The following is a 57553-nucleotide window of genomic DNA, read 5'->3' as shown; positions in this document are numbered from 1 at the left end:
TCGACGCCGACTGGAACACGACCTTGCCCTTGTATTTCGGATCGGCGAAATCCATCCACGACGTCGGCGGCGCCCAGCCTTTTTCCGCGAACAGTTTCCTGTTGTACGCGATGCCGGTCATCCCGAGCTGCACGCCTGCGCCAACGTCATCCTTCATCCGCGCGAACGGGTACAGCTCCTTCAGCACCGGCGAATCGTCGAGCTTCTGGCACACGCCGAGGCTGACCGCGCGTGCCATCACGCCGTCGTCGAGGAAGGCGACGTGGATCTGCGGCTTGTTGCGGTTCGCGAGCAGCTTCGCGAGCACGTCCGATGACGTGCCGGGTACCACGACGACCTTCACGTTATTCGCCTTCTCGAAGTCGGGCAGCACCTGGCTCGTGTAGGCCTTTTCCATCGGCCCGCCGTTCATGCCGACGTAGATCGTCTTCGTTTGCGCGAACGCGGGCGCGCCGGCGCCTGCGATGCAGAGGGCGGCAGCCGCCGCGATCGTTCCGAGCAGTTTCATCGTTGGGTCTCCTCTTGACGGAAAGGGGCGGTCGGCATGGTTCGCGGTGCGAAGCGTCCGATCGAGAATGCATCGAGTGGCGTGGCGGTTTCACCGGTCGTGACGAGATCGGCGAGCACCTCGCCGACGCCCGGCGCGAGCAGGAAGCCGCCGCCGGAAAAGCCGAACGCATGCAGCAGGTTCGGCGTGGTGCGGCTCGCGCCGATGATCGGGTTGTGGTCCGGCGTGCAGCCTTCGACGCCGCTCCACGTGCGGATCAGCAGCGCGTCGCGCAAGGCGGGCAGCAGCGCGCACGCATCGCGCATCACCGAGCGTGTCGTATCGACCGACGGCTGGCCGAAGTCGCCGTCGCCGCTGCCGCGCCCGCCGCCGATCACGCAGTTGCCGCGCGCGACCTGCCGCGCGTACACGCCGCCGCCGTACACGCCGAGGTTGTGCGTGATGAACGGCGGCAGCGGTTCGGTCACCCACATGTTCGGATAGATCGGCTCCATCGGCACGGCTTCGCCGAAGCGCTCTGCGATCGTGTTCGCCCAAGCGCCGGCCGAATTGATCAGCCACGTTGCGGTGCGTGCGTGGTCGCCCGCATGAACGTGAAAGCGCGTGCCGTCGTACCGGACATCGTCGACCGGCGCGTGCTCGAATACGTCGGCGCCTGCCGCGCGGGCTGCACGCGCGAACGCGGGCGACACGACGCGCGGGTTCGCGTGTCCGTCGGTCGCGCACAGCGACCCGCCGACCGCCGCGCGGCCGAGCCATGGATAGCGGCGACGGAACGCATCGCCGCGCATCACCTGCAGCGGCAGGCCGTGCTCGCCGGCGAGCGCCGCATAGGCGTCGAGTGCATCGAGATCGGCGTCGCTGCGCGCGAGGCGCAAATGGCCCGACACGACGAACTCGCCGTCGATGCCGATCAGCTCCGGCAGGCGATCCCAGATGCGGCGTGCGCGCAGCGCGAGCGGCAGCTGTTCGGCCGGGCGGCCCTGGCAGCGCACGCCGCCGTAGTTCACGCCGCTCGCCTGTGCGCCACAGTCGCGGCGCTCGAACAGGGCGACGCGCAAGCCGCGCCGCGTCAGCGCCAGCGCGGCCGATGCACCGACGAGCCCGCCGCCGACGATCGCGACGTCGTAGTGGCGAAGGTCACTCATCGCGCGCCTCGTCGGGAATCGCCGCGACATCGTCGCCCGCGAGCGCGGCGGAGATCGGAAACGGCTTCACCGGCGGTTGCGCGCGCAACCGACCGACGTCCGCGAGCGAGCGGCCGGTTTCCGCGGCGAGCACGAGTGCGGTCGCGTCGCCGCACATGCGGCCCTGGCAGCGGCCCATCCCGGCGCGTGTCAGCGCCTTCAACCGATTCAGCTCGGTCGCTTCGCCACCGCGAATGCAGCGTCGCAGCGTACCCGCGTCGATTTCCTCGCAGCGGCACACGATCGTGTCGTCCGGGCAGCGCGCGGCGAGTGCGGCGGGCGGCGCGAACGCTGCTTCGAGGCCCGCGCGGAACGTGCCGAGCCGGGCGAGCGTGCGTTCCAGCATCGCCGCATCGGGTTTGCCGGAACGCGCGGGCGACGGCGTCTCGATGCCCGCATCGTCGAGTAGCGCCAGTGCCGCGCGTCGCCCGGACGCCTCGGCCGCGTCGGCGCCTGCGATGCCGGCACCGTCGCCCGCGACGTAGATTCCGCGCACCGACGTGCGGCCTGCCGCGTCGCGTTCTGGCAGCCATGCGCGGTTGAGCGGATCGAAACGGAACCGGCAGCCGGCGAGATCCGCAAGCTGCGTTTCCGAACGCAGCCCGAAGCCGAGGCCGAGCGCATCGCAGTCGAGCAGCCGCGGCGGCGCGTCGCCGCCGGCCGCGCGCCAAGCGAGTCCCGTCACGTGCCGATCGCCGAGCACGCGCTCGAGCGTGACGCCCGTTTCGATCGCGACGCCGTGCGCGCGCAGCCACCCGATGTAGTACAGCCCCTTCGCGAACGTGGACGGCATGCGCAGCAGCGCGGGAGCCGCCGCCGCCTGCTGGCGCAGCGGGCTCGTGTCGAGCACCGCCGCGACCTGCGCGCCGGCCGTCGCGTACTGGTAGGCGACGAGGTACAGCAATGGTCCCGTGCCCGCGAACACGATGCGGCTGCCGATCGCGCAGCCCTGTGCCTTCAGCGCGACCTGCGCGCCGCCCAGCGTGTAGACGCCGGCGAGTGTCCACCCCGGCACCGGCAGCATGCGATCGGTCGCACCGCTCGCAACGATCAGGTGCGAGAACGGCACGGTCGTCTCGCGGCCGTCCTGGAGCGCGTCGACGCGGCCCGCGCCACACGCCCATGCGAGCGTGTTCGGCCGGTAATCGACGTGCGGCAGCAGCGCGGCCATGGTCCGGTGCACGGCATCGGCCTTCGCGGCCTCGAAGCCGTACAGCACGTGCTTGCCGCGCGCGAACGCACCGTCGGCCGGCGGTTGACGATAGATCTGTCCGCCCCAACGCGCGTTCTCGTCGATCACGACGGGGCGCAGCCCCGCGTCGACCAGCGCCTCGGCCGCGCGCACGCCGGCCGGTCCCGCGCCGACGATCACCGGTCGCAATGCGTCGTTCATGATGCATCTCCGGCTGCGGCGGGCTGCGCGCCGGTGAGAATCCGCATGCCGTCGACGATCGGTGTCGAGCATGCGCGCACGCGTGCGCCGGCCTCGGTGCGCACCCAGCAGTCCTGGCACGCGCCGATCAGGCAGAAGCCCGCGCGCGGCTTGCCGCTGAATTCGCTCACGCGCACACGGCGCTGCGCGACGAGGATCGCGGTGAGCACGGTGTCGCCGGCGAGCGCGTGCGCGGGACGACCGTCGAGCGTGAACGCGACGGCGGCGCGCTCGCGTTCGGCGATGCGCACGAACTGCGCGCCGTCGTCCGCGATGCCGGTGGAACGGGAAACGGAAGTCGTCATCAGTGTTGGCCGATCAGGATGCGGTTCAGGCCGTACACGCGATCGAGCAGCAGCATCGCGCCGGCGGTGATGAAGATGACGAGCGCCGACACCGACGCCATCATCGGGTCGATCGATTCGGTCGCGTACATGTACATGCGCACCGGCAGCGTGACCGTCTGCGGCGACGTGACGAAGATCGACATCGTCAGTTCGTCGAAGCTGTTGATGAACGCGAGCAGCCAGCCGCCGGTGATGCCGGGCACGATCATCGGCAGCGTGATGCGGCGGAACGTCGTCCACGGATCGGCGCCGAGCGAGCACGCGGCCTGTTCGACGCTGCGATCGAGGCCGGCGACGGATGCGAGCACGAGCCGCATCACGAACGGCGTGATGACGATCATGTGCGCGAGCACCAGCCACGCGAACGAGCCGGTCGCGCCGATCAGCGCGAAGAACCGCAGCAGCGCGATGCCGAGCACGAGGCCGGGGATCACGAGCGGCGACAGCAGCAGGCCGTTCAGGAACGCGCGGCCGGGAAACGCCGCGCGGCCGATCGCGAGCCCGGCGGGCAACGCGATCGCGAGCGACAGCGTCGCCGACGCGAACGCGAGCTTCACGCTGTTGGCAAATGCGGTGACGAAGTCCGGATAGTCGAGGATCGCGCGGAACCAGCGCAGCGACAGGCCGTGCGTCGGCAGCGTCAGTGTTTCGTCGGGCGTGAACGCGACGAGCACGACGATCACGAGCGGCGCGAGCACGAACAGGATCACGAGCGTGTGGAACGCCAGGGCGAACGGGCCGTTCTTTCTCATCGGGAAGCGCCTCCGAGGCTGCGCGCATAGCGGCGTTCGAGCACGCGGTAGTAAGTGAGCATCACGACGAGGTTCGCGACCAGCAGCAGCACCGCGATCGTCGCGCCGAGCGGCCAGTTCAGCGAGCCGAGGAATTCGTCGTAGACGGCGGTCGCGGCGACCTTCAACCGGCGTCCGCCGAGCAGGCCCGGAATCGCGAACGCGCTCGCCGACAGCCCGAACACCATCAGGCTGCCGGACAGCACGCCCGGCATCAGCTGCGGCACCACGATGCGGCGCAGCGTCGTGAACGGCGACGCGCCGAGCGACAGCGCCGCGTGCTCGGTCTGCGGATCGAGCCGCTGCAGCGCGGTCCACACGGGGATCACCATGAACGGCAGCATCACGTGCACCAGCGCGATCACGATCGCGAACGTCGTGTATTCGAGCTTGTACGGCCCGAGACCGACGAGCCCGAGCGCCTGGTTCACGAGCCCGCTCGTGTTGAGCAGCATGCTCCAGCCGAACGCGCGCACGACGACCGACACGAGCAGCGGCGCGAGGATCGCGAGCAGGAACAGCGAGCGCCACGGGTCGCGCATTTTCGACAGCACGTACGCTTCGGGCGTGCCGATCGCGACGCAGATCGCGGTGGTCAGCGCGGCGATGCCGAACGTGCGCGCGAAGATCGTGTGGAAGTACGACGAGCCGAGCACTTCCGCGTAGTTGCCGAACTGGAACGCGGCAATCGGGCCCGTGGCCGGATCGTAGCGGTAGAACGTGAGCGCGAAGGTCATCGCGAGCGGCACGAGCACGAGCGCGGCGAAGAGCAGGAACGCGGGCGCGCACATCAGCCACAGCGGCGCATGGGCGCGCCATGACGCACGCAGCGTGCGGCCACTGGTGGCGCGGAGCGGCGCCGTATCGACCGACGCAGCGGCTCCGGCCGATTGCGCGAGCGCGGCCGGCGTGCCGTCGGTCGGGAGCGGTCGGGCAGGCTGTCCCATTCAGGCCTCCCGCCGCATCACGCGCACCGCGTCGCTGTGCCAGTCGACGCCGACCGGCGCACCTTCCGCGAGCGGCTCCGCGCCTTCGTTCTGGCAACACACGAGCACTTCTCCGAGCGCGCTGTCGACGCGGTACAGCCACTGGCTGCCGAGGAAGAAGCGGCTCGTGACCGTCGCGGCGAAACGGCCCGCGCCCGGCGCGCACAGTCGCAGTTTTTCAGGGCGGATGCACACCGACACGGCGTCGCCGATGCGCACGTCGCGCTCGCGCGCCGGCAGGTGCGCGGTGCGGCCCGTTTCCGCGAGATCGTGGCCGAGGTCGATGCGGATCGCGTCGCCGTCGTTCGCGACGATGGTGCCGGGCAGCAGGTTCGCCTTGCCGATGAACTGCGACACGAAGTGGTTCTCCGGGCGCTCGTACGCGCGATACGGCGTATCGGTCTGCGTGATGCGGCCGGCTTCCATCACGACCACGCGATCGCTGATCGACAGCGCTTCCGATTGATCGTGCGTGACCATGATCGTCGTCGTGCCGATCTTGCGCTGGATCGCGCGCAGTTCGAACTGCATCTCTTCGCGCAGCTTCGCGTCGAGGTTCGACATCGGCTCGTCGAGCAGCAGCACCGGCGGTTCGATCACGACTGCACGCGCGATCGCGACACGTTGCCGCTGGCCGCCGGACAGCTCGCGCGGAAAGCGGTGCGCGAGCGCATCGAGACGCACGAGCGCGAGCGCCGCGCGGATGCGCTCGGCGCGCTCCGCCTTGTCGACGCCGCGCATGTCGAGGCCGAAGCCGACGTTTTCCGCGACGCTCATGTGCGGAAACAGCGCATAGCTCTGGAACACGATGCCGAGCCCGCGGCGGTTCGGCTTCATGTGCGTGATGTCCTGACCGTCGAGCGCGATGCGGCCGCGCGTGACGTCGACGAAGCCGGCGATCATCTGCAGCGTCGTGGTCTTGCCGCAGCCCGACGGCCCGAGCAGCGACACGAATTCGCCTTGTTCGACCGACAGGTTGACGTCGGCGACGGCGGTGAGCTCGCCGAACGATTTCGTCAGATCCGTAAGCGTGAGAAACGACATGGGGAGCTCCGGGTTCGCACACCGGATGGCCGGTGCGTCATTGACGCGGACTCTAGCCAGCCATATTGGGGAGCGTCAATTTGGAATTCTGCTCAGCGGGATGAATTTCTGAAAAATTCCGATTGGCGGAATACTTTTGGGCATGGAAGAAAAATCGTTCCGTTGAATGAAGGCTGGCCAGGCGGTGAAAAGCGCGCGTCAATCCCGTGCACACCCGGATGCCCGACGCATTTCGGCGGCACGACAATGGCGTCTGGCATATTCCGTTCAATGAAATCATCGAGGAGAACTCGCATGCAGGAACCGCATTCGCGCGGAACGTCGCGTGCCGCACGCATGCCGTCCCCGGACGAGGACGCCGCTGCCGATGCCGCCGACGCGGCCGGCGCGCCGGGCACCGGCATGCTGCAGCGCGCGTTCGCGATCCTGCGCGCGCTGGCTGGCATGCAGCAGGACGGCGTGCGCGTCACGCACCTCGCGAAGGCCGTCGGCCTCACGCAAGGCACGGCGCATCGGATCCTGCAATCGCTGATCGCAGAAGGGATGGTCGAACAGGACGAGCAGTCGAAGCTGTACCGGTTGAGCGTCGACTTCTTCGCGCTCGCCGCGCTGGCCGGCAACCCGAGCAGCATGCGTACGCTTTGCCGGCCCGCGCTGCTGCGGCTGTGCGCGAGTCTCGGCGAGACGATCTTCCTGCTCGTGAAGAGCGGCTTCGACGCCGTGTGTCTCGATCTGTGCGAAGGGCCGTTCCCGATCCGCTCGTTCACCGGCGACATCGGCGGGCGCATCGCGCTCGGCGTCGGGCAGGGCAGCCTCGCGATCCTCGCGTTCCTGCCGGAAGCCGAGCGCGAGGAAGTGATCCGCTTCAACGTGCCGCGCATTCGCGGCTACGGCGTGCTCGACGAGGTGTACCTGCGCACCGAGATCGAACGCGTGCGCCAGCTCGGCTATGCAGGGCGCAACAGCGGCGTGCTTGACGGGATGGCCGGCGTCGCGGTGCCGATCCTCGACCGCACCGGTTATCCGGTCGGTGCGCTGAGCGTCGGCACGCTGGCGTCGCGCCTCGGTGACGACCGGATGCCGATGGTCGTCGAACTGCTGCGGCGCCAGGCCGATGCGATCGGCCCGCGCACGAACCCGTTCGACGCCGCATTGCGGCGGCCGATGCACGGGCTGTCCGGGAAAACCGCGTAGCCGCCGCATAGCCGCATCACGCGTCGCCGTTTCGTCAGCTTGCTTACACGTGCCATTCACGTCTGAGCAAAGTGCGCCACGTCACGCGGGTCTCGATGCTTTCTGTTTGCTTTCAGTCGCGCGCTTTTTCCGCCCACCTCCGCTTCGTCCGTCTCCATTTGATTTTCAACTGCCGGCCAGTTGAACATTTCATTTCTTGATGCGATTGCGGCTGGATACCATCCAGCCACTGTCCATACAAGCCGACCGGCGCGTATGGCCAGCATCGAGAAAACACAACACAACATCGACAAGACGGTTTGGAGAGGAGAAGACGGAGATGGTGCGAACGATGGGCAGGAAGACGGGCGTCGCGTGCATGAGCGCGGCCATTGCGATGATGTTCGCCGGCGCCGCGCACGCGCAGTCGACGGTGACGCTGTACGGGATCGTCGACGCCGGCGTGACCTACACGAACAACGCGAAGGGCCATGCGCTGTGGCAGTTCACGGGCGGCAACGAATCGGGCCCGCGCTGGGGCTTGATCGGCACCGAGGATCTCGGCGGCGGCCTGAAGGCGAACTTCCGGCTCGAGAACGGCTTCAACGTCGCGAACGGCGCGCTCGGGCAGGGCGGCCGGATGTTCGGCCGCTCGGCATGGGTCGGCCTGAGCGGCGCGAGCTGGGGTGCGGTGACGCTCGGCCGCCAGTACAACTCGACGCAGGACATCCTCGGTTCGCTGCAGATGAGCAGCTTCCTCGCGCAGTACTCGACGCATCCGTTCGACAACGACGACATCAACAACACGTTCCGCACCAACAACGCGGTCAAGTACGTGTCGCCGACGATCGCGGGCCTGCAGGCGAACTTGATGGTCGGGTTTTCGAACTCGACGGGCTTCTCGAACGACAACACGTGGAGCGCGGGCGTCACGTATGCGAACGGGCCGCTGAACGCGGGTGCCGCCTATGCGCGCGTGAACCATCCGGCGGCCAGCGCGACGGGCGCCGTCGCGTCCGACAACTATTACCCGGGCTCGGCGTCGGTGTTCGGCGCCGGCCTGTCGAACGCGGTGCGCCAGCAGATCTGGGGCGCGGGCGGCAGCTATGCGATCGGGCAGGCGACGCTCGGGCTGCTGTACACGGGCTCGAACTTCGGCCAGGCGACGGGCGGCGCGCTGCGTTTCAGCAATTACGAAGGCAGCGTGCGCTACCTGATCACGCCCGCGTTGATGGCCGCGGCCGGCTACACGTATACGAAGGTCGCGCGCGGCGGGGACGACGGTCACTACCAGCAGGTGTCGGCCGGCGTTCAGTACCTGCTGTCCAAGCGCACCGACGTGTACGTGAACGGCTTCTACCAGAAGGCGTCGTCGGGTGTGGGCCATGCGTGGATCGACGGCACCGACGGCCCGTCGTCGACGACGTCGCAGGTGGCGGCGGTGGTCGGCATCCGCCAGAAGTTCTGATGCCCTGACGCGTTCGCGCGTCTTCCGGAGGAGACATAGATGAAATTCAAACTGTTGCTGGCGGCGTTGCCGTTCGTCGGGATGTACACCGGCGGCTCGATCGCCGAGGTGCGGCCGCTGCTGTTCGGCCTGCCGTTCCTGCTCGTCTGGAACCTGATCTGGATGGCGGCGACCGCCGCGATCCTCGCGATCCTGTTCCACCTCGACGAGCGCGGCGAGGGCCATAAGGCCCGCGACGGCCGCACGGGAGACGCGCGATGAACGCATCGATCCTCATCATCGCGGCGTTCGCCGTGTTCGCGCTCGCGATCGGCGTGATGGCACGGCGCGGCCGCAAGCTCACGCTCGAACAGTGGGCGGTCGGCGGGCGCGGCTTCGGCTCGCTGCTCACGTTCCTGCTGATGGCCGGCGAGGCGTTCTCGACGTTCTCGTTCCTCGGCGCGAGCGGCTGGACCTACAGCAAGGGCGTGCCTGCGTTCTACATCCTGTCGTACGGCTGCCTCGCGTTCGTGATCGGCTACTGGATGCTGCCCGCGGTGTGGCGCTACGCGAAGGAGCGCGGGCTCGTGTCGTTCGCCGATTACTTCGCGTCGAAGTACGACAGCCGCGCGATCGGCGTGCTGGTGTCGGTCGTGGCCGTGTTCGCCATGGTGTCGCTGCTGATGATCCAGCTGCGTGGCCTCGGCGTGATCGTGTCGGAGATGTCGTACGGGCTGATTCCGCAATCGGCCGCGATCTGGATCGCCGCGTCGCTGATGGCGGTCTACATGGTCGTGTCGGGCATTCACGGCTCCGCGAGCATCGCGATCTTCAAGGACGTGCTGATCCTCGCGATCGCGATCTTCCTCGGCCTGTACCTGCCGATGCACTATTACGGCGGTCTCGGCGAGATGTTCGCGAAGATCGACGCCGCGCATCCCGAACTGCTGCGCATGCCCGAGCACGGCTTCAACCTGAGCTGGTACAACTCGACGATCCTGCTCACGTCGCTCGGCTATTACCTGTATCCGCACGGCTTCACCGCGATCTACGTCGCGAAGGACGAACGCGCGCTGCGCCGCAACGTGATCCTGATGCCGCTGTACCAGGTGCTGATCGCGTTCCTGTTCCTCGTCGGCTTCGCGGCCGTGATGACCGTGCACGGGCTCGAAGGCGCGCAGACCGATCTCGCGCTGCTGCGCCTCGTGAAGCAGACGTTCCCCGCGTGGTTCGTCGGCATCGTCGGCGGCACGGGCCTGCTGACCGCGCTGGTGCCGGGCTCGCTGATCATGCTGAACGCATCCACGACGATCGCGCGCAACATCTACCGCGATGGCTTCGCGCCGAATGCGACCGATCGCGAGGTGACGAGCGTCGCGCGAATCGCGCTGCCGATCTTCACGCTGGTGGTCGTCTACTTCGTGCTGCGCGGCGGTGCCACCTTCGTCACGCTCGCGATCTTCTCGTCGAGCCTGCTCACCCAGCTCGTGCCGATGCTCGCGTCGAGCTTCCTGAAGCGGCCGTTCGGCACGCGGGAAGGCGCATTCGCCGGGATCGTCGCCGGTGCGATCGTGATCGCGATGACGAACTACTACGGCGTGACGCTCGCCTCGCTGTTCCCCGGCGCATCGAGCACGTTGACGTCGATCAACCCCGGGCTGGTCGCGCTCGCCGTGAACGCCGTCGTGTTCATCGCGATCAGCGCGGCGCAGCGCAAGCTGAAGGCGCGAGTGGCGGCACCCGTCCGCTCCGCATGACGTCACGATCGACATGCCGCCGTCGAGCCGCCGGGCAGCCGCCCGGCGGTTTTTCCGTTCGGCGGCCCCTTAACCATTTCGCATTCCAACAGGACACCAGGCGATGACGACCGAGGACAAAGCCGACGATCGGCGCGAAGCAATCGATACGCTGATCGCGAACGGCTGCGTGATCACGATGGACCCGCAGCGGCGCGTGATCGAGAACGGCGCGGTTGCCGTGAAGGGCGATCGCATCGTCGCCGTTGGCGACACCACCGGGTTGCAGGCGCGTTTCCGTGCCGCGCGCACGATCGACGCGCGCCGCAAGGCCGTACTGCCGGGCCTGATCGATTCGCATGCGCACGCGGGCCACGCGATGCTGCGCACGATCGGCGGCGCGGACGGCGATGCGTGGTCGGCCGCGGCCGAGACGATCTATACGCGCGCGTCGGACGAGGCGTTCTGGGAAACCGAATCGCACCTCGCGGCGCTCGAACGGCTGAAGGCCGGCGTGACGACGGGCGTGTCGCTGCTCGGCGGTGGCAACTCGATCATGCGCGTCGATGATCCCGTCTACGCGCGGCGCCATTGCGATGCGGTCGTGCGCACCGGCACGCGCTCGATCGTGGCGGTTGGCCCGTCGCGCCCACCCGCGCCGCGCGCGTACACGCGCCACGGGCCGGACGGCAGAGAGACGCGCGACGTCGATTTCGACACGATGTACGACGTGTGCGAGCGCATCGTCGACGCGTGCCATGGCGATGCCGGCGGCCGGATCCGGATCGCGCTCACGCTGCCGGTGTACGGTCCCGAGCACGACCCCGAAGTCGCGCGGTACGAGCGCGACTTCCGCGACCAGGCGGCGCGCTACGGCGCGCTGGCGCGCGCACGCGGCCTGACGTTCACACAGGACGGGCATCGCGCGGGCACGCTCGCGTTCGCGCATCGCGAACTCGGGCTGCTCGGCCCGACGTCGTTCATGTCGCACAGCATCGACCTGACCGACGACGACATCGCGGCGTGCGTGGAAACCGGCACCGCGATCGTCCACAATCCGAGCGCGATCATGTCGATCATCGGCCGCTGCCCGGTGCCCGAGCTGATCGATGCGGGCGTGACCGTCGCGATCGCGTCGGACGGCGCGGCGCCAGATCGCGGTTACGACATGTTCCGACACATGTGGCAGTGCATGCACTACCATCGCCGCCACTTCCGCGACCCGGACGTGTTGCCGCACGGCAAGGTGCTGGAGATGGTGACGATCGACGCGGCGAAGGCGCTGTCGCTCGATCACGAAATCGGTTCGCTCGAAGCCGGCAAACTCGCCGACGTCATCCTCGTCGATCTGTTCCGCCCGCACATGATGCCGATGAACATGCCCGTGTATCGCGTGACGTGTTTCGCGAACGCGGCCGACGTGTGCATGACGATGGTCGGAGGACGCGTGCTGATGGACGATCGCCGCGTGTTGTCGGTCGACGAGAACGAGATTCTCGAGCGCGTGACGACGGTCGCGGAGACGATGATCGCGCGCAGCGGGTTGCGGCACCTGCTCGACGAGCCGAAGACGCTGTGGGGGCGCAGTCGCTACTGAACGCCGCCGTGGCGGCAGTGGTTTGCGCGGTGCAATGACGGCGAGGTCGGCCCGGTTCGGGCCGGGTTTTTTTCTGGTTTCGCCGCCGACGGACATGCTAGGATTTCCGTCAAACAACTCCGGAGACTGCTATGCCGTTCATCTGCGAAAACGTTGAATGCCGCGCCGTGCTGGCTCGCGGTCAGGTCAAGCCCAGTCGCGAAGAAGCGGGGTGGTGTTTCTACTGCCCGGACTGCAAGGCCAGGAACGAGTTGACGATTGCCGGCGTGCCGGACGGTCCTGTCGAGTGGCATCAGCCGGAGAGAGCCAGTCCCCCGCACAAGGTCGTCGCGACGGCGCGCCCCCTTGAGGACGGCGGGTTCGCAGCCCAGCTGCGCGTTCAGCGGGCGCTCGCCGTGAAAGGGACCTACGCGGCCGAAGAGCGCTGGGAGCAGCTCGGCGTATTCCCCGACGCGCAGGAGGCCGTCGCGCACGCGAAGTCCTTCGCGATGGACCTGCTGGCACGGGCGGCCTAGGCGCGAGCGGCCCACGGACGATCCACATTTTGCCGGCAACGACACCGGGCCGCGGCTCGGGTGTCGTGCCGCGCCGGCAGGCCCGACACCGGTCGGACCGGTCACATCACGCCGCCGCCGCCACATCTCGAAGACGGAATTGCGCGACGGCATCGCTCAGTCGTGCGCTCTGATCCTCGAGCGACAGCGCCGCGGCGGCTGCTTCTTCCACCAGCGCGGCATTGCGCTGCATGGTCTGCTCCATCTGGATGACCGCGGCATTCACCTGCTCGATGCCGGCAGATTGCTCGTCGAATGCGATGCTCGTTTCGCCCATGATCGCATTCACGCGCTCGACCGCGGCGACGAGTTCGTTCATCGCCGAGCCGGCGAGTGCGACGAGGCCGCTGCCGTCTTCGACGCGCTGCGCCGAGTGGCCGATGAGTTCGCGAATCTCCTTCGCCGCCGACGCGCAGCGCTGCGCGAGCCCGCGCACCTCGGTTGCCACCACGGCGAAGCCACGCCCCTGTTCGCCCGCGCGTGCCGCTTCGACCGCGGCATTCAACGCAAGGATGTTCGTCTGGAATGCGATGCTTTCGATCACGCCGACGATGCCGGAGATCCGCGTGGAGCTGTGCGAGATCGCCGACATCGTTTCGACGACGCGCTGCATCGCGTCGCCGCCTTTCGATGCGATGCCGGCCGCGCCTTGCGCGTAAGTGCGCGCATCGCGCGCGTTGTCCGCGTTCTGCCGCACGGTCGCCGTCAGCTGTTCCACGCTCGCCGCCGCCTGCTGCAGCGACACGGCCTGCTGCTCCGTGCGCGCGGACAGGTCGACGTTGCCGCTCGCGATCGTGCGGACGTCGCCGACGATCGTCTCCGTGCTCGAGCGCACCTGATTCACGGTTTCGACGAGGCCGTCCTGCATCCGCTTCAATGCATTCAGCAAATACGCCATTTCGTTTTCGCCGGGAATGACGACCGTGCCGGTCAGGTCGCCTTTCGAAATCCTGTCGAAATGCGCGACGGCGAGATGGATCGGCGCGATGATCGCCTTCGCGAGCACGCGCTGCGCCAGGAAGCCGACGATCAGCGCGAACAGCGCGACCGCCACCATGGCCCACACGATCCGGTGGAAGCGCTCGCCGGCTGCATCGTAGCGCGCCTTCTGGCGGGCGACCTGGAACGATTCGAGTGCGTCGATCGCTTCCTGGTAGGCGGTGAAGAGTGCCGGCGGCGCGGTGCGGTGCGTGTCGAGGAAGTCGAATGCGTTGTCGTGATCGAGTTGCGACATCGCCTTCAGGAACACCTGGTCGAGCAGCGTGCGACGGCGATTGCGCAGTGTGTCGAACAGCGCTTGCTCGTCGGCGTCGCGCGTGTGCAGGCGCGTGTACGCGTCCAGTTCGTCGTCGCTCTGCTTGAGGAGCGTGTGCAGTTGCGCGATTTCCGCCTTCGCGGGCTGGCCGGCGCTGATGATCTGCGCGACGTCGCTCACGCGTTCGCGCAGCACGAGCATGCGCTCCGAGCTGGTTTTCAGGTGCAGCAGCGACGCGGTGTCGTCGCGGTACATCGCTTCGAGCGAGCCGTTGCCCGCGTAGAGGGCGGCGATGCACGCGCCGACGACCAGCACGAGCAGCGCCGTATAGCCGGCGATGGTCGCGACGAGCCCGCCGCGGATGGTGAGTTTTCGCATGACGTTCCCTTGCCGGCGGCCCGACGGGCGGCCGACGGCGGATGTGGATTCCGGATCACGAACGACGACGGCGCGCCGCGTCGAAATGCGGGGCGCGAGGGTTGCGAACGGGTTAACGGCAGGCGCGGCGCGGAGGTTTTATCTGCACGCGACGCGAATCTGGACGAATGCGACAGAAGGGCGGCGGTGGAGGGCGGATACGTTGCCGTGGTGAACGGCGTGCCGACGGCCGAGGCACGCATCGCCGCCGCGAAGCGACGCGCACTCGCCGTTGGCGATCGCGAGCGGGCGGGAGGCGCCGGGCATGGCCGTCGTGCGTTCGCCGTCGGCCGTTGCGGTCATCGCGGGGCATCGTTCGCGCCACATGTCGATCGCGCGGTGGTCGTCAGACGATCGAGCGGCGCAATTGCACAGGCGGCTGGTCAAAGAGAACTTCGCGGACCGGTTGCCGAAAGCAGGAACGGGGCATCGCGCTCGCGCGCGACGCCCCTTCGCATCGGCAGGCGGCCGCAGCCGCTCGCATCCGTCAGTTGTAGATATCGAACGAGAAATACTTCTTCGCGATTCGCTGATACGTGCCGTCCTGAATCAGGCTCGCGAGCGCCTGGTTGATCTGCGTGCGCAGCGCGTCGTCATCCTTGCGCACGCCGATCGCGGAGCCGACGCCGAGCGTCTTCGGATCGTGCAATGGCGGCCCCGCGAATTCGAAGTTCGCTCCCTTCGCCGTCTTCAGGAAGCCGAGATCGGCCTGCACCGACGACTGCAGCGACGCGTCGAGGCGGCCCGCAATCAGATCCTGATAGACGAGATCCTGCGTCTGGTACGTGCGCACGATGACGCCCTTCGGTTCCCAGTACGTGCGCGCATAGGTTTCCTGCGTCGACCCCTGCTCGACGCCGACGCTCTTGCCGGCCAGCGACCCGGCCGTCGGTTGCAGGTTCGAGCCGCGTCGCGCGACGAGGCGCGGCGGCACGTTGTTGATCTTGTCGGTGAACGCGATCTGCGCGAGGCGCTTCTCGGTCACGCTCATCGACGACAGCACGCCGTCGAACTTGCGCGCCTTCAGCGCGGGGATCATCCCGTCGAAGGCGTTCTCGACCCACACGCAGCGCACCTTCATGCGTTCGCAGATCGCGTTGCCGAGATCGATGTCGAAGCCGACGAGCTTGCCGTCCGGTGCGAGCGATTCGAACGGCGCGTAGCTGGGATCGACGCCGAGGCGCAGGACGGCCGGGTCTTTCGCGGCGGCGGCGCCTGCCGTCAGCGCAAGCGCGACGGCGATGACGAGCTTTTTCATGATTGTCTCCATGATCGATTGTTGTGGTGTGCGGTGAAGCGAATGTGCGGCCGGTGGGCGTGACGGCCCGCGCCCGGCCGTGCGCGGGCGGCTGGACGAGCGCCGGCGGATGCCGGCGATCGTCCGGATCGGGGAATCCGGTGGCTCGGTGTCAGTGCGCGGCGCTGGCGATGCGCGCCATGCTGCGCCGATAGCCGTCGGGAGAGAACGCGGCGTTCAACGCGGCCATCAACGCGATCACGCCGACATGCAGCCACCACGCGATCGCGAAGCCGCCGCCCGCGTCGCGCAGCCAGCCGATCAGCCAGGGGCTCGCGGCGACGATCAGGAAGCCGATGCCCTGCACGAACGCGGCGAGCGCGCCCGCGAGCCGCGCATCGGGCAAGTGGTCGAGCGTGACGATCAGGCTCATCGAGAAGAATCCGCCGAGCCCGACGCCGACGCTCGCGACCGACAGCCACGGCGCGAGCGCGGGCACCGTCGCGAAGCCGACGAAGCCGACCGCCTGCAACGCGAGCGTGAGCCACAGCACGGGGCGGCGATCGTGCGAGCGTTTCGCGAGCAGCGGCATCGCGAGCGCGCCGGCCGCCTGGAACAGCGCCATCCATGCGAGCTGGTTGCCGCTCGCTTGCGAGCTCATGCCGACGCTGCGATAGAACGCGGGCAGCCACGCGACGAGGCTCGCGTAGCCGCTGTTGCTGAGGCCGAAGAACAGCGCGAGTTGCCATGCGCGCGGAATCCGGGCGAACGCGGTGACGGGCGCCGATACCGTCGCGGCATGCACCGCGTCGCGCGGCGCCTTCGCGCGCCACAGCGCGAGCGTCACGAGCGCGGGCACGGCCCAGACGGCGAGCGACAGATGCCAGCCGCCGTGCGCGGCGAGCCACGGGCTCGCGACCGCGCCGAATGCGCCGCCGCCGACGAGCGCCGCCGAATAGAGCCCCATCGCGAGCGGCAGCCGGTCGGCGAACCAGCGCTTGGCGAGGCCCGGCGCGAGCGACTGGACCACCGCGACGCCCGCGCCCGCGACGACCGCCGTGACGACCAGCCCGGTGCTGTTTCCGGTCCACAGCCGCGCGATGCAGCCCGCGGCGATCAGCGCCAGCGCGGTGGCGAGCGCGCGCTGCTCGCCGACGTGTCGTGCAAGCCCGACGCCGACGCCGGCGACGACGCCCATCAGCACGAACGGCAGCGTGGTCAGCAGCGCGGCCGCGCGGAAACCGAGGCCGGTGTCGGCACGCACGATGTCGAGCACGGGGCCGAATGCGGTCAGGAACGGACGCAGGTTGAGGCCGGCGAGCACCAGCAACGCGAGTGCGCCGCAGGATACGGAGGCCGCGTGCGGGCGGGAAACGGCGTGTGCGGTGCCGGGGTCGGTCATCGGAATGCTCCAGGGGCCAGTGGCCTTGTGATGCGATGCCGAAAGGGTAAAGGCGTGCTTACCCAGGTGAAAATTAAATATTCGACTGGGTGTCAGTGCGGAATGTGATGGATGGGCGCGGTGTGACGGGGCCCGATGGGCGACGCAGTCGGGGCGGGCGGCGTGGCCGTTTCGGGCGCGGCGCCGGGTGCGAATCCGGGAGCGGCTCCGGGCGCAGATTCGACACGCTAGGCGGCCGACACGTGCGGTCCGTCGTCCCGTTCGCGGGCCTTTTCACGCGCGGCGACGAGTGTCCGGATGCGCGCACGATCGGCCGGCGTCGCTGGCGTGAAGATCACGAGACTCAGGTCCGGGCGGCCGGTCACCGAGAACGCCGAGTATTCGAGCGCGATCCGGCCGGCTCGCGGGTGACGAATCTCCTTCGTCCCTTCGTCATGCGAATGAATGTCGTGGTCGCGCCACATCGCGTCGAACTCGGCGCTCGTCGCGCGCATCTCGTCGACGAACGTCTGCACGGCCTGCGTCGCCCCGCCGCGCGCGATGTCGGCGCGAAACGCGCCCACCGCGAACCGCGCGACGCGTTCCCAGTTCTGCTGCGCGTAGCGCACCCCGGCATCGACGAAGATCAGCCGCAGGATGTTGCGCGCGGGCGGCGGCAGCGTCGCATAGTCGGTCAGCGTCGCGGCGGCCGCGTCGTTCCACGCGACGACGTCCCACGTCGCCGTGCGCACGATCGCGGGGCTGGCGTCGAGCGAATCGAGCACGTGCTGCAGGCGCGGCGTGACATCGCTGCTCGCGTGATAGCGCACCTCGGGCGGATGGCCGAGGCCGATCAGGAACAGATGCTCGCGTTCGGCGTCGTTGAGCAGCAGCGCGCGGGCGAGCCGGTCGAGCACGTCGGCCGACGGCGCGCCGCCGCGGCCCTGTTCGAGCCACGTGTACCACGCGGCGCTCACGTGCGCGCGCTGCGCGACTTCCTCGCGCCGCAGGCCCGGCGTGCGGCGGCGCGCGACGGGCAGCCCGAGCGCGGCCGGATCGAGTTTCTCGCGGCGGTCCCGAAGGTACGCGCCGAGCAGGTTGTCGGATGCGTCAGCCATAGCCTGTTAGTTCGTTTACCGGTAAACCGTCACGTCTTCACCGCGCGCGACGGTCGACAGATAGTAAGCCTCTCGTTCATTCGGAGGTGTCGAAATGCGTGTCTTTGTTACGGGAGCGTCGGGCTTCGTCGGCTCCGCGGTCGTTGCCGAACTCGTGGCCGCCGGGCATGCGGTGCTCGGTCTCGCGCGGTCCGACGCGGCCGCCGCGGCGGTCGCGGCCGCGGGCGCCGATGTCCATCGCGGGTCGCTGGAGGATCTCGACAGCCTGACGCGCGGCGCCGAGGCCGTAGACGCGGTGATCCACACGGGATTCAATCACGACTTCTCGCGCTTCGCGGAAAACTGCGAGCTCGACCGCCGCGCGATCGAGACGATCGGTGCGGCGCTCGCGGGGTCGGCGCGGCCGCTGGTCGTCACGTCGGGCCTCGCGCTCGTCGCACCCGGCCGCGCGGCGACGGAGGACGATCCGCATGTGCCGGTGTCGGCGACCTATCCGCGCGCGTCGGAAGCGACGGCGGCCGCGCTGGACGCGCGCGGCGTATGCGCGTCGGTCGTGCGCCTGCCGCCGTCCGTGCACGGCGATGGCGATCATGGCTTCGTGCCGCGCCTGATCGCGTTCGCGAGGGAGAAGGGCGCCTCGGCGTATCTCGGCGATGGCGGCAACCGCTGGCCGGCCGTGCACCGGCTCGATGCGGCGCGCGTGTACCGGCTCGCGGTCGAACGCGGCGCGCCCGGCGCGCGCTATCACGCGGTCGACGATACGGGCGTGCCGTTCCGCGAGATCGCGGAGGTGATCGGCCGCCGGCTGAACGTGCCGGTCGTGTCGAAATCGGCCGCGCAAGCCGGCGAGCACTTCGGCTGGTTCGCGATGTTCGCTGGAATGGATGCGCCCGCAACGAGCGAGCGCACGCGGGCGTCGCTCGACTGGGCGCCGGTGCAGCCGGGGTTGCTGGCCGACATCGACCGGCCGCGGTACTTCGAGACCTGATGCGCGAATGCGCGAGGCGTGCCGTCGTTACCGACCGGCACGCCCGGCGGCGCAACGTTCAGACGGTCACGACGATCCTGCCGACCTGCGCGCCGGCTTCCATGCGCCGACGGGCCTGGGCGATGTCGTCGAACGCGAACGGCCCTCTTCGCACACGGTTCGACGCCGGGGCGCCGCGCGCAACGCAAGCGCAAACCGGACGCGCGGGAAGCGGATGCGCGCCCGCCGGTCGCGCCTCATTCGCGCCTCATTCGACCGGATGCAGGTCCTGCAGCAGCGTCGGCACGAGCTCCGACACGGTCGGGTGAATGTGCATCGCGCGGCTGATCGTCGTGTACGGCGCGCCGGCGGCCATCACGTCCAGCAACCCGTGCACGACTTCGTCGCCCGTCACGCCGAGGATCGACGCGCCGAGGATCGCATGGGTGTCCGCGTCGACGATCACCTTCATGAAGCCCTGGCTCTCGCCTTTTTCGACCGCGCGGCCGACCCGCGTCATCGGCCGCGTGCCCACCAGCAGCCGGCGGCCGGTCTGCCTCGCTTCCGCGAGCGTCATGCCGACGCGGCCGAGCGGCGGGTCGATGTACATCGCGTACGCGGTGATGCGGTCGGACACCTTGCGCGGATCGTCGTCGAGCAGGTTGGCCGCGACGATTTCGTAGTCGTTGTACGCGGTGTGCGTGAATGCGCCGCGTCCGTTGCAGTCGCCGAGCGCCCAGATGCCGGGCACGTTGGTGCGCAGCTGGTCGTCGACCGTGATGTAGCCGCGCGCGTCGACCGCCACGCCTGCCTGCTCGAGCCCGAGATCGTCGGTGTTCGGCACGCGGCCGACCGCGAGCAGCAGGTGCGAGCCCGCGACCTCGCGGCGGCCGCCCGTGCAGTCGAGGCCGACCACGACGCCGTCGCCGTCGCGCCGCGCGGTCAGGCAGTTCGCATCGAGCTGCACGTCGATGCCTTCGTTCGCGAGAATCTGGTGCACGGCCTGCGAGACGTCCTCGTCCTCGCGACGGATCAGGCGCGACCCTTTCTCGACGATCGTGACCTGCGCGCCGAAGCGGCGGTACATCTGACCGAATTCGAGCCCGACGTAGCTGCCGCCGACGATCACGAGATGCTCGGGCAGGAAGTCGACGTCCATCATCGTCGAGTTGGTCAGGTACGGCACCGCGTCGAGGCCCTGCATCGGCGGGATTTGCGCGCGCCCGCCGACGTTGATGAAGATGCGGCCGGCTTCGAGCACTTCGTCGCCGACGCGTACCGCGTTCGCCCGCTCGAATCGGGCATGACCCTGAAACACGGTGGTGTTGTCGAGCCCCCGCACCCATTGCTCGACGCCGTGGTTCGAGCGGCCGGAAATCTGGTCCTTGCGCGCCTTCACGGCCTTCATGTCGACGCTGACGGTGCCGACCGACACGCCGTATTCGGCCGCACGACGCGCAAGCTGCGCCGCGTACGCGCTCGCGATCAGCGTCTTGGTCGGAATGCAGCCGGTGTTCACGCAGGTGCCGCCGAAGCGGCCGCGCTCGATGACCGCGACCTTCATGCCGGCGCCCGCGAGCCGCGCGGCGAGCGGCGGACCGGCCTGGCCCGTGCCGATGACGATCGCGTCGAAGTGTTGCGTCATGACGTCCTCCTGCGCTGGTTCAACGTGGGAAGGGTGGCGCGCAAGACGCATGCCGCGTCGGCGCGCGCCCGAACGGCGACGAGCGCCTATGGTAGACCGGTTGGCGGGGGGAGGCGAGTTGCGTCGATGCAAGCGGCGGAACCTCGTTCGCCCACGGTTTTTCAGTCCGTGCGCCGCCATTGGCCGAACGTCACCGGCCGGTGCGCATCGGCGCGCATGACGGTGACTTCGTCGGGCTTGTCGTCGAGCGGAAACGATTCGGTGTAGATCTCGCTGGAGAACAGCCAGCCGTGGGTGCGCGGGTCGTAGCGAAACGTCACGTAGTCGCTCCAGTGCTGCCCGCACGCGACGAAGTTCTGCACGGTGAAATAGCGGCCTTTCACCGAGAGGCCGCTGTCGGCGGCGTCTTCGGGATCGAACGGATCGCACTGGCCGCCTTCGTTCGCGCGCAGGACCACGTGGTCGTTGCGCGCGGCGAGCCGGTACGCGTGATCGGGCCGCTCCTCGAAGATCAGCAGCGGGCGGGGCGACGGCTGCCCGCGCGAATCGGCCGCGCGATGCACGACGACGAGAAAGCTGCGCCGTCCGTCGCCGAGGTCCGGCCCTTCCTGCGCGACGAACGGCTGGTAGCCGGACGGCAGTTGCGTCGCGATGGATTGCGGCAGGCCGTCGGCCCGTGCGCCGGACGACAGCGCGGCGAGCAGCGCGAGGAGGGCACGGTGCGCGGTCGTGCCCATCACAGATCCCGCCCGAGAAACTCGGTGCCGGGCACCGGATTGAACGCAACGGGCGGTGCCGGCGTGAAGCCGAGCGAACCATACAGTTGCCTTGCGGCGACGAATTCCGGCAGCACGTCGAGACACATCCGCGCATAACCGGCCGCCTTCGCGTCGCACAGCAGCCGCTCGACGAGCTGGCGGCCGACGTTCAGCCCGCGCGCCTCGGGACGCACGTATACGCGCTTCATCTCGCACGTCGTCGCGTCGATTTCGCGAAACGCCGCGCAGCCGACCACGCGCCCGGCGCGCCACGCGAGCAGCAATTGCCCGCGCGGCGCCGCGTATTTGCCCGGCAGCGCGGCGAGTTCCGGCTCATAGTCCTGGAACGCGAGGCTGACCGTGGGGCTCGCGATGTACTCGCGGAATATCGCTTCGACGACGGCGGCATCGTCGGGATAGCGGGCGGCGCGAATCTCGATCATTGGGGGCGTGGCGCGATGGCGGGAACGGCACCCAGCATAGCAGTGCGCGGATGCTTCCGGCGGCCCGCGAAGCGTGCCAGAATCGTCGACTTCACCGTCGGGAATCGACACGCAGGCGCCGGCGCTTCGGCGTCGCTGATCAAGGAGACTTCGATGACTGCATCGGCTGCCGTACTCGCCATTCTGGCCGCGCTGTGGCTTGGCGCGATGATTCCGGGCCCGAGTTTCGTGCTGGTCGCCCGCAATTCGATCGGGCTGTCGCGCCGCGACGGGCTGGCGACCGCGCTCGGCATGGGCGTCGGCGGGATCGCGTTCGGCGGCGTCGCGCTGGCCGGGCTCTACACGCTGCTGCAGGCCGTCGAATGGCTGTACGTGGGACTCAAGCTGGCGGGCGGCGCCTACCTGATCTACATGGCGTCGAAGATCTGGCGCAGCGCCGACAGGCCGATCGCGATGGAAGATGCGCAGGCCGTCGTCGCCGGCAGCGCGCGCAAGTCGTTCTGGATCGGCCTCACGACCCAGCTCAGCAACCCGAAGACGGCGATCTGGTACGGCAGCATCTTCGCGGCGCTGTTGCCGCAGCATCCGCCGCTCTGGTGCTACCTGGCGCTGCCGCCGCTCGTGTTCGGCGTCGAATTCGGCTGGTACACGATCGTCGCGCTGTGCTTCTCGACCCGCCGGCCGCGCGAACTCTACCTGCGCGCGAAGAAGTGGGTCGACCGCGTCGCGGCCGGCGCGATCACGCTGCTCGGCCTGCGGCTGATCCTGAACGCGCCGAAGGCGGGGATCTGACGGCAGGCGGTGTCGCCGGGGGCGCGCCGCCGTTGCATTCCTGACAGGCATGCCGCCACGGCCGCTCATTCCGGCACATGGCGTGGCGGGCGCAGCCACGGCCCCGAATCACCGCGCCCTGCGCGCGCCAAGCGCGCGTCACACCGCCGGAAACCGTTCGAGCAGCGCCGCGAACCGCGCGTCATCCGGAAACGCCGTCACTTCATACCGCACCGGCCGGTGCGCGGTGGCCGTCATCAGGTCGCCGCATGCGTCCCGCAGCGCGGCCATCGGCACGTGGGCCGACTGCCGCGTCGCTTCACGATAGAGCACGACGATATCCGTCTCGGGCAGCAGCGTCGGCACGCCGTCGCTCCACACGCCGACGCTGAACAGCTCGCCGTTCTGCCGCCGGTACACGGTGTACGACGCCACGAAGACGTCGGTGCCGTCCCGCTTGTGCAGATCGTCCAGCAGCGTCCGCTGATCCTGATAGTCGCCCGCGAGTTCGTCCACGCGCAGCGCGTGCAGCTTCGCTTCCAGCCCTGCCGGGACGAAATTCCGCCACGCGGCGCCGTCCCAGCGCAGCATCAGCGGCGGCAGCGGACGCGGCTGCGCGCGCGCCTGTTCCGCGAGTTCGACCATCGTCGCGAGCCCGGCCGCGTTGCGGTCGCCGGTGAGCAGCAGCACGGCCCGGTTCGGCGCCATCACCACCGGCGCGCCGGAGATCGGCTGGCGGTGCAGCAAGTCGGTCAGCAGGAGCCGCGCCGCGTCGTAGTAGTCGCCGAACTGCGAAACGAACACGCCGTCGCGCAACGCGGCCCACGGCGCCGACGACGCACCGCGCAGGTTGTCGATCGCGATGTCGCATGCGTCGTCGAAGCTGACGCCCCATTCGGCGAGCCGCGCGCTCGTCAGCCGCGCGACGCTGAATTCGCCGTCGTACGCGATGCCGATCTCGAGGTTCTCGCACAGCGTCCGGAACGCGACTTCCGACGCGGCGGGCTGTCCGGCGAGCTGCAGCGCGACCGTGCCGCGCTCGGTCGCGCTGCGGATCACGGGGCGCAGCCGTGCGCGGACGTCCGCGAAGTTCGCCGGAATCTCGTGCTGCATCATCGCGCTCGCCTGGCGCTGCAGCGTCGCTTCGCGCTCGGCCGGCTTCGCGTCCGCATAGTCGCGGAACAGGTTGTGCAGGTTGATGATGTTCGACGGGACATCCGCTTGCACGAGACGGCCCTTGTCGTCCTCGTGACGCCACTCGCGCGTGTCGCCGGTCGCGCGCAGCGCGGCGATCAGGCGGTCGGCGAAGTCCTGCCGGGTAGGCGGTTTGCTGAAGCGCTCGCGCAGGCGCGCGACGAAGTCGGAAAGCATCGTGAGCGGTCGGGCAGGCCCGTCTGTTATCAGTCGTTGTCATGGGCGGCGGCGCCGGTCTCCCGGGGCGCCGCCTGCGTCCCGCGGATATCGGCCGGATATCCATGGTGCGGGCGGCCCGCGCGCCGGTCGCAGGGCGGCGCGGGCCCGCATCGGGCGCGAATCGGGTGCGAATCGGGTGCGAATCGCGCGGCGGGTGTCGCGATGGTACCGCACGTCCGTGACGGAATCGTATGCGGGCGAACAGGATGTCTGGCGTGAACCGGCGCCCGCCGGGGGCTTCGGAAGGCGTCCGGATGCGTGGCCGGCGCCGCGCCGGCGCACCGGGAAACCCCGGCGATCGGCCTGCGAGCCTTGTGCTGCGGGCGTTCGCGCCGGTTGCGCGGCGTACCGGGCCGAGCCGCTTCCGCGATTCTGGCGGTCGACCTCCCGACGACGTGTAAACTGCTGCCTTTTTGACGGTTTGCAGCATGGTGCAAGCACCCCCGCGCCCGGCAATGAGCGGCCCGACGCTCGTCCGGCTGCTCGCGCGCCTGACCGATGCCGACGTTGCGGAATCCCGGCTGACGCTGTCGGACCGCCTGAGCCAGTGGCTCGGCTGGACCGACGCGATCACGCTGTCGTCCGCGCTGAATGCGAGCCCGCCCGGCGTCGCGGCCGGCGTGCGTGGTTACGACGCGGAGCGTGACTGCGCGCGCGTGCGCCACGACCTCGCGCAGGCGATCACGGCCGCCCTCCGCCCGCGCACGCGGCGGCGTCCCGGCGAGTTGCCGCCGCCGTCCGCCGACACGGCCGACTTCGCGGATTTCCGCCAGAGCTGTCTGTCGCTCCAGCAGGAAATGGAGACCGCGATCGGCCAGTTGCGCGGCCGCTTGCGGGTCGCGGTCGCCGCGCGCTCGTCCGGGATGGCGCGGCTCGCGACGCTCGACGCGATCATGGAGCGCGTGCTCGGCGCGCGCGAGCGCAGCCTGCTGTCCGCCGTGCCCGCGCTGCTCGGTACGCGCTTCGAGCGGCTGCGCGACGCGGAACGGCAGGCACTGGCCGACGCGCAAGCGGCGGCCGATGCCGAGGGCGACGCCCCGCCCGCCGCGGCGATCGTGCCCGGCACGTGGCTCGACACGTTCCGCAACGAGATGCAAAGCATCCTGCTCGCCGAACTCGAAGTCCGGTTTCAAACGGTAGACGGGCTGCTCGCGGCCCTTCGTACCTGCTAATCCCTACGCTATGTCCAGAATTCGTCTTGATCTCGTTGTCTTCATCGCCGGTCTGCTCGCAGTGTGCTGGATCGGCATCGGCTATGTCGCGTCGAACCCGCTCGCGACGGCCGTCACGCTGCTGATCGGCGCATGCTATGTCGCCGGTGCGTGGGAACTGCGGCGCTACCGGCAGGCCACCGCCACGCTGTCGCGCGCGGTGGCCGGCCTGACCGAACCCCCGGCGACGCTCGACGCGTGGCTCGATACGCTGCCCACGGGCCTGCGCGGTGCCGTGCGGGCACGCGTCGAAGGTGCGCGCGTCGCGCTGCCGGGCCCGTCGCTCACGCCGTATCTGGTCGGCCTGCTCGTGCTGCTCGGCATGCTCGGCACGCTGCTCGGGATGGTCGTGACGCTGAAGGGCACGGGCGCCGCGCTCGAAAGCGCGACCGACCTCGACGCGATCCGGGCTTCGCTGATCGCGCCGGTGAAGGGTCTCGGCTTCGCGTTCGGCACGTCGATCGCGGGTGTCGCGACGTCCGCGATGCTCGGGCTGCTGTCCGCGCTCGTGCGCCGCGAACGGCTCGACGCGGGCCAGCAGCTCGACGCGAAGATCGCGACGACGCTGCGCGTGCATTCGTCCGCGCACCAGCGCGACGAATCGTTCCGGCTGCTGCAGCGCCAGGCGGACGTGATGCCGGCGCTGGTCGACCGGTTGCAGACGATGATGACGACGCTCGAGGCGCGCAGCATCGCGCTGCACGATCGCCAGATCGAAAGTCAGCAGACGTTCTTCGATCGGACCGAGCGCGCGTATGCCGGCCTGGCATCGAACGTCGGCGATGCACTGAAGGAAAGCGCCGCCGAGAGCGCGCGCGTGGCCGGGGCCGCGCTGCAGCCGGTCGTCGCGGCGACGATGACGGGGCTTGCGCAGGAGATGGCCGCGCTGCGCGATACCGTGACGAGCGCCGTCCAGCGTCAGCTCGACGGGCTCACCGACGGTTTCGAGAAGACCACCGGGAACGTGACGGCCGTCTGGAACCGCGCGCTCGACGAGCAGCGCCGCGCGGGCGATGCAGTCGCGCAGCAGTTGCAGACGACGCTCGGCCAGTTCACCGACACCTTCGCGCAGCGTTCGACGGACCTGCTCGACGGCGTCGCGACGCGCCTCGAATCGACCGAAAGCCGGCTGTCCGACGCGTGGCGCGATGCGCTCGCGCGCCAGGAACAGGTCGGCGAGACGCTGGCCGGCCAGCATGCGCAGGCGCTCGGCGAAGCCGCCGCGACGTTCGAGCGGCATTCGAGCGCGGCGCTCGCCGCGATGCGCGAGTCGCATGCGGGGCTGCAGACGCAACTGGCCGCGCGCGACGAGGAACGCCTGTCTGCGTGGAATGCGTCGCTGGCCGCGATGGCAGCGAAGCTCGGCGACGAATGGCAGCGCGCGGGCGTGCACAGCGCGGGCCGTCAGCAGGAAATCTGCGATGCGCTCGCACAAACGACGCGCGATCTGACCGCGCAAGCGTCCACGTTCGAACAACGCTCGGCCGACCTGCTGTCGACGATTCGCGAATCGCACACGGGCCTGCAAACGCAACTGGCCGCACGCGACGAGGAACGTCTGGCGGCATGGAACAATTCGCTGGCCGCGATGGCAGCGAAGCTCGGCGACGAGTGGCAGCGCGCGGGCGTGCACAGCGCGGGCCGTCAGCAGGAAATCTGCGACGCGCTCGCACAAACCACGCGCGATCTGACCGCGCAAGCGTCTACGTTCGAACAACGCTCGGCCGACCTGCTGTCGACGATTCGCGAATCGCACACGGGCCTGCAAACGCAACTGGCCGCGCGCGACGAAGAACGTCTGGCGGCATGGAGCGATTCGCTGGCCGCGATGGCAGCGAAGCTCGGCGACGAATGGCAGCGCGCGGGCGTGCACAGCGCAGGCCGTCAGCAGGAAATCTGCGACGCGCTTGCACAAACCACACGCGATCTCACCGCGCAAGCGTCCACGTTCGAACAACGCTCGGCCGACCTGCTGTCGACGATTCGCGAATCGCACACGGGCCTGCAAACGCAACTGGCCGCGCGTGACGAAGAGCGTCTGGCGGCATGGAACGATTCGCTGGCCGCGATGGCAGCGAAGCTCGGCGACGAATGGCAGCGTGCGGGCGTGCACAGCGCGGGCCGTCAGCAGGAAATCTGTGATGCGCTCGCACAAACGACGCGCGATCTCACGGCACAAGCGTCGACGTTCGAGCAACGCTCGGCCGACCTGCTGTCGACGATTCGCGAATCGCACGCGAGCCTGCAAACGCAGCTGGCCGCACGCGACGAAGCACGTCTGGCGGCATGGAACGACTCGTTGGCCGCGATGGCCGCCACGCTGCGCGACGAATGGGCGCAGACGAGCGCACAGGCCGCGGCGCGCCAGCAGGACATCTGCGACACGCTGACCCGCACCGCGAACGACATCACCGCCCAGGCGCAGGTGCACGCGAGCGACACGATCAACGAAATTTCGCGCCTCGTGCAGGCCGCGTCGGAAGCGCCGAAGGCCGCGGCCGACGTCGTCGCCGAACTGCGCCAGCGCCTGTCCGACAGCATGGTGCGCGACACCGCGATGCTCGACGAGCGCAGCCGCCTGCTCGCGACGCTCGAGACGCTGCTCGGCGCGGTCAACCACGCGTCGACCGAACAGCGCACCGCGATCGACGCGCTCGTCAGCACGTCGGCCGACCTGCTCGACCGCGTCGGCGCGCGCTTCAACGACACCGTCGATGCCGAAACGCGCAAGCTCGATTCGGTGGCCGCACAGGTCACGGCGGGGGCGGTCGAGGTCGCGAGCCTCGGCGATGCGTTCGGTGCGGCCGTGCAGGTGTTCGGCGAATCGAACGACAAGCTGCTGAACCACCTGCAGCGCATCGAGGCCGCGCTCGAGAAATCGCTCGCGCGCAGCGACGAGCAGCTCGAGTATTACGTCGCGCAGGCGCGCGAGGTGATCGACCTGAGCATGATGTCGCAGAAGCAGATCGTCGAAGACCTGCAGCAGATCGCCGGTCGGCGGGCATCGGTCGGAGCGTAACGCATGCACGACGAAATCGACGACGGCGCGCCGTCCGCGCCGGTGTGGCCCGCGTTCGCCGACCTGATGTCGGTGCTGCTCGGCGCGTTCGTGCTCGTCCTCGTCGGCGTGATCGGCATGCAGCTGCAGCTCACGTCGAAGCTCGAGGAAGCCGTGCGTGCGCGCCAGCAGGAGGCGCAGCAGCGCAAATCGCTCGAGGAAGCGCTCGCCGGGCCGCTCGCGGCCGGCCGCGTGACGCTCGTGAACGGTCGGATCGGCATCAGCGGCAGCGTGCTGTTCGCGCTGAATTCGGACCAGCTGCAGCCCGAGGGCCGCGATCTGCTGAAGACGCTCGCCACGCCGCTGGCCGCGTACCTGAAGACGCGCGACGAGATCCTGATGATCAGCGGCTTCGCCGACGACCAGCAGGTGCGCGCCGGCAACCGCCAGTTCGCGGACAACTGGGAACTGTCGGCCAAGCGCGCGCTGACGGTCACGCGTGCACTGATCGACGCCGGCGTGCCGGCGCCGTCGGTGTTTGCGGCCGCGTTCGGCTCCGAGCAGCCGGTCAGTTCGAATGCGGACGACGAAGGCCGCGCGAAGAACCGCCGCGTGGAGATCGCGCCGGTGCCGCGCAAGACCGCATCGAACGGAGGGCGGGCGAAGTGACGGACGACGCGACGCACGTGCGCGCGACGCTCGACGCGTGGCGCGAGCAGGGCGCCGACCGGCTCGATCCGGTGCGCTTTCATCGGCTCGACGCGCTGGAGAGACGCGCGGCCGCGCTCGACGGCGACGCGCGCGCCCTGCTCGATGCGCGGCTCGCGACGCTGCTGGAAGGGTTTGCGGAGATTGTCTCGCGAGCCGGTGAAACGTCAGCCGCGAGCGGGACGGCGCAAGCAACCGCACCGGCGCCCGCGCGCAGCCTGCTCGGCGGGCTCGTCGAGCAGCTCGCGCGCGATGCGCAGGCCGACAGGCGCGGGATCGATCCCGCGCTGATCGATTACTTCCGCACGATGTGGTCGAAGGTCCGCACCGAACAGCAGTATCGCCAGTCGCTCGACCAGGTGCCGCGCAACGCGGGACCGCTCAATTCGAACAGCCTCGTGCATCGGTCGCTCGCGACGATGCGCGAGTTGTCGCCGGAATACCTGCAACAATTCCTGTCGTACATCGATGCGCTGGCGTGGCTCGAGGATCTCGCCGGCGGCGGCGCGCAGCCCGAGAAGGAAGCGCCGCGCGCGAAGGCCGCGAAGCCGGCGAAACCCGCGAGGAAGACCACGCGCGCCAAGGCGCGATAACACACGCTTTCAGCCACGCCGGTCGTCGCCTAGCGCCCCGGCGCCTGCGCATCGATCGCCGCACGCAGTGCATGCAACGCGTCGGTCAGCGCCGACGCGAACGGCGGATGCGCGGCGATGCCCGCAGCGTCGAGCTGGCTGCCGAGGATCGGCAGCGTGATCGACGCGCGCTCGACGATGCACGCCGACATGACGAACAGCGTTTCGCGCAGCGCCGCGTCCGCATGCGTCGCGCGCGGCGACGCGTTCAATACCGCGACCGGCTTGTACACCACGGCTTCGCATCCCACGACCCAGTCCAGCGCGTTCTTCATCACGCCCGTCACGCCGTGCGCGTATTCCGGGCTCGCGATCAGCACGCCGTCCGCGGCGTTCAGCCGCTCGATCAGGTCGCGCACCGCGGCCGGCGATGGATATTCGGTATCGGGATTGAACAGCGGAAACTCGCCGAGACGATCGAAACGCGTGATGCGCATCCCGCGCGGCGCGACGCGTGCGGCTGCATCCAGCAGCGCCGCGTTGTACGACTGCGCGCGAAGGCTGCCGCACAGCGCGACGATGTCGATGCGGCGCTCGGAATCGATTCGGGGTTCGGTGGCCATCGAGGAGCGTAGGGAATGGTGGCTTGCGCGGCGACGCCGCGCGGATCCGACGGATTATCGCATCGGTGCGTGAGCGACGTGGCGCGCGTTCGCGACGCGGCGCAGGTGACGCCATTCGCGTTCTTCCTGCGGAAACTTCACGTCCTGACGCGCCGCGGCGAGCGTATCGATCATCCCGGTTGCGCGTGCCAGGTCGCCAAGTGTCCATCCGTTGCCGAGCAACAGGCGGCGCGTATGCAGCGCACCGTACACGTCGTCCGCGACGGCTTCGCCGAGATAGCGCAGCGCGCGGCCTTCGACGTCGACGAAGCCGTGCCGGTAGTCGTGCGCGAGCGCGGTCCACAACTGCGCCGCGCCGATCGACTGACGTGCGCCGCTGATCAGGCACAGGCCCGCGTCGAGCCCCCATCGATACAGCGTCGTCGCGAGCCCCTTGCGTTGCGCGGACCCGCGCAGCCGCGTATGCGGCGCGCGCAGGTAGCGGTCCGCGCGGCGCGGCAGTTCGGGCAGCCGGTTGAAGATCGTGTAGCCGGCGAGCTGCCGGGCCGACGGATCCTCGACGTAAAGGAAGTATTCGCCGTCGGCCTCGCGGTGGCGGACGACCAGGCCCGAGTCGCCGAGCGCGACGGCCGGCAGGCCGTGCAGGCGATGGCCCGGCTGGTGCAGACGCGCGTAGAGCGTGTCGAGTTCATCGTCGATGTCGTGCTGGGAATGCTGTACGTCGATACGCATGGCAAAAGGCGCCCGTCCCGGGCGCATCGGGAAAGAGGTTCATTGCAATGGGAAAGGAAATGGCAGCGGCCCCCGGGCTCGGCGAGCGAGCCGGGGCCGCGAATCAGCTGGGGATGTGCTGGAAACCGGCGGCGATCGCGGCGAGGCCCGCGATGCAGAGTGCGAACAGGATCAGGACTTTGTGGATCACGCCTCTCTCCTCATGAACGCGCGGCGCCGAAGGGCGGTGCCGCGGAGACGGTGACGGCGGGCATGGCCCGCGCGCAGACGGTCAGCACCATACGCGACGGGCACAGGGCGGGCAACCGGACTGCGGGAGAAAAGCGACGAAACGCGGGGAATCGGGGTGTTTCGCGACAATTGGTCGCAAGGGGCGGTGTGGGACCTCGGTGCGGTCCTGAGCTTGCGCGTCGCCGTTCGACTTCAGGTGTATCCGCTCAGGAACACGTGCGAAATCGCCTCATTTTTTCGCACGCGTTCCGCCGGGCTTCCATGATCGAGGCGCTCATCGAACCGATGATCGCGAGACCGCCTCACACCGCCCGCCGCCCCCCGAACGCCTGCCTGATCCGCGCGAACAGCCCATGCTGCGCGATCCACTCGGCATACGCGCGATAGTCAGGATCGCGCATCAAATGCCGCTCCTCCGTCTTCGCCCGCGTGTAGTAGATCAGGTTCACCGCGACGAGCCCCGCGCAATGCATCAGCCCGACCTGCCAGCCGAGCGGCTCGACGAACGGCACCGACACCATCCAGTACGACAGGTTCTTCGTGATGTATGCCGGATGCTTCGTGAAGCGGTACGGGCCCGATGTGATGATCCCGCGGTTCGTGAGGTTCGAGAACCGCAATCCGAACGAGATCGTCGATAGCGCATAGGTCATCAGCAGCAGGATGATCACCGCACCCCAGATCACGCGCAGCGTCGGCGCGGACAGCAGCCAGTTGTCCCAGAACAGCGAACCTTCGTAGCGGATGTAGTTGTTCGAGATCAGCGACCAGAACGGCTGGTAGCACATCAGCGCGGCGACCCAGCCGAGCGTGGTCGGCTCGACGGTGCGCACGTGGCTGTCGAGGATGCGGAACGTGCACAGGTAGCCGACCGTGCCGAACATCAGGTCCATCGTGAACGACAGGTCGTACAGGAACACGAAGGTCGCGATCGTCATCGGCGCGTTCACGGCGTGCGCGAGCGACGCGCTCAGGTGATCGGCGTCCTTCGACAGGTAGACGGTCATCAGCGGCAGGAAGAACGCCTTCACGCCCCAGCCGGCAAGCATCTCGCGCACGGGCTGCCAGCTCGCGGGCTGCTCGTGACGGAACAGGAAGCGGCCCCACAGCAGGTACGCGTCGTCGGTTTCGCGCTGGTGGCGATCCATCCACGCGAAGTAGAACGGCGCGGCGACGATCACGTACGGCGCGAGCGAGCGCAGCAGCGACCAGAACGGCAGGTAGAACGCGCCGTGATATTCGGGCAGGAGCCAGTAGATGACGCCGATGCCTGCGTAGATCGACGTCAGCGCGCCGAGCCGCGTCGCGACGCGGGCGAGCCCGAGCGGGCGCACGGCCTGCCGCGACAGTCCCGCGCTCGGGCGCAGGTAGACGCGCGAGATGAGGATTTCGTGCAGCGCGATCGTGCCGATGATCGCGAGGCTCGCGATGACCGCGCGGGTGGCCGCGTCGAGGCCCGGCTGGTCGCGCGTTGTCCACAGCGCGAACAGGCCGGCCGCGATGCCGAGCAGGCCCGCGCGGAATGGCGTGGCGGAACGGGGCGGGCGGTCCTGGACCGCGGCGATGCCGTCGATGGTGGAGTTCATGATCGGATCCTCGTCGGGATGACGGCCGGCGCCCCCGCTTGGCGGGTGACGCCGGCCATCGGCCGGGCTTTGGTTTGGTATCTGCCCGGCCATTGGCCTGTGGTTCTGATACGTGAAGCGTTACTTCTTGGGGGTGGTGCCGCCGAGCAGACCGCCGAGCAGGTTCGTCACCGGCGCCAGCAGGTTGGTCGCGCCAGCCGTGCTGCCGCCGTTCGAACTGCCGGTCAGGCCGGCCGTGACGGTGCCGCTGCCGGACGGCGTCGTCACCGTGCCCGCCGCGCCGCTCGGGCTGGCCGTGCCGACTGCGCCGAGCGTGCCGGCTGCAGAGGTCAGCGAACCCGTCAGCGTGCCGACCGGGCCGCTCGTCAACGCACCGCCGAGGTTGCCGGTCAGGCTGCCGCCCGGCGTCGTGACCGTGCCGGTGAGGCTTGCGCCGAGCGGCGTCAGCGAGTTGACGAGGCCGGTGATCGGCGCGAGCAGGCCGCCGACGCCCGAGCCGCTGGTGCCGCTGGTGCCGCTGGTACCACCCGTGCCGCTCGAACCGAGGCCGCCGAGCGCGCCCGTCACCGAGCCGAGCAGGCCGGTGATCGGCGCGAGCGGGCCGCCGCTGGTGCCGCTCGTGCCGCTGGTGCCACCCGAGCCGCTCGAGCTGCTGCCGCCGCCGAGCGCACCCGTCAGCGAACCGAGCAGGCCCGTGATCGGCGCGAGCGGATTGGTGCCGCTGCTGGAGCTGCCGCTGCCGCCGGACAACAGGCCGCCGGCCGATGCCACGGTGTTGCCGAGCTGTGACACGCTGTTGCCGGCGCTCGTGCCGACCGGGTTGCCGGTCGCGCTGCCGACCTGCGAACCGGCGAGGCCGAGGCCGCTGCCGAGCGTGCTCAGCAGGCCGTTGAGCGGGGCGCCGAGCAGGGTGACGCCGCCGAGGGTCTGCGTCGCGCCAGGCGTCGTGACGCCGCCGGTCAGCGTATTCGTGATCGGGTTGATCACGCTGCCGAGCTGCGTCTCGAGTTGCTGGACCGGCGCGCTGTTCAGCGCCGTGTTCAGCGCCGATGCGGTCGAGTTGACGGCCGTGCCGACCGTGTTGACGAGGCTGCCGACCAGGGTCGTGGCCGGCGCGAGCGGCGACAGCGGGCCGGTGCCGAGGCTCGTCACCGCGTTGCCGAGGTTGTTGACCGCGCTGCCGGCGCCGGTCAGCAGACCGGTGGTCGACGTGAGCGTCGGGCCGAGCGGGTTCGGCGACACGCCGATCGAGCCGAGGCCGGCCGCGACGCCGTTGCCGAGCGACTGCACGCCGTTGCCGAGGCTGGTGACCGCGTTGCCGATGCTGGTGGCCGTCGTCGGGTTCGTGCCCGGAACTTGCACGCCGCCGATCTGCGAACCGCCGTTCGCGACCGTCGTGCCGAGTGCCGTGACGAGCGTGCCGGTTTGCTGGAGGACGTTGCCGAGCGGGGTGACGTTGGTGCCGGAGGTACCGGAGGTGCCCGACGTGCCGGAGGTGCCGGAGGTACCGGAGGTGCCCGACGTGCCGGAGGTGCCCGACGTACCGGAGGTGCCCGACGTGCCGGAGGTGCCCGACGTGCCGGAAGTACCGGAGGTGCCCGACGTGCCGGAAGTGCCCGACGTACCGGAGGTGCCCGACGTGCCGGAAGTGCCCGACGTACCGGAAGTGCCCGACGTACCGGAGCTACCCGACGTGCCGGAGGTACCCGACGTACCGGAGGTGCCCGAGGTACCACCGCCGGACGTACCCGACGAGCTCGGCTTGATCGACGGGGTGACCGGTCCGTCGACCGAGCCGCAACCGTACAGAGTGAGCAGCGACAGGACGGCGAGCGATACTGCCGTCTTCTTCAAGTAATGGTGCATGGTGGCCTCGACATTGGAAGTTGTGTCCGGGCCATCACTGCAAATTCCGCGCCATGACACCTTTCGCGAAATGCGTCAGCGCATTGTTGTGGGAATCGGGAATATCGGCGCGATTTAAACGGAGGAATGGCGGTTTCGCGCGACGGAGACGCCAGACGCGCCGACGCGCTCGCTGTGATGTTCCCGTAAGGAACCGTAACGCCGGGCCGGATGTTACGTAGCGTTCGACCCGACGTTCCGTGTGTGACGTGGCCGGCCGCGACCCGAGGCCGGCGTCTTTGACGAAACGCCCGTGCGCCGGGAACATGACGTGAACCAACCCGGCCGCGGGCGACGCCGAAGCGGCCACGACTCAAGACAGGGACACGACATGAGCGAACAGGACAGGGAGCAGGGCAAGGCGCGCCGCACCGAGGTGATGGGCGAGGCGTTCGTCGAGCGCGCGATGCGCGACCTCGACGGTTTTTCGCGTCCGTTGCAGAACTGGCTGAACGAGCACGCGTGGGGCAGCACGTGGCAGCGCGGCGGGATCGACCTGAAGACGCGCAGCCTCTGTACCTGCGCGATGCTGGCCGCGCTCGGCCGCAGCGCGGAGCTGAAGGGCCACGTGCGTGGCGCCCTCAACAACGGCGCGAGCCTCGTCGAGATTCGCGAGGTGCTGCTGCATAGCGCGCTGTACGCGGGCGCGCCGGCGGCGGTCGAGGCGTTCCGCAGCGCGCGCGAGGTCATGACGGAGCTCGGGCTGTCGCTGCCCGACGACGAAGCCTGACCGGCACACGGCGCATGCCAGCCGTCAGGCCCGCCGACGATCAATGCTCGACGTGCGCGCCTTGCGTCGGCGCCTCGACCGGCGCGGCGGCGACTTCGAGCAGCCAGTCGGCCGTCGCGTCCGGAATCGTGACCGGCAGCATGTGCCCGCCCTCGACGACCTTCAGCCGCACGCGCGCCGACTTCCGCGCCAGCGCTTCGCCGTGCGTACGCCAGTTCAGGATCGGATCGGCGCGGCCATACAGCACGTCGACCGGCAACGAGAGGTCCGCGTAGCGGCGCTCCATCGCAGGGAGGTCGACGGGCGCCGACAGCAGGTCCGTCGCCGTCGCGTAGAACACGTGCGGCCGCAGCCCGAGCAATCCGCCGCCCTTCACCGGGAAGTCGCGCGGCACGGCTTCCGGCGCGAACACCTGGCTCACGGCCTTGCGGCCGGTCAGGATCGTCAGCGGAATCGCGAAGGTCCACGACACGAAGCGGCGCACCAGCGGCGACGGCAGCATCAGCGGCTTGAACGGCGCCGGCGGCTCGGTCTGCTCGTGCGACAGCGGCGCGATCAGCGCGAGCCGGCTGACGCGCTCCGGATGGTTGAGCCCGACCGCGAGCGCGATCGCGCCGCCGAGCGAGTGGCCGACGAGCACGGGCCGGTCGAGCTTCAGCGCGTCGATGAACGCGGCGACCGTGCGGGCCTGCGCGAACACGTTCGCCTGCGAACTGGCGCCGCGCAGCGAGCGGCCGGCGCCGGGCCGGTCGACGAGGATCACGCGATGGTGCTGCGCGAGCCGCGTGAGCGGCAGGTACGCGAAGTTGCGCCACTGCCCGGCGAGCCCGTGCACGAACACGAGCGGCGGGCCGCTGCCGTATTCGACGTAATGGATGTGGTCGCCGCCGATGTCGACGAAGCGGCCTTCGGGCGGAAACGCGCGCGTCACGCGGCGCGCGACGTAGCCGGAAAACAGCGCAAGCGCGGCGAGCACCGCGACGACGCCGAGCAGCACGTTCTGGATCAGGTGGAGCGTATGGGTCATGTCGGCCTCAACGGGATTCGAGTACGGGTTCGGCAACCGGCGCGGCGGCCGGGCCGGCTTTCGCGCGGCGTTCGAACCGCATCGCCGAATCGGCGAGCCCGCTGAACTTCAGCGACGCGAGATCGAGCACGTAGTTCTGATGGAATTTCCAGGGCTTGCGATGCCCCTGCTTCGGCAGGATGCCGGCCGCGCGCTGGATGTAGCCCGAGCTCAGGTTCACGGCCGGCACGTCGCCGAGGTCGCCGGCGCCGAGCCGCGGCACGCAGGTGTCGTAGCCGTTCGCGCGCATGTGGTTCAGCAGCCGGCACACGTAGCGCGCGATCAGCTCGGCCTTCAGCGTCCACGACGCGTTCGTGTAGCCGAACGACGACGCGAGGTTCGGCACGTCGCTGTACATCATTCCCTTATACGACACGGTCTGCGGCAGATCGACCGCGCGGCCGTCGACCGTGACGCGCGCGCCGCCGAGCATCTTCACCTTCAGACCGGTCGCGGTGACGATCACGTCCGCGTCGAGCTGCTGGCCGCTCTTCAGCTTCAGGCCGGTCGGCGTGAAGCGCTCGATCTCGTCGGTGACGATCGAGGCGCGGCCCGCACGGATCGACTTGAACAGGTCGCCGTTCGGCACGAGGCACACGCGCTGGTCCCACGGCATGTAGCGCGGCGTCAGATGCTTCGCGACGTCGAAGTCGGGGCCGAGCTGCTTGCCGGCCGCGCGGATGATGAACCGTTTGGTCTGCTCGGGCTTGCGGCGCGACACGTTGTACAGGTACATCGTCAGCAGTACGTTCTTCATGCGCACGATCCGGTGCGCGAGCCTCGACGGCAGCACGCGGCGCAACGCGTTCGCGATCTTGTCGCGCGCAGGCAGCGACACGATGTAGGTCGGCGAGCGCTGCAGCATCGTCACGTGCTTCGCATCGGCCGCCATCGACGGCACGAGCGTGACGGCCGTCGCGCCGCTGCCGATCACGACGACGCGCCGGTTTGCATACGACAGGTCCTTCGGCCATTGCTGCGGATGCACGATTCGGCCTTCGAACGAGTCCATGCCGGCCCAGTCGGGCAGGTAGCCGCCGTCGTAGTCGTAATAGCCGCTGCACATGTAGAGGAAGCGGCACGTGTAGGCGAGCGTGTCGACCGTGCCGTCGCGCGTGCGCTCGATGCGTACCGTCCAGCGTGCGCGGTTCGAATCCCAGTCGGCCGCGACCACCTTCTGGCCGTAGCGGATCATCTTGTCGATGCCGTACGCGCGCGCGGTGTCGCGGATGTAGTCGAGGATCGTCTGGCCGTCCGAGATCGCCTTGTCGCTGTGCCACGGGCGGAAGCTGTAGCCGAGCGTGAACATGTCGGAATCCGAACGGACGCCGGGATAGCGGAACAGATCCCAGGTGCCGCCGATCGCGTCGCGCGCCTCGACGATCGCCACGCTCGCATACGGGCAGCGCTGCTTCAGGTGATAGGCGGCACCGATGCCGGACAGGCCGGCGCCGACGATCAGCACGTCGAGGTCGCGGTTGTCGCCGCAGGCGGACGGCGCATCGCGCCGGTCGGTCGTCGTCGAGGTCATGCGGCGTCCTTGGTCGGTGTGGTCGGGAGCGCGGCCGGTGCATGAGTGCGCTCGAGATTGCGTGCGCGGGCACGGCGCACGTGGCGCAGCACCAGCCGCTGGTAGCCGGCGCCGAGCAGGCGCGCGAGCTTGTCGAGGCGGCGGGCGTCGGCGCCGACCAGCACGCGGCGCGCGTTGCGCTCGACGCCGGCGAGGATCTGCCGAGCGGCATCGTCGGCCGTCGTCGCGTTGATCAGGCGATTCGCCTGACGGCGGTGGGTTGCTTCGTCCTGGCCCGTGAGCGCGCGGATGCTGGTGTCGACACGGCTCGCGTCGACGATGTTGGTCGCGACGCCGCCCGGATGCACGCAGGTCGCGCTGACCGGCGCGCCGTCGAGTTCGAGCTCCATCCGCAGCGCCTCGGTGAAGCCGCGCACGGCGAACTTGGTCGCGTTGTACGCGCTTTGCGTCGGCATCGCGACGAGCCCGAACAGGCTCGACGTGTTGATCACGTGCCCGTCGCCCGACGCGCGCAGATGCGGCAGGAACGCCTGCGTGCCGTGCACGACACCCCAGAAGTTGATGCCGACGATCCATTCGAGATCGGCGATGCGCGCGGTCTCCGCGCTCGCGGCCAGCGACACGCCCGCGTTGTTGAAGATCAGGTTGACCTTGCCGTGTTCGGCGCGCACGAAATCGGCCCACGCGAACACCGCATCGCGATCGGCGACGTCGAGCCGCCGCGTGCTCGTGCGCACGCCGTGCGTCGCGCACGCGGCCGCCGTGCCGGCGAGCCCGACCTCGTTGACGTCGGCGAGCGCGACGTCGCAGCCGCGCCGCGCAAGCTCGACCGCGAGGCTGCGGCCCATGCCCGAACCGGCGCCCGTGATCGCGGCGACCTTGCCGGAAAAACCCTTCATTCGTCGTTCCTCCCGTTCCGCTTGCGCTGCATCGGCGGCGCGCTTATTGTGGTGTTGTTCGTCACCACTTTAGTTTTCGGGTGTCCTGATGTCAAATAGCGAAATGGAGAAAGCACTCGAAACGGAAAAACGGGGCCGGGCATACGGCGGCGTGGCGCCCGAGGTGCGGGCGGCCGAGCGGCGCGATGCGCTGATCCGCGCGGCGACGCGCGTGTTCGGCACGGTCGGCTTCCGCAAGGCGACCGTGCGGTCGATCTGCCAGGAAGCGAAGCTCAACGACCGCTATTTCTATGCGGCGTTCGACAGCACCGAGGATCTGCTGCGCTGCACCTACCTGCATCACGCGCAGCAGTTGCACGACGCGGTCGAGCGGGCGGTGGCCGAGCGCGGCGGCGATTTGCGCGAGCGCATCGATGCGGGGCTCGCCGCATTCTTCGGATTCCTGCGCGACCCGTGCGCGGCGCGCGTGCTGCTGCTCGAGGTGATGGGCGTGAGCGCGGATACCGACATGACGTATCAGCGGATGCTGATCGACTTCGGCAAGCTGATCATGGCGATCGGCGCGACGGGCGAGGCCGTGACGCCCGCCGAGCGCACCGAGCAGCGGCTGGTCGGGCTCGCGCTGGTCGGCGCGATGACGAACGTCGGCGCGGCGTGGCTGCTCACCGGGTATCGCGACCCGGAGGCGCAGATGGTCGCGAGTTGCAGGAAGGTGCTGCTGGGGACGTTGCGGGAAGCGGGCTAGGATGCGGCGACGAGCGGACTTGCGCGATTCGCATCCGGTTGCGTCGCGAAGCCATCCGACGCTTCACCCCCTCGAGCGTTTCGATCGTGCCGCCATCACCGACCGCGCGTCCCCGATCCTCGCCTTCATCGCATCGATGAACGCACGCACCTTCGGCGAAGGCAACCGCGTCGACGGATACACCGCGTGAATCCCGGCCGGCGCCGAGCGCCATGCGGGCAGCAGCCGGACGAGCCGGCCGGCCGCGACGTCCTCCGCGATCGAGAAATCCGTCAGGAGACCGAAGCCGCCGCCCGCGAGCGCGATTGCACGGCAGGCCGTCGCCGTGTTCGACACGACCGGCGCGATGCAGCGCACCGACGCGTGGCCGCCGCTCGGGTCGTGAAGTTCGAGCGTATGCGGGCGCGACAGCGTCGACAGCATCACGAACGGCAGCGCGGCGAGCGCGTCCGGATCGCGCGGCAGCCCGTGCCGCGCGACGAACGCGGGGCTCGCGACCAGCCACTTCTCGTACTCGCCGAGCTGCACCGCGCGATAGTTCGAATCCGCGAGGCGGCCGATGCGGATCGCGACGTCGAGATTGTCCGCGACCAGATCGACGACGCGGTCGTTCGCGATCAGCTCGACGTCGAGGCCCGGATGCGCGTCGCGCAGCGCGACGATGGCCGGCGCGACGACCAGCGAGCCATAGTCGATCGGCACGCTCACCCGCAGCGTGCCGCGCAGCGGCCCCGTGTCGGACGACACCGCGTCGAGCGCGCTTTCGGTCGCGCGCACGATGTCGCGGCACGCATCGTAGAACGCGCGCCCCGCATCGGTCACGCTCAGCCGCCGCGTGGTGCGCACCAGCAGGTTCGCGCCGACCTCTGATTCGAGGCGCTGCATGTGCGTGCTGACGACCGTTTTCGCGAGGCCGAGCCGTTCGGCCGCGGCCGTCAGCGAGCCGGCATCGACCACCGCGACGAAGATCGCCAGCCGGTTCAGGTTCACGTCGCGCAGATCGGCCATCGTCGATTGTCCTATGGGAGCGGATAATGTTTCAGCGATTATCCGTCTTCTGGACGTGAACGGCGAGCGCTACGCTGGGGCCGTTCGTCGCCGATTCCCGGCGGCGCGAGATCCAGGAGCCTTCCCATGCCCGCCGCCAGCAAGCCCGCCCGTCCGGTTCGTGTCTATTCGTTTCCGTTGTCGGGGCACGCGCATCGCGTCCGGCTGTTCCTGTCGCTGCTCGGGTTGCCGTTCGAGACGATCGACGTCGACCTCGCGGCCGGCGCGCAGCGCGAACCCGCGTTCCTCGCGCTCAATCCGCTCGGCCAGGTGCCGGTGATCGACGACGACGGCACCGTGCTCGCCGATTCGAACGCGATCCTCGTCTATCTCGCGAAGCGCTACGGCGACGCGCACTGGCTGCCCGACGATGCCGCCGGCGCGGCGACCGTGCAGCGCTGGCTGTCGTACGCGGCCGGGCCGATCGCGTCCGGGCCGGCCGCCGCGCGGCTCGTCACCGTGTTCAGCGCGCCGCTCGATCACGACGCCGCCAAGCGCACGGCCGCGAAGGTACTCGCGGTGATCGACGGCGAACTCGCCGGCAAGCCGTTCGCCGCTGGCGCGCAGCCGACGATCGCCGACATTGCCGCCTACACGTACATCGCGCACGCGCCGGAAGGCGGCGTGTCGCTGGAACCGTATCCGCACGTGCGCGCGTGGCTCGCCCGCGTCGAGGCCCTGCCGGGTTTCGTCGCGATGCCGCCGACCCGCGCCGGCCTGCTTGCCGCCTGACGCGAAGCCGCGCCTTTACCGGGAGAACGCGATGACCACGCCGACCGCCGCCGTACCGGGCTGGGAACTCGACGTTGCGCCGTTTCATGCGGGCGAACTTGCCGTGCAGCAGCGCGCGGGCGTGACGGAGGCCGCGGGCACGGCCGGCCGGCGCGGAATTCGCCGCTTCATGCCGGACCAGCACCGGACGTTCTTTGCGCAGTTGCCGTTCTTCGTGCTCGGCGGCGTCGATCCGGGCGGGCAGCCGTGGGCGACGCTGCGGGTCGGGATGCCCGGCTTCGTGACGACGCCGGACGCGCGCACGCTGCGCATCGACGGCGATGCGCTGCCCGGCGATCCGCTGGCGGGCGCGTGGCAGCCGGGCGCGCCGCTCGGCGGGCTCGGGATCGAGTTCGACACGCGCCGGCGCAATCGCGTGAACGGCATCGTGCGCGCGGTAGACGGCGGTGCGCTGACGATCGCGGTCGAGCAGAGCTTCGGCAACTGTGCGAAGTACATCCAGGGGCGCAAGCCGACGTTCGTGGCGCGCGAAGGCGATGCGCTCGGCGAGGCCGACGTGTCGGACCGGTTGACCGATGCCGACCGCGCGCTGCTCGCGCAGGCCGATACGTTCTTCGTCGCAAGTGCGAACACGTCGGCCGGTGCGGGCGCCGCGCGCGGCGCGGACGTGTCGCATCGCGGCGGCATGCCGGGCTTCGTGCGCGTCGACGACGCGCAGACGCTGACGACGCCCGATTTCAGCGGCAATCGCTTCTTCAACACGCTCGGCAACCTGCAGCACGATCCGCGCGCGGGGCTGCTGTTCGTCGACTTCGACAGCGGTGACCTGCTGTATGTCGCCGCGCGGGCGGAGATCGTGTGGGACGGGCCGCTCGTTGCGTCGTTCGACGGCGCGCAACGGGTCGTGCGGTTTCATGTGCGGGAAGTGCGGCGCACGCGCGGCGTGCTGCCGTTCCGGTGGTCGGCGGTCGAGCGGGCGCCGCAGTTTGCGGGGATGGCGGGGGCGGCGAGCGCGGGCGGGGCGGTGGCGGCGTCTGTCTCATCGTCGGCATCGGCATCGGCATCGGCTTCTGCATCGGCATCGTCATCGCCCTCCACCTGGCGCCCGCTGCGCGTCGCGAAGATCGTCGACGAAGCGCGCGCGGTCCGCTCGTTTCATTTCGAACCGGCGGATGGCGGCGCGTTGCCGGCCTACGAAGCCGGTCAGCATCTGACGCTGCGCGTCGCGCTGCCGGACGGCGATGCACCGACGATCCGCAGCTACACGCTGTCCGATGCGCCCGGCGCGTCGCATTACCGGATCACCGTGAAGCGCGAAGGACGTGTATCGGCCTGGTTGCACGACCATGCGCGCGCCGGGATGACGATCGACGCGCAGATGCCGCGCGGCCGCTTCACGTTCGACGTTGCGAGCCCGCGTCCGGCCGTGCTGGTGTCGGCCGGCATCGGCATCACGCCGATGATCGCGATATTGCGCCGCGCGCTGGCCGACGACGCGCCGTCGCGCCGCGTGGTGTTCGTGCACGGCGCGCGTGATACGGCCGACCGGCCGTTCGCGACGGAACTGACGCGCATCGCGGACGCCGACGCCCGCGTATCGCTGCACTGGTTCGACAGCCGGCCGCAGCGCGACGGCGCGGCGCGACCGGGCCGCATCGACGTCGTGCAACTGAAGCGCATCCTGCCGTTCGACGACTACGACTTCTACTTGTGCGGGCCGTCCGCGTTCATGCGCGATTTGTACGACGGATTGCGCGCGCTGAACGTGCCGGACGAGCGGATCCGCTTCGAGGCGTTCGGGCCGTCGAGCGTCGTGCGCAGCGTGGCCCGCACGGCAGCGGCGGCGGTGGCAAGCATGCCCGTCGTGTTCCGCCGCTCGGCGCGCGACGCCGCCTGGACCCCCGCGGACGGTACGCTGCTCGAATTCGCCGAAGACCAGGGGGTGGCGGTGCCGTCCGAATGCCGGTCGGGGGCGTGCGGTACGTGCGCGACGCGCGTGCTGTCCGGTGCGGTCGATTACGTGCAGCCGCCCGATGCGACGGTCGAACCCGGCTGCGCGCTGCTGTGCGTCGCGCGGCCAGCGGAAGGTGCCACGGAGCCGCTCGTGCTCGACCGCTGAACAACCCATGCGACATGCCGCCGCAGACGGCCTGCTGCGTGAAAAGCGCGCGCATCTGCTTCTTTTTTCGGATGCCGGTCGGATCGACGATAGCGTCAACCGATTCGATGAGAGGAGCATAACCATGAAACTGCTCGGCATGATCAAGCTGGTCCTGTGGAGTTTCTTCGGCGTACGCAACAGCAAGGCGCACGCCGCCGATCTCGCGAACGTCAACTACACGTTGTTGCCGTTCGTGGCGATCGTGCTCGCGCTGCTCGTCGGCGCGGTCATCTACGGTGTCGTGCATCTGGTCGTCGATCCGACCGCGACGATGCAGGGGTTCTGACCGATTGCCGAATCGCGGGCGGGCGAACGTTCCCGCTCCGGTTTCCGGCCGCGTGACCGGCACGTGACTGTGCCGGTCATCGACGTGGCCGCGCACAACGCCAGTCACGCGCACATCAACACCGTCGCCGTGCCGCGTGAGTCGCGCGGTTTCCGTTCCCGCCTTCCACGCCTCCGATTTGCCCGATTCCAGGGCGGTCGGCCCCGCCCGGGGTAAAATGCGCGCCGCGCCGCGATATCGTGCGCGACGGGCACGCCGCCGTTCCAGCGAATGGCGCGCGCAAGTACGTCGCGCCCGTGACGGGGCGTTCGAAGCGTCCCCCCCGCATGACAAGACCGCGCGATGCCGCCGTCCGCCCGACACGCCCCCGACGAAGCGGTCGACGGCTGCGTCGTTGCCCGGCGCGTCATCGTCATCCGATGTCCCATCCTGCGCTTTCCCGATCGATCGGCTCGCATGCGGCCCGATCGTCCGACTCGTCTGGCGAATGTCGTGTCGACGTTCGTGCCCGGCGGCCGCAGGGACCGTTGCGGATTCTTGCGCGAGGTCGCGCTTCGCGGCTGCATAACGAGTTTCGAGTGTTTCGACAGGGTCGAGTGGCGAGTTTTCCATCCAGAACAATGACGGTGAATAGAACAACAGCGGCGCCCGCACGGCGGCGGCGCGCGAAGGCCGGGCTTGGCGTCGGTCTCGGCATCACGCTTTTCGCGGCGCAGGCCGCCGCGGCACAGGGCGACGCACTGGCGCCGGACGCCGACGCTGCCGGCAGCGCAGCGCTACCGACGATCACGGTTACCGGCGCGCGCGAGAACACGTTTCGTGCGCGCGAAGCATCGGTCACGGGGCTCGACGATGCGCCGCTGCGCGACACGCCGGCGTCCGTCAACGTCGTCACGCGCGCGCAGATCGACGACCAGCAGGCGAAGCGCCTGAGCGACGTGGTGCGCAACGACGCATCGGTCGTCAACGACTACGCGCCGGTCGGCTATTTCGAAGGCTTCGCGATCCGCGGCTTCCCGGTCGATCTCGCGAGTGCGATCCGGATCGACGGTCTGACGGTGTCCGGCGAGCAGAACGTGCCGCTCGAGAACAAGGAGCGCGTCGAGATCCTGAAAGGGCTGGCCGGCATCGACAGCGGCGTGGTCGCGCCGGGCGGCGTGATCAACTTCGTCACGAAGCGCTCGGCGAACGTCGCGAGCGTGACGGGCGGTGTCGACAGCCGCGGCTCGACGTCGGCGGCCGTCGATCTCGGCCGCCGCTTCGGCCCCGACCATCAGTTCGGGTTCCGGATCAATGCCGCGAAGGAGAACATGCACTCGTACATCGACGGCACGAACGGACGGCGCACGTTCGGCTCGATCGCCGCCGACTGGGACATCAGCCCGCGCGCGAGCCTGCAGCTCAACGCCGAATTCCAGCAGTGGATCCAACGCTCCGCGCCCGGCTACCAGTTGCTCGGCGGCACCGTCGTGCCGTCGGTCAAGACGACGTCGAAGGCGCTCGGCACGCAGCCGTGGGCGAAACCTGTGACGACCGATGCGCTGAACCTGAACGCGCGCTTCGACTACCAGTTCAACGACGACTGGAAGGCGTATGTCGCGGCGGGCCGCAGCCGCACGATGATCGACGACAACAGCGCGTTCGCGTACGGCTGCTATTACGCGGCGAGCTGCGCGGCCGGCACAACGTCGCCGTTCTTCTTCGGCGCGAACGGCGACTACGACGTCTACGACTTCCGCAGCCCAGGCGAATACCGTCGCAACGACGACTTGCGCGCGGTGACGACGGGCAAGTTCGCAACGGGCCCGCTGCGCCATGAACTGATGCTCGGCGTGAGCGTGCAGCGCCGCGTCGTGCACATGGCGAACGCCGTGTACGACTATGTGGGCAGCGAGAACGTCTACGGGCCCGACGTCGCGTTCGCGCCGTCGCCGAATACGGCCGGGCCGTCGTATCCGCAGCTCGATTCATGGCAGTACGGCGTGTTCGGGCTCGACCGCATCAGCATCGGCGAACACTGGCAGGTGCTCGCCGGCGGCAAGGAAGTGCTGCTGCGCCAGCGCAGCTGGAGCAGCCTCGACGGCGATGCGACGCACACCGATCGCTCGGTGTTCCTGCCGCAGGTCGCGCTCGTCTACAAGCCGGTGAACGTGCTGTCGCTGTACGCGTCGTACAGCAAGGCGTTGTCGCTCGGCGACCAGGCGCCGGTGCGCGCGACCAACGCATATGCGTTCCTGCCGCCGGTCGAATCGCACCAGTTCGAGCTCGGCGCGAAATACGACTGGCTCGACCGGCTGAGTCTGACGGCCGCCGTGTTCTCGATCAGCAAGCCGTTCCAGTTCGCCGATCCCGATGCGTCCGGCACGAGCTATACCTTCGTGCAGCGCGGCACGCAGCGCCACCAGGGGATCGAGCTCGGCGCGGCCGGGCGGCTCACGGAGCGGCTGTCGCTGACGGCGAGCGTCGCGGCGATTCGCGCGCGCGCGTACGATTCGGGTTCGCCGGCGTACGAAGGGCACCAGATCATCAACGTGCCGGCGCTGCGCGCGTCGCTGTATACGGACTACGCGGTACCGGGCGTCGCGGGACTGAACATGCTCGGCGGCGTCGAATACAGCGCGGGCCGCAACGCGAACGAAGAGGGCACCGCGCGCGTGCCGTCGTGGTTCGTGTTCAATCTCGGCGCGCGCTACACGACGAAGATCGCGGGCCATCGCACGGTGCTGCGCGTGTCGGTGGACAACCTGTTCAACAAGTTCTACTGGCGCGACGCGGGCGAGCAGCAGGGCGACGCGTACCTGTTCCCGGGCGCGCCGCGCACCGCCCGCGTATCGTTGACCTATGATTTCTGATCGTCCGGACCCGGCCGCATGATGCGCGGCCCCGGCAGCCAACCAGGAGAGTACAGACGATGTCCCCACTCGAAATCGCCGGCGTGATCGTCAGCGCGCTCGCGATCTGGCTGACCGCGAAGCGGCGCATGCTGTGCTGGCCGGTCGGGCTCGCGTCGGTCGCGTTGTACGGCTGGATCTTCTTCGACGCGAAGCTGTATTCCGACATGCTGCTGCAGGGTGCGTTCGCGGTGCTGCAGGTGTACGGCTGGCGCCGCTGGATCGCGCAGCGTACGCTCGAGGCGAGCGGCGGCGCGGCGTCGCCAGGCGACGTCGCGCCCGTCACCGGCGTGCGGCCCCGGCAGATGTTGCCCGACCTGATCGCGGCCGTTGTCGGCAGCGCGCTGCTCGGCGGAATGATGGCGCGCTGGACCGATGCGGCGCTGCCGTTCGTCGATGCGTCGCTGACCGCGTTCAGCCTCGTCGCGCAATACTGGACCGCGCGGCGCTACATCGCGTCGTGGGGGTTGTGGATCGTCGTGAACGTCGTGTACGTCGGGATGTTCGTGTTCAAGGAACTGTATCTGACGGCCGGACTCTATGCGCTGTTCATCGCGCTCGCCGTCATCGGCTGGCGCGACTGGAGCCGGACGGCCGACGCGCTGCGCGCAACGGCAAGCCCGGCGGGCTGATTCACGGGCCGATTCAACTACGGAGCTGCGTCGTCCATGACATTTCCTCTCGAGCCGAACGCGCCTGCGTCGCGTGACGCTGCCGCCGCGCGGGACGTCGCCCCGCCGCAATTCGGCGTCGACGGCGAGCAGGCCGAACGCGACTGGCCGCTGATGACGCACGACGAAGTCGCGGGCGTGCTCGCGCGGATCGATGGCGTCGGCGCGCCGGCGCGGCTTGCGTGGCACAGCCCGCGGCCGTTCTCGGCGGCCGTGCTGGTGCGCACGACAGACGAGCGCACACTGTTCGTCAAGCGTCATCACGTGAGCCTGCGTGATGTCGCCGGGCTCGAGGAAGAGCATCGCTTCATCGCGCATCTGCGTGAACGCGGCATTCCGGTCGCTCACGTGCTCGCCGGTCGCGACGGTGCGACCGCGTTTGCATCCGGCGACTGGACCTACGAAGTGCACGCGGTCGCGCCCGGTGTCGACCCGTATCGCGGCGTGATGTCGTGGCAGCCGTTCACCCATGCTTCGCATGCGTACGCGGCCGGCCGCGCACTGGCCGAACTGCATCGCGCGTCGGCCGGCTACGATGCGCCGGCGCGGCCCGTGCGCACGCTGTTGTCGAGTTTCCGGGTGCTGTCGTCCACCGATCTGGCGGGCGCGCTCGAACGCTGGGTCGATGCGCAGCCGCTGCTGGTGCGCGCACTCGGCACGCGCGACTGGCGTGGCGATGTGGCGGATGCGATCGGCCCGTATCATGCGCGCCTCGTGCCGCTGCTGCCCGCGCTGCCGCCGCTGTGGACGCACGGCGACTGGCATGCGTCGAACCTGCTGTGGACCGATGCCGGCCCCGGGGCGCGGGTGCGCACGGTGCTCGACTTCGGCCTGTCCGATCGCACGTGCGCGGTGATGGACGTCGCGCTGGCGATCGAGCGCAATGCGATCGACTGGATGGCGCCGGCCGATGCGCGCCGCATCGAATACGCGCACATCGATGCGCTGCTCGACGGCTACGAATCGCTCGAACCGCTGAGCGACGATGCGTACGCGGCGCTGGTCGCGATGCTGCCGATCGTGCATGTGGAGTTCGCGCTGTCGGAGGTCGCGTATTTCGGGTGCATCATCGACGCCCCGGCGATCGTCGACATCGCGTACGACGGCTACCTGCTCGGGCACGCGCGCTGGTTCGGCGAGCGCGACGGACGACAACTGCTCGACTGGCTGGTGCAACGCCGGCGCGCGAAGCGGGGCAGCGTGTAACGCTGCGTGCCGGACATTGACGAGCCGGCAGTGTCGGCTGGCCGGGCTTCGTTTTTCTTCCGCGCGGCGATCGCACCGCACATTCACTGAAACCGTCCGATCTACGAAGCGGATCCTGCTGCCGCAGGACGCCGCACGTCCGCACTCCGTCGTATCCAACATGACGGAATTGTCATCTTCGGCTCATGTTCGCACTGCACCCGATCCGTAGCATCGGTGCGAACCGTTATCGCAGAACCGAACATGCTCAAGCTCACCCTCGCCGCAGCCGTCGTCTTCGCGACGGCCGCGACGGCCCATGCGCAGTCGCTGCAGGTCGCGGCACCGGCCCAGGCCTTGGCCCCGACGGCTTCCGGTGCCGCGCCGCCGTCCGACACATCTTCTTCCCCGTCGCTGACGCTGTCCGACGCGCTCGCGGCGGCAGCCAGCAACAACCCGGCACTGCGCGGCGCGCGTGCGGACGTCGATGCATCGGCCGGCGCGCTGATGCAGGCCGGCGCACGTCCCAATCCGGAAGTGTCGTTCCTGCAGGAAGGCTTCAGCCGCGCGGAGCGCACGTCGACCGCGCTGATCAACCAGACCCTCGAACTCGGGGGCAAGCGTCGCGCACGGCTCGACGTCGCATCGTACGGCCGGGAGGCCGCGAACGCGTCGCTCGACGAGCAGGTTGCCGCGGTGCGCGCCGATGTGATCGCGGCGTTCTACGGATTGCTTGCCGCGCAGCGGCAACTTCAGGTTACCGAAGAGTCGGCCGCGATCGCCGCGCGCTCGGCGGACCTCGCGGGGCGCCGCGCGCAGGCCGGCAAGGTGTCGCCGGTCGAGGCGACCAAGGCGCAGGTGGCGGCGGCCGGCGTGCAGATCGAGGTGACGACCGCGCGCGGCCGTGTCGACGTCGCGCGCGAGAAGCTGAATGCGGCGATGGGTGAAGCGCGCGGCGACCGGCGCGTCGCGCTCGGCGATCTGGAAACGGTGCCTGCGGTCGAGCCGCTGTCGGCGCTGACCGCGCAGCTCGAAGACGCGCCGCTCGCGCGCGTCGCGCGTGCGGAGATGCTGCGCTCGAACGCGGCCGTGTCGCTCGAACGCGCGCGGCGTATTCCCGACGTGACGGTCAGCGCGGGCGTGAAGCGGGTGACGACCGGCGGCGTGCCCGACAACCAGGCGGTCGTCGGCGTGTCGATTCCGATTCCGCTGTTCGACACGAATCGTGGCGCGCTGCTCGAAGCGACGCACAAGGCCGAGCGCGCAAATGCCGATCTCGACCGCGAACGTACGCGGCTGCGGCTCGAACTTGCACGGGCGTATGCGAATTTCGACGCGGCGGCGCAGGAAGCGCGGCGGCTGAAGACCGACATCCTGCCCGGCGCGCGGCGCGCGCTCGATGCGATGTCGCGCGGCTACGAGCTCGGCAAGTTCAGCTTCCTCGACGTGCTCGACGCGCAGCGCACGCTGTTCCAGGGGCAATCGCAATACGTGCGCGCGCTCGCCGACGCGCATGCGGCCCGCGCCGACATCGGCCGGCTCGTCGGCACGCCGCTCGCGGCCGGCGCGCAATAGCCGCGCTTCTTACCTGAAGGATCATCATGTCACGCAGCAGAATCTTCATCATTGCAGCGGCCGTGCTCGGCGGCGTCGGGATCGTGCTCGGCGCGCTCGCCGTCACGCGAGGCAGTGCGTCCGCCCCCGCGGGCACCGAAGCCGCACAGGCGGCCGACGGCGTTGGCACCGGCTCGCACGGTGGCGTCGTGCTCACGCGCGGCAAACTGTCCGTCGAGATCGTGATGACGGAAAAGCCCGGCGACGCGCGGCTCGTCGTCTATCCGTTCGTCGACGGCAAGCCGGTCGATAAGGGCGTTGCCGTGTCCGGCACGCTGGTGCGGTACGACCGCTCGCACGAACCGATGCGTTTCGACGCGGCGGGCCAGAAATTCGTTTCGGCGCAGTCGATCGCGAAGCCGCACGTGTTCGACGCGACGATCGACATCACGGCGGGCAACCAGGCCGCGTCGTTCCCGTTCGCCCGTGCGGACGGCGCGATCGCGCTGACCGACGCGCAATTGCGGACGTCGAAGATCGCGCTGGCGAAGGCCGGCCCCGCGCAGATCGCCACGCCGTTCCAGCTGCCGGGCGAGATCAAATTCAACGAGGACCGCACCGCGCACGTCGTGCCGCGCGTGGCCGGCATCGTCGAACAGGTGTCGGTGTCGCTCGGGCAGAACATCGCGAAGGGGCAGGTGCTGGCCGTGATCGCGAGCACCGATCTCGCGGACCGTCGCAGCGAACTGCTGACCGCCGAACGCCGGTTGTCGGGTGCGCGCGCGACCTATGAACGCGAACGCACGCTGTGGCAGGAGCGCATCTCGGCGGAACAGGACTATCAGCAGGCGCAGGTTCAGTTGCGCGAGGCCGAGATCGCCGTGCAGAACGCGCGGCAGAAACTGGCCGCACTGAACGCGCCGGGGGGCGCGGGCGCGCTGAATCGCTACGAGTTGCGCGCGCCGTTTGCGGGCACGATCGTCGAGAAGCATGCGACGCCCGGCGAAGCGATCGCGGCCGACGCGAGCATGTTCGTGATCTCCGACCTGTCGACGGTGTGGGCCGAGATGGCCGTGCCCGCGCAGCGGCTGAACGACGTGCGTGTCGGCCGCGACGCGACCGTCAGCGCGACCGCATTCGAATCGCGCTCGAGCGGCCCGATCGCTTACGTGGGCTCGCTGCTCGGCGAACAGACGCGCACCGCGCCCGCGCGCGTCGTGCTGCCGAATCCGGACGGCGTGTGGCGGCCGGGGATGTTCGTGAACGTGTCGGTCGACGCGGGCAAGCAGGCCGTTGCGCTCGCGATCACGAGCGACGCGCTGCAAGACGTCGACGGCGTGCCGTCGGTATTCGTGCGCTCGCCGAAGGGCTTCGTCGCACAGGCCGTCGAGACGGGGCGGCGCGACGAACGCGCGACCGAAGTGCTGAAGGGGCTCAAGCCGGGCCAGGAATATGTGGCCTCGAACAGCTTCGTGCTGAAGGCCGAGCTCGGCAAGGGGAGTGCGGAACATGAATGAACGTCACGCACCGACGGCCCACGCAGTGGCCGTTCCCCGCCTCAAGGAATCCTGCCATGTTTGAACGCCTGATCCGCTTTGCGATTGCGCACCGCTGGCTCGTGATGCTGGCGATCGCGGCCGTGGCCGCGCTGGGCGTGTTCAGCTACCAGAAGCTGCCGATCGATGCGGTGCCCGACATCACCAACGTGCAGGTGCAGATCAACACGGCCGCGCCCGGCTACTCGCCGCTCGAGGCCGAGCAGCGCATCACCTACCCGGTCGAGACGGTGATGGCCGGGCTGCCGGGCCTCGAACAGACGCGCTCGATTTCGCGCTACGGGCTGTCGCAGGTCACGGTGATCTTCAAGGACGGCACCGACATCTATTTCGCGCGGCAGCTCGTCAACGAGCGCATCCAGGAGGCGAAGGACAAGCTGCCGGCCGGCATCGCGCCCGCGATGGGACCGACGTCGACCGGCCTCGGCGAGATCTACCTGTGGACGGTCGAGGCCGACGCCAACGCGCGCAAGCCCGACGGCACGCGCTATACGGCGGCCGACCTGCGCGAGCTGCAGGACTGGGTCATCCGGCCGCAGCTGCGCAACGTGCGCGGCGTGACCGAGGTGAACTCGATCGGCGGCTACGTGAAGGAATACCGCGTCGCGCCCAATCCGGCGAAGTTGATGTCGTACGGGCTGACGCTCGCCGACGTCGTGCGCGCGCTGGAGCGCAACAACGACAACGTCGGCGCCGGCTACATCGAAAAGCGCGGCGAACAGTATCTCGTGCGCGTGCCGGGCCAGGCGCGCACCGTCGACGACATCGCGAACATCGTGCTGACCAACGTCGGCGGCGTGCCGGTGCGGATGAAGGAGGTCGGGCAGGTCGACATCGGCCGCGAGCTGCGTACCGGCGCCGCGACGTCGAACGGCGAGGAGGTCGTGCTCGGCACGGTGTTCATGCTGATGGGCGAGAACAGCCGCTCCGTTGCGAAGGCCGTCGCCGCGAAGATGGAGGACGTGAACCGAACGCTGCCGGCCGGCGTGAAGGCGATTCCCGTGTACGACCGCACGGTGCTCGTCGAGAAAGCCGTCGCGACGGTGAAGAAGAACCTGCTCGAAGGCGCGGTGCTGGTGATTGCCGTGCTGTTCCTGTTCCTCGGCAACATCCGCGCGGCGCTGATCACCGCGCTCGTGATTCCGCTGTCGATGCTGATGACTTTCACCGGCATGGTCAACGCGAAGGTGAGCGCGAACCTGATGAGCCTCGGTGCGCTCGACTTCGGGATCATCGTCGACGGCGCGGTGGTGATCGTCGAGAACTGCGTGCGGCGGCTCGCGCATGCTCAGTCGGCGGCCGGGCGGCCGCTCACGCGCGACGAGCGCTTTGCGGAAGTTTTCGGCGCGTCGCAGGAAGCGCGGCGCGCGTTGATCTTCGGGCAACTGATCATCATGGTGGTGTACCTGCCGATTTTTGCGCTGACCGGCGTCGAAGGCAAGATGTTCCATCCGATGGCCGTGACCGTCGTGATGGCGCTCGCGGCCGCGATGGTGCTGACCGTCACGTTCATTCCGGCGGCCGTCGCGTTGTTCATCGGCGAGCGGGTCGAGGAGAAGGAGAACCGGCTGATGGGCTGGGCGCGGCGCGCGTACGAGCCGGTGCTCGCCGCGTTCATGACGCGCCCCGCGCGCGTGATGCTCGGCGCCGGTGCGATCGTGCTGGCAACGCTCGGGCTCGCGACGCGGCTCGGCAGCGAGTTCATCCCGAGCCTGAACGAGGGCGATCTCGCGGTCGCCGCGCTGCGGATTCCCGGCACGAGCCTGTCGCAGTCGGTCGAGATGCAGAAGGCGATCGAGAAGACGTTGAAGGCGCGCTTCCCGGAAATCGAGCGCGTGTTCGCGCGCACCGGCACGGCCGAGATCGCGGCCGACCCGATGCCGCCGAACCTGTCTGACGGCTACATCATGCTGAAACCGGCCGACCGGTGGCCCGACCCGAAGAAGCCGCGCGATCGGCTCGTGCGCGAGATCGAGGCGGCGCTCGCGGAACTGCCGGGCAACGCGTACGAGTTCTCGCAGCCGATCCAGCTGCGTTTCAACGAGCTGATCTCGGGCGTGCGCAGCGACGTCGCGGTGAAGATCTTCGGCGACGACATGGCGGTGCTGAACCAGACCGGCGAGCAGATCGCGGCCGCGCTGCAGAAGGTGCCGGGCGCTTCCGAAGTGAAAGTCGAGCAGACCACCGGCCTGCCCGTGCTGACCGTCAACCTGGACCGCGACAAGCTCGCGCGCTACGGCGTGACGGTCGCCGACCTGCAGGATACCGTGGCCGCGGCCGTCGGCGGGCAGAAGGCGGGGACGCTGTTCCAGGGCGACCGGCGCTTCGACATCGTCGTGCGGCTGCCGGACGAGCTGCGCTCCGACATCGAGGCGATCAAGCGGCTGCCGATCGCGCTGCCCGCGCCGGCCGCGGGCGCCAGCGCGCCGCTCGCGCAGGCGCCGTACGTGCCGTACGTGCCGCTGGCCGAACTCGCGACGATCGAGGTCGCGCCGGGCCCGAACCAGATCAGCCGCGAGGACGGCAAGCGGCGCGTCGTCGTCAGCGCGAACGTGCGTGGCCGCGACGTCGGCTCGTTCGTCGCCGACGCGCGCGAGCAGCTGCAGCAGGACGTGCGCGTGCCGGCCGGCTACTGGGTGTCGTGGGGCGGCCAGTTCGAGCAGTTGCAGAGTGCGAGCGAGCGGCTGAAGCTCGTCGTGCCGCTCGCGCTGTTCATGGTGTTCGTGCTGCTGTTCGTGATGTTCAACAACGTGAAGGACGGGCTGCTGGTGTTCACCGGCATTCCGTTCGCGCTGAGCGGCGGCGTGGTGTCGCTGTGGCTGCGCGGGATTCCGCTTTCGATCACAGCCGCGGTCGGCTTCATCGCGCTGTCGGGCGTTGCCGTGCTCAACGGCCTCGTGATGATCTCGTTCATCCGCAACCTGCGCGATGAAGGGATGCCGCTCGACGCCGCCGTGCGCGAAGGCGCGCTCACGCGGCTGCGGCCCGTGCTGATGACCGCGCTCGTCGCGTCGCTCGGTTTCCTGCCGATGGCGTTCGCGATCGGCACCGGCGCCGAGGTGCAGCGCCCGCTTGCGACGGTCGTGATCGGCGGTATCCTGTCGTCCACGGCGCTGACGCTGCTGGTGCTGCCGGTGCTGTACCGCGTGAGCCACGCGGTGTCGTGGCGCGCGGTCTTGCGCGGCGGGTTCGGCGCGGGCGTGCTGCGGCGGCTGGGTTTCTTCAAGGGTAATGCGTGATGCGAATTCTGATTGTCGAGGATGAACCGAAAACGGGCGCCTATCTGCGCAAGGGCCTGACCGAAGCCGGCTATGTCGTCGACTGGGTGGAGGACGGCATCACGGGCCAGCACCAGGCCGAGACCGAGGAGTACGACCTGCTCGTGCTCGACGTGATGCTGCCGGGGCAGGACGGCTGGACGCTGCTGCAGAACCTGCGCCGCAGCAAGTCGACGCCCGTGTTGTTCCTCACCGCGCGCGACGACGTCGGCGATCGCGTGAAGGGGCTCGAACTCGGCGCCGATGATTACCTGGCCAAGCCTTTCGACTTCGTCGAACTCACCGCGCGCATCAAGTCGATCTTGCGGCGCGGCCAGCCGCGCGATTCGAACACGCTGCGCGTGGCCGATCTCGAACTCGACCTGACGCGCCGCAAGGCCATGCGGCAGCGCGACACGATCCTGCTGACCGCGAAGGAATTCGCGCTGCTGTGGCTGCTGATGCGTCGCGAAGGCGAGATCCTGCCGCGCGCGACGATCGCGTCGCAGGTGTGGGACATGAACTTCAACAGCGATACGAACGTCGTCGATTCCGCGATCCGGCGACTGCGCTCGAAGATTGACGACGCCTATGAACCGAAGCTGATCCACACCGTGCGCGGGATGGGCTACGTGCTCGAAGTGCGCGACGGCGCGGCGAAATGATCGCGCGCCTGCTGCCGCGCACGCTGCGCGGACGCCTGACCGCGCTGATCATCCTGTCGACGTCGGTGATCCTCGCATCGAGCGGCGTCGCGCTGTACGAGGCGTTGAGCAATCGCATCGAGACGACGGCGGCCGAGCAGATGGCCGGTATTTCGGCCGCGCTGGGCACGCACCTGGCGGAGGCGCGTTCGACGGCCGACGTCGCGCGCAACCCCGATATGTGGGTCGACCAGTTGCATGGGCATCCGAACATGGATCTGGCGATCTACGATGCGGCCGGCACGCGCATCGTCGGCACGCCGGGATTCCGGACCTACGCGCCGCTGCTGTCGACGGACGCGGGCCGCCTCCCGGTATTCGTCGCGCCGCCCGGCGTGCGGCACCAGTATCTGGTGATGACCGTGCCGCTTGCCGGCGCGGGCGCGCCCGTCGTGCGCGTCGCGGTGCAGTACGACCGCAGCGCCGACGTGCTGCTGCTGCGCACGCATGCCTATACGATCGTCGTGATCGAGGTGTTCGGCGTCGTGCTGGCGGCCGCGATCGCATACGGCATCGCGGCGCTCGGGCTGAGCCCGCTCCGGCGCTTCGCGGCGCGGGCCGAGCAGATGTCGACGAGCCGCCTGGCCCATCCGCTGCCGGAACTCGATACGTCAGGCGAACTGAAGGAGCTGGAGCATGCGTTCAACGGGATGCTTGCTCGCCTGGACGAATCGTTCACGCGGTTGAGCCAGTTCTCGTCGAATCTCGCGCACGACATGCGCACGCCGCTCACGAACCTGCAGGCGGCCGCGCAGGTCGTGCTGTCGCAGCCGCGCAGCGCGGACGAATACCGGAGCGTGATCGAGTCGAGCATTGACGAGTATCAGCGGCTGTCGAGGATGATCGAAGACATGCTGTTCCTCGCGCGCTCGGAGCAGGCCGGCACGTCGATCGACGTGCGGCGGCTCGATGCGGCCGAGGAAGCCTCGCGTGTCGCCGGCTATTACGAGCCGCTTGCGGAGGATGCGGGCGTGTCGGTGAAGGTCGACGGTTACGCATGGGTCGATGCGGATCTCACGCTGTACCAGCGCGCGTTGAGCAACCTGCTGTCCAATGCGCTGGCGTACGCGCCGCGCGGCAGCGTCGTGACGATCGATTGTTCGGAACAGGCCGGCACGACGACGATCGCCGTATCGGATACGGGGCCGGGCATCGACGCGCAGCATGTCACGCGGATTTTCGAGCGCTTCTATCGCGTCGATCCGTCGCGGCACAACTCGGCGTCGGGGACGGGCCTCGGCCTCGCGATCGTCCGGTCGATCATGAACAATCATGGCGGAGAATGCGGCGTCGACAGCGATCCCGGCCGACGCACGACATTCTGGCTGCGCTTTCCGCAGCGGCCGCCGGTCGCGCCGAACACGGTGCCGGCGGCCCATGCTTGAGATCGCACGCCGGCACGGCCGCGCGTTCGCTGCGATACGGCGGTGCGCGGCACGCTGCCTGCGATTGCGCGGCAGCGCCCGCGCCTGACCGCCATCAGCGGGTCGCGAGGCTGTCGTGATTGTCGGCCTGCGGGGCCTTCTCGCCGGCATGTACCGAAAGCCCGTGAAGCTCCTTGTTGCGCGCGACGATCTCGCTGGCCGGCGGGTACTGCGTCTTGCTCGTCGGCACCACGCCGTCGTGCTGCGCCTGCTTCAGTTCGTTGATGACTTCCGCGCGGGTCTTGCCCTGCGTTTGAGTTTGCGCGAACGCGGCTTGCGAGGCGATGCCGAGCGACAGCGTCGCGGTGACGAACAGGGCAGCGAGTTTGACCGTTTTCATT

Annotated in this window: 49 protein-coding genes (1 of these 49 cut by a window edge); 25 read left to right on the top strand and 24 right to left on the bottom strand. The window is 69.2% G+C overall.

The window, feature by feature from the left end:
* The 7 genes in view from DIE08_RS07075 to DIE08_RS07045 are tightly spaced (each overlapping or abutting the next) and all read right to left on the bottom strand, a layout consistent with a single transcriptional unit that may run on beyond the window.
* Positions 1-508, bottom strand: partial view of an ABC transporter substrate-binding protein gene (locus DIE08_RS07075; RefSeq protein ID WP_124901425.1) — the 5' end (the start) only. The gene continues 539 nt to the left of window position 1, outside the view; 508 of the gene's 1047 nt are visible here — the first part of the coding sequence; the start codon lies at positions 506-508; its stop codon lies beyond the left edge, outside the window.
* Positions 505-1656, bottom strand: coding sequence for an FAD-binding oxidoreductase (locus DIE08_RS07070; protein ID WP_124901424.1), 1152 nt, complete (start codon positions 1654-1656; stop codon positions 505-507). Before DIE08_RS07070 ends, DIE08_RS07075 begins: the two co-directional genes overlap by 4 nt.
* A complete protein-coding gene (locus DIE08_RS07065; protein ID WP_124901423.1) occupies positions 1649-3088 on the bottom strand; it encodes an NAD(P)/FAD-dependent oxidoreductase in 1440 nt (479 codons plus the stop codon). The genes DIE08_RS07070 and DIE08_RS07065 overlap by 8 nt, the downstream gene beginning before the upstream one ends.
* Entirely contained in the window at positions 3085-3432 is a 348-nt protein-coding gene (locus DIE08_RS07060; RefSeq protein ID WP_124901422.1) for a (2Fe-2S)-binding protein, read from the bottom strand. Before DIE08_RS07060 ends, DIE08_RS07065 begins: the two co-directional genes overlap by 4 nt.
* Positions 3432-4226: an ABC transporter permease gene (locus DIE08_RS07055; protein ID WP_124901421.1), complete on the bottom strand. Its 795-nt coding sequence runs from the start codon at positions 4224-4226 to the stop codon at positions 3432-3434. The genes DIE08_RS07060 and DIE08_RS07055 overlap by 1 nt, the downstream gene beginning before the upstream one ends.
* Positions 4223-5212, bottom strand: coding sequence for an ABC transporter permease (locus DIE08_RS07050; RefSeq protein ID WP_124901420.1), 990 nt, complete (start codon positions 5210-5212; stop codon positions 4223-4225). The genes DIE08_RS07055 and DIE08_RS07050 overlap by 4 nt, the downstream gene beginning before the upstream one ends.
* Positions 5213-6295, bottom strand: coding sequence for an ABC transporter ATP-binding protein (locus DIE08_RS07045; protein ID WP_124901419.1), 1083 nt, complete (start codon positions 6293-6295; stop codon positions 5213-5215).
* Positions 6296-6589: 294 nt separating this feature from the next.
* On the opposite strand from DIE08_RS07045, the gene DIE08_RS07035 reads away from it, so the two are divergent.
* The 6 genes from DIE08_RS07035 to DIE08_RS07010 all read left to right on the top strand — a co-directional run bounded on the left by DIE08_RS07035 (position 6590) and on the right by DIE08_RS07010 (position 12763).
* Positions 6590-7489, top strand: a complete 900-nt coding sequence (locus DIE08_RS07035; protein WP_124901418.1) for an IclR family transcriptional regulator — start codon at positions 6590-6592, stop codon at positions 7487-7489.
* Between the two features lie 331 nt (positions 7490-7820).
* Positions 7821-8936: a porin gene (locus DIE08_RS07030; protein ID WP_059601819.1), complete on the top strand. Its 1116-nt coding sequence runs from the start codon at positions 7821-7823 to the stop codon at positions 8934-8936.
* Positions 8937-8975: 39 nt separating this feature from the next.
* Entirely contained in the window at positions 8976-9197 is a 222-nt protein-coding gene (locus tag DIE08_RS07025) for a DUF3311 domain-containing protein (protein ID WP_124901417.1), read from the top strand.
* Complete coding sequence (locus DIE08_RS07020; protein WP_059601323.1) at positions 9194-10672, top strand: sodium:solute symporter; 1479 nt, start codon at positions 9194-9196, stop codon at positions 10670-10672. The genes DIE08_RS07025 and DIE08_RS07020 overlap by 4 nt, the downstream gene beginning before the upstream one ends.
* A 103-nt stretch (positions 10673-10775) precedes the next feature.
* Complete coding sequence (locus tag DIE08_RS07015; RefSeq protein ID WP_124901416.1) at positions 10776-12248, top strand: amidohydrolase family protein; 1473 nt, start codon at positions 10776-10778, stop codon at positions 12246-12248.
* 131 nt (positions 12249-12379) lie between these two features.
* Complete coding sequence (locus DIE08_RS07010) at positions 12380-12763, top strand: hypothetical protein (RefSeq protein ID WP_124620888.1); 384 nt, start codon at positions 12380-12382, stop codon at positions 12761-12763.
* 106 nt (positions 12764-12869) lie between these two features.
* Here the strand turns inward: DIE08_RS07010 and DIE08_RS07005 are convergent, their stop codons facing one another.
* From DIE08_RS07005 to DIE08_RS06990, 4 genes are all read right to left on the bottom strand, one after another.
* Positions 12870-14435 (bottom strand): methyl-accepting chemotaxis protein, encoded by a 1566-nt coding sequence (locus DIE08_RS07005; RefSeq protein ID WP_124620890.1) that lies wholly within the window; start codon positions 14433-14435, stop codon positions 12870-12872.
* Positions 14436-14961: 526 nt separating this feature from the next.
* A complete protein-coding gene (locus DIE08_RS07000; protein ID WP_059601335.1) occupies positions 14962-15732 on the bottom strand; it encodes an ABC transporter substrate-binding protein in 771 nt (256 codons plus the stop codon).
* Between the two features lie 151 nt (positions 15733-15883).
* Positions 15884-17113: a cyanate transporter gene (locus DIE08_RS06995; RefSeq protein ID WP_124901415.1), complete on the bottom strand. Its 1230-nt coding sequence runs from the start codon at positions 17111-17113 to the stop codon at positions 15884-15886.
* Positions 17114-17340: 227 nt separating this feature from the next.
* Positions 17341-18210, bottom strand: coding sequence for a helix-turn-helix transcriptional regulator (locus DIE08_RS06990; protein WP_124901414.1), 870 nt, complete (start codon positions 18208-18210; stop codon positions 17341-17343).
* Positions 18211-18304: 94 nt separating this feature from the next.
* Here DIE08_RS06990 and DIE08_RS06985 point away from each other — a divergent pair, with 94 nt between their 5' ends.
* Entirely contained in the window at positions 18305-19198 is an 894-nt protein-coding gene (locus DIE08_RS06985; RefSeq protein WP_124901413.1) for an SDR family oxidoreductase, read from the top strand.
* A gap of 247 nt (positions 19199-19445) precedes the next feature.
* On the opposite strand, the gene DIE08_RS06980 is transcribed toward DIE08_RS06985, so the two are convergent.
* From DIE08_RS06980 to DIE08_RS06970, 3 genes are all read right to left on the bottom strand, one after another.
* Entirely contained in the window at positions 19446-20822 is a 1377-nt protein-coding gene (locus DIE08_RS06980) for an FAD-containing oxidoreductase (RefSeq protein WP_124901412.1), read from the bottom strand.
* Between the two features lie 161 nt (positions 20823-20983).
* Positions 20984-21559 carry a hypothetical protein gene (locus DIE08_RS06975; RefSeq protein ID WP_124901411.1) on the bottom strand — a complete coding sequence of 192 codons (576 nt, stop codon included), beginning with the start codon at positions 21557-21559 and terminating at the stop codon, positions 20984-20986.
* Positions 21559-22023, bottom strand: coding sequence for a GNAT family N-acetyltransferase (locus tag DIE08_RS06970; RefSeq protein ID WP_059601347.1), 465 nt, complete (start codon positions 22021-22023; stop codon positions 21559-21561). The genes DIE08_RS06975 and DIE08_RS06970 overlap by 1 nt, the downstream gene beginning before the upstream one ends.
* Positions 22024-22176: 153 nt before the next feature.
* Here DIE08_RS06970 and DIE08_RS06965 point away from each other — a divergent pair, with 153 nt between their 5' ends.
* On the top strand, positions 22177-22815 hold the full coding sequence (locus DIE08_RS06965; protein WP_124901410.1) for a LysE family translocator: 639 nt from the start codon (positions 22177-22179) through the stop codon (positions 22813-22815).
* Positions 22816-22953: 138 nt separating this feature from the next.
* On the opposite strand, the gene DIE08_RS06960 is transcribed toward DIE08_RS06965, so the two are convergent.
* A complete protein-coding gene (locus DIE08_RS06960) occupies positions 22954-24165 on the bottom strand; it encodes a hypothetical protein (RefSeq protein WP_124901409.1) in 1212 nt (403 codons plus the stop codon).
* 470 nt (positions 24166-24635) lie between these two features.
* On the opposite strand from DIE08_RS06960, the gene DIE08_RS06955 reads away from it, so the two are divergent.
* The 4 genes from DIE08_RS06955 to DIE08_RS06940 are packed head-to-tail and all read left to right on the top strand — an operon-like array spanning position 24636 to position 29717.
* Positions 24636-25379 (top strand): DUF3348 domain-containing protein, encoded by a 744-nt coding sequence (locus DIE08_RS06955; protein WP_059601354.1) that lies wholly within the window; start codon positions 24636-24638, stop codon positions 25377-25379.
* 10 nt (positions 25380-25389) lie between these two features.
* Positions 25390-28437 carry a DUF802 domain-containing protein gene (locus DIE08_RS06950; RefSeq protein ID WP_124901408.1) on the top strand — a complete coding sequence of 1016 codons (3048 nt, stop codon included), beginning with the start codon at positions 25390-25392 and terminating at the stop codon, positions 28435-28437.
* Positions 28438-28440: 3 nt separating this feature from the next.
* On the top strand, positions 28441-29085 hold the full coding sequence (locus tag DIE08_RS06945) for an OmpA family protein (RefSeq protein ID WP_059601358.1): 645 nt from the start codon (positions 28441-28443) through the stop codon (positions 29083-29085).
* Positions 29082-29717, top strand: a complete 636-nt coding sequence (locus DIE08_RS06940; RefSeq protein WP_124901407.1) for a DUF2894 domain-containing protein — start codon at positions 29082-29084, stop codon at positions 29715-29717. The genes DIE08_RS06945 and DIE08_RS06940 overlap by 4 nt, the downstream gene beginning before the upstream one ends.
* A gap of 29 nt (positions 29718-29746) precedes the next feature.
* Here the strand turns inward: DIE08_RS06940 and DIE08_RS06935 are convergent, their stop codons facing one another.
* The 4 genes from DIE08_RS06935 to DIE08_RS06920 all read right to left on the bottom strand — a co-directional run bounded on the left by DIE08_RS06935 (position 29747) and on the right by DIE08_RS06920 (position 34734).
* Positions 29747-30319: an NADPH-dependent FMN reductase gene (locus DIE08_RS06935; protein ID WP_124901406.1), complete on the bottom strand. Its 573-nt coding sequence runs from the start codon at positions 30317-30319 to the stop codon at positions 29747-29749.
* A gap of 54 nt (positions 30320-30373) precedes the next feature.
* Positions 30374-31051, bottom strand: coding sequence for a histone acetyltransferase (locus DIE08_RS06930; RefSeq protein ID WP_185633698.1), 678 nt, complete (start codon positions 31049-31051; stop codon positions 30374-30376).
* Positions 31052-31584: 533 nt separating this feature from the next.
* A complete protein-coding gene (locus tag DIE08_RS06925; protein WP_124901405.1) occupies positions 31585-32868 on the bottom strand; it encodes an isoprenylcysteine carboxylmethyltransferase family protein in 1284 nt (427 codons plus the stop codon).
* A 120-nt stretch (positions 32869-32988) separates the two neighbouring features.
* Entirely contained in the window at positions 32989-34734 is a 1746-nt protein-coding gene (locus DIE08_RS06920) for a collagen-like triple helix repeat-containing protein (RefSeq protein WP_124901404.1), read from the bottom strand.
* A 370-nt stretch (positions 34735-35104) separates the two neighbouring features.
* On the opposite strand from DIE08_RS06920, the gene DIE08_RS06915 reads away from it, so the two are divergent.
* A complete protein-coding gene (locus tag DIE08_RS06915; RefSeq protein ID WP_124901403.1) occupies positions 35105-35503 on the top strand; it encodes a carboxymuconolactone decarboxylase family protein in 399 nt (132 codons plus the stop codon).
* Between the two features lie 40 nt (positions 35504-35543).
* Here DIE08_RS06915 and DIE08_RS06910 read toward each other — a convergent pair whose 3' ends face one another.
* Genes DIE08_RS06910 through DIE08_RS06900 form a run of 3 tightly spaced genes read right to left on the bottom strand, consistent with a single transcriptional unit; the run spans position 35544 to position 38999 of the window.
* Positions 35544-36530 carry an alpha/beta fold hydrolase gene (locus tag DIE08_RS06910; protein ID WP_124901402.1) on the bottom strand — a complete coding sequence of 329 codons (987 nt, stop codon included), beginning with the start codon at positions 36528-36530 and terminating at the stop codon, positions 35544-35546.
* 7 nt (positions 36531-36537) lie between these two features.
* A complete protein-coding gene (locus DIE08_RS06905) occupies positions 36538-38100 on the bottom strand; it encodes an NAD(P)/FAD-dependent oxidoreductase (RefSeq protein ID WP_124901401.1) in 1563 nt (520 codons plus the stop codon).
* A complete protein-coding gene (locus DIE08_RS06900) occupies positions 38097-38999 on the bottom strand; it encodes an SDR family oxidoreductase (RefSeq protein WP_124901400.1) in 903 nt (300 codons plus the stop codon). The genes DIE08_RS06905 and DIE08_RS06900 overlap by 4 nt, the downstream gene beginning before the upstream one ends.
* A gap of 88 nt (positions 39000-39087) precedes the next feature.
* Between DIE08_RS06900 and DIE08_RS06895 the strand changes: the two genes are divergently transcribed.
* Positions 39088-39744: a TetR/AcrR family transcriptional regulator gene (locus DIE08_RS06895; RefSeq protein WP_059601379.1), complete on the top strand. Its 657-nt coding sequence runs from the start codon at positions 39088-39090 to the stop codon at positions 39742-39744.
* 63 nt (positions 39745-39807) lie between these two features.
* Here DIE08_RS06895 and DIE08_RS06890 read toward each other — a convergent pair whose 3' ends face one another.
* Positions 39808-40752: a LysR family transcriptional regulator gene (locus tag DIE08_RS06890; protein WP_124901399.1), complete on the bottom strand. Its 945-nt coding sequence runs from the start codon at positions 40750-40752 to the stop codon at positions 39808-39810.
* A 126-nt stretch (positions 40753-40878) separates the two neighbouring features.
* On the opposite strand from DIE08_RS06890, the gene DIE08_RS06885 reads away from it, so the two are divergent.
* From DIE08_RS06885 to DIE08_RS06835, 11 genes are all read left to right on the top strand, one after another.
* Complete coding sequence (locus DIE08_RS06885; protein WP_124901398.1) at positions 40879-41523, top strand: glutathione S-transferase family protein; 645 nt, start codon at positions 40879-40881, stop codon at positions 41521-41523.
* A gap of 31 nt (positions 41524-41554) precedes the next feature.
* Entirely contained in the window at positions 41555-43642 is a 2088-nt protein-coding gene (locus tag DIE08_RS06880; protein ID WP_124901397.1) for a pyridoxamine 5'-phosphate oxidase family protein, read from the top strand.
* Positions 43643-43766: 124 nt separating this feature from the next.
* The gene (locus DIE08_RS06875; RefSeq protein WP_021164122.1) at positions 43767-43970 is read left to right on the top strand and encodes a DUF2970 domain-containing protein; all 204 of its coding nucleotides are present in this window, start codon (positions 43767-43769) and stop codon (positions 43968-43970) included.
* A 620-nt stretch (positions 43971-44590) separates the two neighbouring features.
* Complete coding sequence (locus DIE08_RS06870) at positions 44591-46822, top strand: TonB-dependent siderophore receptor (protein ID WP_124901396.1); 2232 nt, start codon at positions 44591-44593, stop codon at positions 46820-46822.
* A 59-nt stretch (positions 46823-46881) separates the two neighbouring features.
* Positions 46882-47493, top strand: a complete 612-nt coding sequence (pnuC, locus tag DIE08_RS06865; protein ID WP_124901395.1) for a nicotinamide riboside transporter PnuC — start codon at positions 46882-46884, stop codon at positions 47491-47493.
* A 36-nt stretch (positions 47494-47529) separates the two neighbouring features.
* The gene (locus DIE08_RS06860; protein WP_124901394.1) at positions 47530-48738 is read left to right on the top strand and encodes a phosphotransferase enzyme family protein; all 1209 of its coding nucleotides are present in this window, start codon (positions 47530-47532) and stop codon (positions 48736-48738) included.
* Between the two features lie 243 nt (positions 48739-48981).
* Complete coding sequence (locus DIE08_RS06855) at positions 48982-50292, top strand: TolC family protein (RefSeq protein ID WP_124901393.1); 1311 nt, start codon at positions 48982-48984, stop codon at positions 50290-50292.
* A 26-nt stretch (positions 50293-50318) separates the two neighbouring features.
* Complete coding sequence (locus tag DIE08_RS06850) at positions 50319-51788, top strand: efflux RND transporter periplasmic adaptor subunit (protein WP_124901392.1); 1470 nt, start codon at positions 50319-50321, stop codon at positions 51786-51788.
* A 56-nt stretch (positions 51789-51844) separates the two neighbouring features.
* On the top strand, positions 51845-55066 hold the full coding sequence (locus DIE08_RS06845) for an efflux RND transporter permease subunit (protein ID WP_124901391.1): 3222 nt from the start codon (positions 51845-51847) through the stop codon (positions 55064-55066).
* Positions 55066-55749 carry a heavy metal response regulator transcription factor IrlR gene (irlR, locus tag DIE08_RS06840; RefSeq protein ID WP_124901390.1) on the top strand — a complete coding sequence of 228 codons (684 nt, stop codon included), beginning with the start codon at positions 55066-55068 and terminating at the stop codon, positions 55747-55749. Before DIE08_RS06845 ends, irlR begins: the two co-directional genes overlap by 1 nt.
* Positions 55746-57173: a heavy metal sensor histidine kinase gene (locus DIE08_RS06835; RefSeq protein ID WP_124901389.1), complete on the top strand. Its 1428-nt coding sequence runs from the start codon at positions 55746-55748 to the stop codon at positions 57171-57173. Before irlR ends, DIE08_RS06835 begins: the two co-directional genes overlap by 4 nt.
* Before the next feature lie 94 nt (positions 57174-57267).
* Here the strand turns inward: DIE08_RS06835 and DIE08_RS06830 are convergent, their stop codons facing one another.
* A complete protein-coding gene (locus DIE08_RS06830) occupies positions 57268-57552 on the bottom strand; it encodes a DUF4148 domain-containing protein (RefSeq protein WP_124620952.1) in 285 nt (94 codons plus the stop codon).
* Position 57553: the final 1 nt, after the last annotated feature.

This window comes from Burkholderia sp. Bp9004 (assembly GCF_003858025.1).
GTDB classification, from domain to species: domain Bacteria; phylum Pseudomonadota; class Gammaproteobacteria; order Burkholderiales; family Burkholderiaceae; genus Burkholderia; species Burkholderia diffusa.
Note: the sequence above shows the minus strand (reverse complement) of the source record. Positions and strands in the feature narration are given on the sequence as shown.

Bases quoted from the DNA above. Each gene is read 5' to 3' on its own strand.
- DIE08_RS07070 (WP_124901424.1), bottom strand. From the start codon at position 1,656: ATGAGTGACCTTCGCCACTACGACGTCGCGATCGTCGGCGGCGGGCTC.
- DIE08_RS07065 (WP_124901423.1), bottom strand. From the start codon at position 3,088: ATGAACGACGCATTGCGACCGGTGATCGTCGGCGCGGGACCGGCCGGC.
- DIE08_RS07060 (WP_124901422.1), bottom strand. From the start codon at position 3,432: ATGACGACTTCCGTTTCCCGTTCCACCGGCATCGCGGACGACGGCGCG.
- DIE08_RS07055 (WP_124901421.1), bottom strand. From the start codon at position 4,226: ATGAGAAAGAACGGCCCGTTCGCCCTGGCGTTCCACACGCTCGTGATC.
- DIE08_RS07050 (WP_124901420.1), bottom strand. From the start codon at position 5,212: ATGGGACAGCCTGCCCGACCGCTCCCGACCGACGGCACGCCGGCCGCG.
- DIE08_RS07045 (WP_124901419.1), bottom strand. From the start codon at position 6,295: ATGTCGTTTCTCACGCTTACGGATCTGACGAAATCGTTCGGCGAGCTC.
- DIE08_RS07035 (WP_124901418.1), top strand. From the start codon at position 6,590: ATGCAGGAACCGCATTCGCGCGGAACGTCGCGTGCCGCACGCATGCCG.
- DIE08_RS07030 (WP_059601819.1), top strand. From the start codon at position 7,821: ATGGGCAGGAAGACGGGCGTCGCGTGCATGAGCGCGGCCATTGCGATG.
- DIE08_RS07025 (WP_124901417.1), top strand. From the start codon at position 8,976: ATGAAATTCAAACTGTTGCTGGCGGCGTTGCCGTTCGTCGGGATGTAC.
- DIE08_RS07020 (WP_059601323.1), top strand. From the start codon at position 9,194: ATGAACGCATCGATCCTCATCATCGCGGCGTTCGCCGTGTTCGCGCTC.
- DIE08_RS07015 (WP_124901416.1), top strand. From the start codon at position 10,776: ATGACGACCGAGGACAAAGCCGACGATCGGCGCGAAGCAATCGATACG.
- DIE08_RS07010 (WP_124620888.1), top strand. From the start codon at position 12,380: ATGCCGTTCATCTGCGAAAACGTTGAATGCCGCGCCGTGCTGGCTCGC.
- DIE08_RS07005 (WP_124620890.1), bottom strand. From the start codon at position 14,435: ATGCGAAAACTCACCATCCGCGGCGGGCTCGTCGCGACCATCGCCGGC.
- DIE08_RS07000 (WP_059601335.1), bottom strand. From the start codon at position 15,732: ATGAAAAAGCTCGTCATCGCCGTCGCGCTTGCGCTGACGGCAGGCGCC.
- DIE08_RS06995 (WP_124901415.1), bottom strand. From the start codon at position 17,113: ATGACCGACCCCGGCACCGCACACGCCGTTTCCCGCCCGCACGCGGCC.
- DIE08_RS06990 (WP_124901414.1), bottom strand. From the start codon at position 18,210: ATGGCTGACGCATCCGACAACCTGCTCGGCGCGTACCTTCGGGACCGC.
- DIE08_RS06985 (WP_124901413.1), top strand. From the start codon at position 18,305: ATGCGTGTCTTTGTTACGGGAGCGTCGGGCTTCGTCGGCTCCGCGGTC.
- DIE08_RS06980 (WP_124901412.1), bottom strand. From the start codon at position 20,822: ATGACGCAACACTTCGACGCGATCGTCATCGGCACGGGCCAGGCCGGT.
- DIE08_RS06975 (WP_124901411.1), bottom strand. From the start codon at position 21,559: ATGGGCACGACCGCGCACCGTGCCCTCCTCGCGCTGCTCGCCGCGCTG.
- DIE08_RS06970 (WP_059601347.1), bottom strand. From the start codon at position 22,023: ATGATCGAGATTCGCGCCGCCCGCTATCCCGACGATGCCGCCGTCGTC.
- DIE08_RS06965 (WP_124901410.1), top strand. From the start codon at position 22,177: ATGACTGCATCGGCTGCCGTACTCGCCATTCTGGCCGCGCTGTGGCTT.
- DIE08_RS06960 (WP_124901409.1), bottom strand. From the start codon at position 24,165: ATGCTTTCCGACTTCGTCGCGCGCCTGCGCGAGCGCTTCAGCAAACCG.
- DIE08_RS06955 (WP_059601354.1), top strand. From the start codon at position 24,636: ATGGTGCAAGCACCCCCGCGCCCGGCAATGAGCGGCCCGACGCTCGTC.
- DIE08_RS06950 (WP_124901408.1), top strand. From the start codon at position 25,390: ATGTCCAGAATTCGTCTTGATCTCGTTGTCTTCATCGCCGGTCTGCTC.
- DIE08_RS06945 (WP_059601358.1), top strand. From the start codon at position 28,441: ATGCACGACGAAATCGACGACGGCGCGCCGTCCGCGCCGGTGTGGCCC.
- DIE08_RS06935 (WP_124901406.1), bottom strand. From the start codon at position 30,319: ATGGCCACCGAACCCCGAATCGATTCCGAGCGCCGCATCGACATCGTC.
- DIE08_RS06930 (WP_185633698.1), bottom strand. From the start codon at position 31,051: ATGCGTATCGACGTACAGCATTCCCAGCACGACATCGACGATGAACTC.
- DIE08_RS06925 (WP_124901405.1), bottom strand. From the start codon at position 32,868: ATGAACTCCACCATCGACGGCATCGCCGCGGTCCAGGACCGCCCGCCC.
- DIE08_RS06920 (WP_124901404.1), bottom strand. From the start codon at position 34,734: ATGCACCATTACTTGAAGAAGACGGCAGTATCGCTCGCCGTCCTGTCG.
- DIE08_RS06915 (WP_124901403.1), top strand. From the start codon at position 35,105: ATGAGCGAACAGGACAGGGAGCAGGGCAAGGCGCGCCGCACCGAGGTG.
- DIE08_RS06910 (WP_124901402.1), bottom strand. From the start codon at position 36,530: ATGACCCATACGCTCCACCTGATCCAGAACGTGCTGCTCGGCGTCGTC.
- DIE08_RS06905 (WP_124901401.1), bottom strand. From the start codon at position 38,100: ATGACCTCGACGACGACCGACCGGCGCGATGCGCCGTCCGCCTGCGGC.
- DIE08_RS06900 (WP_124901400.1), bottom strand. From the start codon at position 38,999: ATGAAGGGTTTTTCCGGCAAGGTCGCCGCGATCACGGGCGCCGGTTCG.
- DIE08_RS06895 (WP_059601379.1), top strand. From the start codon at position 39,088: ATGTCAAATAGCGAAATGGAGAAAGCACTCGAAACGGAAAAACGGGGC.
- DIE08_RS06890 (WP_124901399.1), bottom strand. From the start codon at position 40,752: ATGGCCGATCTGCGCGACGTGAACCTGAACCGGCTGGCGATCTTCGTC.
- DIE08_RS06885 (WP_124901398.1), top strand. From the start codon at position 40,879: ATGCCCGCCGCCAGCAAGCCCGCCCGTCCGGTTCGTGTCTATTCGTTT.
- DIE08_RS06880 (WP_124901397.1), top strand. From the start codon at position 41,555: ATGACCACGCCGACCGCCGCCGTACCGGGCTGGGAACTCGACGTTGCG.
- DIE08_RS06875 (WP_021164122.1), top strand. From the start codon at position 43,767: ATGAAACTGCTCGGCATGATCAAGCTGGTCCTGTGGAGTTTCTTCGGC.
- DIE08_RS06870 (WP_124901396.1), top strand. From the start codon at position 44,591: ATGACGGTGAATAGAACAACAGCGGCGCCCGCACGGCGGCGGCGCGCG.
- pnuC (WP_124901395.1), top strand. From the start codon at position 46,882: ATGTCCCCACTCGAAATCGCCGGCGTGATCGTCAGCGCGCTCGCGATC.
- DIE08_RS06860 (WP_124901394.1), top strand. From the start codon at position 47,530: ATGACATTTCCTCTCGAGCCGAACGCGCCTGCGTCGCGTGACGCTGCC.
- DIE08_RS06855 (WP_124901393.1), top strand. From the start codon at position 48,982: ATGCTCAAGCTCACCCTCGCCGCAGCCGTCGTCTTCGCGACGGCCGCG.
- DIE08_RS06850 (WP_124901392.1), top strand. From the start codon at position 50,319: ATGTCACGCAGCAGAATCTTCATCATTGCAGCGGCCGTGCTCGGCGGC.
- DIE08_RS06845 (WP_124901391.1), top strand. From the start codon at position 51,845: ATGTTTGAACGCCTGATCCGCTTTGCGATTGCGCACCGCTGGCTCGTG.
- irlR (WP_124901390.1), top strand. From the start codon at position 55,066: ATGCGAATTCTGATTGTCGAGGATGAACCGAAAACGGGCGCCTATCTG.
- DIE08_RS06835 (WP_124901389.1), top strand. From the start codon at position 55,746: ATGATCGCGCGCCTGCTGCCGCGCACGCTGCGCGGACGCCTGACCGCG.
- DIE08_RS06830 (WP_124620952.1), bottom strand. From the start codon at position 57,552: ATGAAAACGGTCAAACTCGCTGCCCTGTTCGTCACCGCGACGCTGTCG.